The 57,671-nt window shown below is 65.3% G+C and carries 51 protein-coding genes, 2 tRNA genes and 1 pseudogene (1 of these 54 only partly in view); 31 read left to right on the forward strand and 23 right to left on the reverse strand.

What is annotated here, in order from left to right; all coding sequences use genetic code 11:
- The first annotated feature begins 4 nt into the window (after positions 1-4).
- Together ctaJ and QM588_RS05280 are read left to right on the forward strand one after the other, a co-directional pair.
- The gene (gene ctaJ, locus QM588_RS05275; RefSeq protein ID WP_283312043.1) at positions 5-256 is read left to right on the forward strand and encodes an aa3-type cytochrome oxidase subunit CtaJ; all 252 of its coding nucleotides are present in this window, start codon (positions 5-7) and stop codon (positions 254-256) included.
- Positions 243-722: a DUF5130 family protein gene (locus QM588_RS05280; RefSeq protein WP_222076017.1), complete on the forward strand. Its 480-nt coding sequence runs from the start codon at positions 243-245 to the stop codon at positions 720-722. The genes ctaJ and QM588_RS05280 overlap by 14 nt, the downstream gene beginning before the upstream one ends.
- 117 nt (positions 723-839) lie before the next feature.
- On the opposite strand, the gene pepN is transcribed toward QM588_RS05280, so the two are convergent.
- A complete protein-coding gene (pepN, locus tag QM588_RS05285) occupies positions 840-3,413 on the reverse strand; it encodes an aminopeptidase N (RefSeq protein WP_283312044.1) in 2,574 nt (857 codons plus the stop codon).
- Between the two features lie 157 nt (positions 3,414-3,570).
- On the opposite strand from pepN, the gene QM588_RS05290 reads away from it, so the two are divergent.
- On the forward strand, positions 3,571-4,188 hold the full coding sequence (locus tag QM588_RS05290) for a DsbA family protein (protein WP_222076021.1): 618 nt from the start codon (positions 3,571-3,573) through the stop codon (positions 4,186-4,188).
- An 82-nt stretch (positions 4,189-4,270) separates the two neighbouring features.
- Here the strand turns inward: QM588_RS05290 and QM588_RS05295 are convergent, their stop codons facing one another.
- A complete protein-coding gene (locus QM588_RS05295; protein WP_283312047.1) occupies positions 4,271-4,933 on the reverse strand; it encodes a DUF429 domain-containing protein in 663 nt (220 codons plus the stop codon).
- Between the two features lie 16 nt (positions 4,934-4,949).
- On the opposite strand from QM588_RS05295, the gene QM588_RS05300 reads away from it, so the two are divergent.
- On the forward strand, positions 4,950-5,429 hold the full coding sequence (locus QM588_RS05300) for a ribose-5-phosphate isomerase (protein ID WP_032374451.1): 480 nt from the start codon (positions 4,950-4,952) through the stop codon (positions 5,427-5,429).
- The gene (locus QM588_RS05305) at positions 5,430-6,224 is read left to right on the forward strand and encodes an Fpg/Nei family DNA glycosylase (protein ID WP_032368209.1); all 795 of its coding nucleotides are present in this window, start codon (positions 5,430-5,432) and stop codon (positions 6,222-6,224) included.
- Between the two features lie 10 nt (positions 6,225-6,234).
- Here the strand turns inward: QM588_RS05305 and QM588_RS05310 are convergent, their stop codons facing one another.
- Both QM588_RS05310 and QM588_RS05315 read right to left on the reverse strand, forming a co-directional pair.
- Positions 6,235-7,020 carry a DUF1542 domain-containing protein gene (locus QM588_RS05310; protein ID WP_283312048.1) on the reverse strand — a complete coding sequence of 262 codons (786 nt, stop codon included), beginning with the start codon at positions 7,018-7,020 and terminating at the stop codon, positions 6,235-6,237.
- A 111-nt stretch (positions 7,021-7,131) separates the two neighbouring features.
- Positions 7,132-7,205: transfer RNA gene (locus tag QM588_RS05315), tRNA-Gly, on the reverse strand.
- Between the two features lie 170 nt (positions 7,206-7,375).
- On the opposite strand from QM588_RS05315, the gene QM588_RS05320 reads away from it, so the two are divergent.
- From QM588_RS05320 to clpX, 5 genes are all read left to right on the forward strand, one after another.
- A tRNA-Pro gene (locus tag QM588_RS05320) sits at positions 7,376-7,449 on the forward strand.
- 101 nt (positions 7,450-7,550) lie between these two features.
- Positions 7,551-8,930: a trigger factor gene (gene tig, locus QM588_RS05325; RefSeq protein WP_045841278.1), complete on the forward strand. Its 1,380-nt coding sequence runs from the start codon at positions 7,551-7,553 to the stop codon at positions 8,928-8,930.
- Between the two features lie 83 nt (positions 8,931-9,013).
- A complete protein-coding gene (locus tag QM588_RS05330) occupies positions 9,014-9,664 on the forward strand; it encodes an ATP-dependent Clp protease proteolytic subunit (protein ID WP_072692168.1) in 651 nt (216 codons plus the stop codon).
- Positions 9,665-9,711: 47 nt separating this feature from the next.
- Positions 9,712-10,353 carry an ATP-dependent Clp protease proteolytic subunit gene (locus tag QM588_RS05335; protein WP_008715342.1) on the forward strand — a complete coding sequence of 214 codons (642 nt, stop codon included), beginning with the start codon at positions 9,712-9,714 and terminating at the stop codon, positions 10,351-10,353.
- Positions 10,354-10,649: 296 nt separating this feature from the next.
- Positions 10,650-11,930 (forward strand): ATP-dependent Clp protease ATP-binding subunit ClpX, encoded by a 1,281-nt coding sequence (clpX, locus tag QM588_RS05340; RefSeq protein ID WP_027497577.1) that lies wholly within the window; start codon positions 10,650-10,652, stop codon positions 11,928-11,930.
- Positions 11,931-12,020: 90 nt separating this feature from the next.
- Here clpX and QM588_RS05345 read toward each other — a convergent pair whose 3' ends face one another.
- From QM588_RS05345 to QM588_RS05355, 3 genes are all read right to left on the reverse strand, one after another.
- A complete protein-coding gene (locus tag QM588_RS05345) occupies positions 12,021-12,824 on the reverse strand; it encodes an N-acyl homoserine lactonase family protein (RefSeq protein ID WP_283312049.1) in 804 nt (267 codons plus the stop codon).
- A 6-nt stretch (positions 12,825-12,830) separates the two neighbouring features.
- Positions 12,831-14,192 (reverse strand): MFS transporter, encoded by a 1,362-nt coding sequence (locus QM588_RS05350; protein ID WP_032368463.1) that lies wholly within the window; start codon positions 14,190-14,192, stop codon positions 12,831-12,833.
- A 168-nt stretch (positions 14,193-14,360) separates the two neighbouring features.
- A complete protein-coding gene (locus tag QM588_RS05355; RefSeq protein ID WP_283312050.1) occupies positions 14,361-15,035 on the reverse strand; it encodes a TetR/AcrR family transcriptional regulator in 675 nt (224 codons plus the stop codon).
- A 109-nt stretch (positions 15,036-15,144) separates the two neighbouring features.
- Here QM588_RS05355 and QM588_RS05360 point away from each other — a divergent pair, with 109 nt between their 5' ends.
- Together QM588_RS05360 and QM588_RS05365 are read left to right on the forward strand one after the other, a co-directional pair.
- Positions 15,145-16,035, forward strand: a complete 891-nt coding sequence (locus QM588_RS05360) for a shikimate dehydrogenase (RefSeq protein WP_283312051.1) — start codon at positions 15,145-15,147, stop codon at positions 16,033-16,035.
- The gene (locus QM588_RS05365) at positions 16,032-17,924 is read left to right on the forward strand and encodes a sugar phosphate isomerase/epimerase and 4-hydroxyphenylpyruvate domain-containing protein (RefSeq protein WP_283312052.1); all 1,893 of its coding nucleotides are present in this window, start codon (positions 16,032-16,034) and stop codon (positions 17,922-17,924) included. Before QM588_RS05360 ends, QM588_RS05365 begins: the two co-directional genes overlap by 4 nt.
- A 7-nt stretch (positions 17,925-17,931) precedes the next feature.
- On the opposite strand, the gene QM588_RS05370 is transcribed toward QM588_RS05365, so the two are convergent.
- Genes QM588_RS05370 through pcaH form a run of 6 tightly spaced genes read right to left on the reverse strand, consistent with a single transcriptional unit; the run spans position 17,932 to position 23,850 of the window.
- Entirely contained in the window at positions 17,932-19,143 is a 1,212-nt protein-coding gene (locus QM588_RS05370) for an acetyl-CoA C-acetyltransferase (RefSeq protein ID WP_283312053.1), read from the reverse strand.
- Positions 19,136-19,954, reverse strand: a complete 819-nt coding sequence (locus QM588_RS05375) for an IclR family transcriptional regulator domain-containing protein (RefSeq protein ID WP_204878832.1) — start codon at positions 19,952-19,954, stop codon at positions 19,136-19,138. Before QM588_RS05375 ends, QM588_RS05370 begins: the two co-directional genes overlap by 8 nt.
- Positions 19,951-21,114 carry a bifunctional 3-oxoadipate enol-lactonase/4-carboxymuconolactone decarboxylase PcaDC gene (gene pcaDC / locus QM588_RS05380; RefSeq protein ID WP_283312055.1) on the reverse strand — a complete coding sequence of 388 codons (1,164 nt, stop codon included), beginning with the start codon at positions 21,112-21,114 and terminating at the stop codon, positions 19,951-19,953. Before pcaDC ends, QM588_RS05375 begins: the two co-directional genes overlap by 4 nt.
- A complete protein-coding gene (gene pcaB, locus QM588_RS05385; protein ID WP_283312056.1) occupies positions 21,114-22,460 on the reverse strand; it encodes a 3-carboxy-cis,cis-muconate cycloisomerase in 1,347 nt (448 codons plus the stop codon). Before pcaB ends, pcaDC begins: the two co-directional genes overlap by 1 nt.
- Positions 22,461-22,502: 42 nt before the next feature.
- Positions 22,503-23,141: a protocatechuate 3,4-dioxygenase subunit alpha gene (pcaG, locus tag QM588_RS05390; RefSeq protein ID WP_283312058.1), complete on the reverse strand. Its 639-nt coding sequence runs from the start codon at positions 23,139-23,141 to the stop codon at positions 22,503-22,505.
- A complete protein-coding gene (pcaH, locus tag QM588_RS05395; RefSeq protein WP_283312060.1) occupies positions 23,134-23,850 on the reverse strand; it encodes a protocatechuate 3,4-dioxygenase subunit beta in 717 nt (238 codons plus the stop codon). Before pcaH ends, pcaG begins: the two co-directional genes overlap by 8 nt.
- A 109-nt stretch (positions 23,851-23,959) precedes the next feature.
- Here pcaH and QM588_RS05400 point away from each other — a divergent pair, with 109 nt between their 5' ends.
- Positions 23,960-24,709 (forward strand): CoA transferase subunit A, encoded by a 750-nt coding sequence (locus QM588_RS05400; protein ID WP_283312061.1) that lies wholly within the window; start codon positions 23,960-23,962, stop codon positions 24,707-24,709.
- The gene (locus tag QM588_RS05405; protein ID WP_283312062.1) at positions 24,706-25,389 is read left to right on the forward strand and encodes a CoA transferase subunit B; all 684 of its coding nucleotides are present in this window, start codon (positions 24,706-24,708) and stop codon (positions 25,387-25,389) included. The genes QM588_RS05400 and QM588_RS05405 overlap by 4 nt, the downstream gene beginning before the upstream one ends.
- Here QM588_RS05405 and fdhD read toward each other — a convergent pair.
- Positions 25,372-26,211: a formate dehydrogenase accessory sulfurtransferase FdhD gene (fdhD, locus tag QM588_RS05410; protein WP_283312063.1), complete on the reverse strand. Its 840-nt coding sequence runs from the start codon at positions 26,209-26,211 to the stop codon at positions 25,372-25,374. The genes QM588_RS05405 and fdhD overlap by 18 nt on opposite strands.
- Before the next feature lie 60 nt (positions 26,212-26,271).
- Positions 26,272-28,431 (reverse strand): 4-alpha-glucanotransferase, encoded by a 2,160-nt coding sequence (gene malQ / locus QM588_RS05415; RefSeq protein ID WP_283312065.1) that lies wholly within the window; start codon positions 28,429-28,431, stop codon positions 26,272-26,274.
- 184 nt (positions 28,432-28,615) lie between these two features.
- Between malQ and QM588_RS05420 the strand changes: the two genes are divergently transcribed.
- The 12 genes from QM588_RS05420 (at position 28,616) to proB (ending at position 44,577) form a co-directional block, all read left to right on the forward strand.
- Positions 28,616-29,047, forward strand: coding sequence for an ATP-binding protein (locus QM588_RS05420; RefSeq protein WP_283312067.1), 432 nt, complete (start codon positions 28,616-28,618; stop codon positions 29,045-29,047).
- Positions 29,047-29,832 carry a SigB/SigF/SigG family RNA polymerase sigma factor gene (locus tag QM588_RS05425; RefSeq protein WP_032368200.1) on the forward strand — a complete coding sequence of 262 codons (786 nt, stop codon included), beginning with the start codon at positions 29,047-29,049 and terminating at the stop codon, positions 29,830-29,832. Before QM588_RS05420 ends, QM588_RS05425 begins: the two co-directional genes overlap by 1 nt.
- A 49-nt stretch (positions 29,833-29,881) precedes the next feature.
- Positions 29,882-31,882, forward strand: a complete 2,001-nt coding sequence (locus tag QM588_RS05430; RefSeq protein WP_283312070.1) for a S9 family peptidase — start codon at positions 29,882-29,884, stop codon at positions 31,880-31,882.
- Between the two features lie 9 nt (positions 31,883-31,891).
- The gene (locus QM588_RS05435; RefSeq protein ID WP_283312071.1) at positions 31,892-34,561 is read left to right on the forward strand and encodes a valine--tRNA ligase; all 2,670 of its coding nucleotides are present in this window, start codon (positions 31,892-31,894) and stop codon (positions 34,559-34,561) included.
- Positions 34,562-35,992 carry a bifunctional tetrahydrofolate synthase/dihydrofolate synthase gene (gene folC / locus QM588_RS05440; protein WP_283312072.1) on the forward strand — a complete coding sequence of 477 codons (1,431 nt, stop codon included), beginning with the start codon at positions 34,562-34,564 and terminating at the stop codon, positions 35,990-35,992. It abuts the gene before it with no gap.
- A complete protein-coding gene (locus QM588_RS05445) occupies positions 35,989-36,378 on the forward strand; it encodes a DUF4233 domain-containing protein (protein ID WP_283312073.1) in 390 nt (129 codons plus the stop codon). Before folC ends, QM588_RS05445 begins: the two co-directional genes overlap by 4 nt.
- A gap of 67 nt (positions 36,379-36,445) precedes the next feature.
- Entirely contained in the window at positions 36,446-36,865 is a 420-nt protein-coding gene (gene ndk, locus QM588_RS05450; RefSeq protein ID WP_027497557.1) for a nucleoside-diphosphate kinase, read from the forward strand.
- Between the two features lie 488 nt (positions 36,866-37,353).
- Positions 37,354-40,944, forward strand: coding sequence for a translation initiation factor IF-2 N-terminal domain-containing protein (locus tag QM588_RS05455; RefSeq protein ID WP_283312075.1), 3,591 nt, complete (start codon positions 37,354-37,356; stop codon positions 40,942-40,944).
- A 233-nt stretch (positions 40,945-41,177) separates the two neighbouring features.
- The gene (gene rplU / locus QM588_RS05460; protein WP_027497555.1) at positions 41,178-41,489 is read left to right on the forward strand and encodes a 50S ribosomal protein L21; all 312 of its coding nucleotides are present in this window, start codon (positions 41,178-41,180) and stop codon (positions 41,487-41,489) included.
- Between the two features lie 59 nt (positions 41,490-41,548).
- The gene (gene rpmA, locus QM588_RS05465; protein WP_027497554.1) at positions 41,549-41,812 is read left to right on the forward strand and encodes a 50S ribosomal protein L27; all 264 of its coding nucleotides are present in this window, start codon (positions 41,549-41,551) and stop codon (positions 41,810-41,812) included.
- Between the two features lie 171 nt (positions 41,813-41,983).
- Entirely contained in the window at positions 41,984-43,435 is a 1,452-nt protein-coding gene (gene obgE, locus QM588_RS05470; RefSeq protein WP_032368196.1) for a GTPase ObgE, read from the forward strand.
- 62 nt (positions 43,436-43,497) lie between these two features.
- Positions 43,498-44,577, forward strand: coding sequence for a glutamate 5-kinase (gene proB, locus QM588_RS05475; protein WP_442972874.1), 1,080 nt, complete (start codon positions 43,498-43,500; stop codon positions 44,575-44,577).
- Here proB and QM588_RS05480 read toward each other — a convergent pair.
- The 5 genes and pseudogenes from QM588_RS05480 to QM588_RS05500 form a co-directional block, all read right to left on the reverse strand.
- On the reverse strand, positions 44,550-45,416 hold the full coding sequence (locus QM588_RS05480; protein ID WP_442972875.1) for a Sir2 family NAD-dependent protein deacetylase: 867 nt from the start codon (positions 45,414-45,416) through the stop codon (positions 44,550-44,552). The genes proB and QM588_RS05480 overlap by 28 nt on opposite strands.
- A 106-nt stretch (positions 45,417-45,522) precedes the next feature.
- The gene (locus QM588_RS05485) at positions 45,523-45,921 is read right to left on the reverse strand and encodes an ectoine synthase (RefSeq protein ID WP_032368195.1); all 399 of its coding nucleotides are present in this window, start codon (positions 45,919-45,921) and stop codon (positions 45,523-45,525) included.
- 38 nt (positions 45,922-45,959) lie between these two features.
- Positions 45,960-47,237: a diaminobutyrate--2-oxoglutarate transaminase gene (gene ectB / locus QM588_RS05490; protein ID WP_283312353.1), complete on the reverse strand. Its 1,278-nt coding sequence runs from the start codon at positions 47,235-47,237 to the stop codon at positions 45,960-45,962.
- 48 nt (positions 47,238-47,285) lie between these two features.
- Positions 47,286-47,858: pseudogene (gene ectA / locus QM588_RS05495) on the reverse strand (diaminobutyrate acetyltransferase); the annotation flags it as partial.
- Between the two features lie 104 nt (positions 47,859-47,962).
- Positions 47,963-50,080, reverse strand: a complete 2,118-nt coding sequence (locus QM588_RS05500) for a RecQ family ATP-dependent DNA helicase (RefSeq protein WP_283312077.1) — start codon at positions 50,078-50,080, stop codon at positions 47,963-47,965.
- 45 nt (positions 50,081-50,125) lie between these two features.
- Between QM588_RS05500 and QM588_RS05505 the strand changes: the two genes are divergently transcribed.
- On the forward strand, positions 50,126-50,539 hold the full coding sequence (locus QM588_RS05505) for a CrcB family protein (RefSeq protein WP_283312078.1): 414 nt from the start codon (positions 50,126-50,128) through the stop codon (positions 50,537-50,539).
- Positions 50,536-50,910 carry a fluoride efflux transporter CrcB gene (gene crcB / locus QM588_RS05510; RefSeq protein ID WP_283312079.1) on the forward strand — a complete coding sequence of 125 codons (375 nt, stop codon included), beginning with the start codon at positions 50,536-50,538 and terminating at the stop codon, positions 50,908-50,910. The genes QM588_RS05505 and crcB overlap by 4 nt, the downstream gene beginning before the upstream one ends.
- A 19-nt stretch (positions 50,911-50,929) precedes the next feature.
- On the opposite strand, the gene QM588_RS05515 is transcribed toward crcB, so the two are convergent.
- Genes QM588_RS05515 through QM588_RS05525 form a run of 3 tightly spaced genes read right to left on the reverse strand, consistent with a single transcriptional unit; the run spans position 50,930 to position 52,650 of the window.
- Positions 50,930-51,334: a VOC family protein gene (locus QM588_RS05515; protein ID WP_135042213.1), complete on the reverse strand. Its 405-nt coding sequence runs from the start codon at positions 51,332-51,334 to the stop codon at positions 50,930-50,932.
- Positions 51,335-51,343: 9 nt separating this feature from the next.
- Positions 51,344-51,826: a helix-turn-helix transcriptional regulator gene (locus QM588_RS05520; RefSeq protein WP_283312080.1), complete on the reverse strand. Its 483-nt coding sequence runs from the start codon at positions 51,824-51,826 to the stop codon at positions 51,344-51,346.
- Entirely contained in the window at positions 51,823-52,650 is an 828-nt protein-coding gene (locus QM588_RS05525) for a ribokinase (protein ID WP_442972876.1), read from the reverse strand. Before QM588_RS05525 ends, QM588_RS05520 begins: the two co-directional genes overlap by 4 nt.
- Positions 52,651-52,814: 164 nt before the next feature.
- Between QM588_RS05525 and QM588_RS05530 the strand changes: the two genes are divergently transcribed.
- The 3 genes in view from QM588_RS05530 to QM588_RS05540 are tightly spaced (each overlapping or abutting the next) and all read left to right on the forward strand, a layout consistent with a single transcriptional unit that may run on beyond the window.
- Entirely contained in the window at positions 52,815-54,080 is a 1,266-nt protein-coding gene (locus QM588_RS05530) for an aspartate aminotransferase family protein (RefSeq protein WP_032406846.1), read from the forward strand.
- A complete protein-coding gene (locus tag QM588_RS05535) occupies positions 54,077-56,989 on the forward strand; it encodes an FAD-binding and (Fe-S)-binding domain-containing protein (protein ID WP_442972870.1) in 2,913 nt (970 codons plus the stop codon). The genes QM588_RS05530 and QM588_RS05535 overlap by 4 nt, the downstream gene beginning before the upstream one ends.
- A protein-coding gene (locus QM588_RS05540; RefSeq protein ID WP_283312082.1) for an NAD-dependent succinate-semialdehyde dehydrogenase crosses the window boundary here: on the forward strand, positions 56,986-57,671 show its 5' portion. The gene runs 790 nt beyond the window's last position; only the first 686 of its 1,476 coding nucleotides appear in the window; it begins with the start codon at positions 56,986-56,988; its stop codon lies off the right edge, out of view. The genes QM588_RS05535 and QM588_RS05540 overlap by 4 nt, the downstream gene beginning before the upstream one ends.

Below are 57,671 nucleotides of genomic sequence, written 5' to 3' on the forward strand. Positions count from 1 at the left end.
CCCCGTGAGCATTTTGGAGACCACGCTGATATTCGGGGTGATTCCGGTTGCGGTGATCGGAATCGTCGGCGCGTTGTCCTACTTGACCGACAAGCAGCCGGGGATGGACGTCCCTCCGTACCGGCTGACGGACGAGTGGACGCGCGAGCCATTGCTGTGGAGCGCTACGGACGAGGTGACTCCGTTCGGAGGCCACGGATCGCACGACGCGGACACAGCCGATTCGATCGGAGGTGCTGCAAGTGGCAAGTGGTGAACTGGTACGTGGCGGTGACATCCGGGAAGAAGACCTGCCGTTCGGGGCTGCGCTGACGGCGAGTGGTCGCGTATCGGTGGCACACGAGTTCGGCACGCCGAGCCCGGAGCACCTGCCTTTCGCGACGCAGGATCTGGTCGCGCTCGACGACGCACTGAGTGAGGCGACCCGGCGAACGAAGATTCGGTTCAACATCTACGTCGGTGACCTGGGAGTCGATCCGGCTGCGGGAGCGGATTCGGTCTTCCCCGGCACCCCCGATGCGATTCGTTCGGTTCTGATCGCTGTCGACCCCAACCGGCACGCGCTCGAGATTCGGACCGGAAAGCGGGTTTCCAACCGCGCTACCGATCGGGTTGCTCAGCTCGGCGTCACCGCTGCGCTCGGCCCGTTCCGCGACGGCAACCTCATCGACGGTCTCGTGACTTCGGTCCGCGTGATGGCAGCATCCATCCTCGCGCCGTAGCTCTACGCGCTGCATCCCCGCAGTTCTCGGCCGGCGTTTCCGGCGACGACGAGGGCCGGTTGCGTCTCACCTTCGCGGGTGAGACGCAACCGGCCCTCGTCGTGTGTCTACCTGTGATCAGGCGGCGTCGTATGCCCGGGCCGCGAGTGCCCGAACGACTCCGGCCCGGCCTTCGATCACCAGTCGGCGCAGAGCAGGTGGAAGGTCGCCATCGAGGAACCTGTCGGCGGCGGCCAACGACTGCTCGCTGATCGACCACGAGGGGTAGAGACCAACCACGACGGTCTGTGCGACTTCACTCGATCGACGAGCCCACACGCCGTCGATCGCCTCGAAGTAGCGGTCGACGTACGGCTCGAGTAGTTCGCCCTGGCCGGGGCCCGCGAAACCACCGATGATCGATCGCGCCGTGATGTTCGGAACCGCGTCGTCGTCGACGACGGTCGTCCATGCCCGCTCCTTCACCTCGGCACTGGGACGCGCAGCTCGTGCAGCGGCAGCCGACCGCGCCCCGGCGGCGGTGTTGTCCTTCTCGGCTTCGGCGTCGATGACCGGCGAATCGAGCCCATCGGCATCGATGGCTCCGGCCGCCGCAAGGGCGGTGACGATGCGCCACCGCAGATCCGTATCGATGTCGAGTCCGGCCAAAGACTGCCCCTGGGCGTCACCGTCGAGGAGTGCGCGCAATACCTCGACATGGCGCTCGCCGAGTTCGGTACCGGTCAGAGCGTTGACGAACGCCAACTGGTGATCCGAGCCCGACTCGGCACCGCGGGCCAGCTCGAGCACTGCGTCGGCGAACTCCGGGACTCCGTGTTCTGCCGCCCACGCCGGATCGGCGTAGCTGGTGATGGCCGTCTGCGCCTGAAGCAGAAGACGTTGCACCACACCCACTTCGGTCTCGCTGCCGATTCCGCGCTGGACGAGAGCCACGAAATCGCGTGCCTTCATCTCGGCGGACCGAGTCATCTCCCACGCGGCCGACCAGGCGAGAGTGCGGGGGAGCGACTCGGCGATGTCGCCGATCCGATCGACGAGAACACCGAGGGAATCCGGATCGAGCCGCACTGCGCAATACGTCAGGTCGTCGTCGTTGACCAGCACTAGCTTGCCGCGCGATACACCCACGAGCGCTTCGACATTCGTCGATGCGGCAGCATCGAGGTCCAGCTCGACGCGGTCGGTACGCACCAACTTGCCGTCGACGTCGTCGTAGATGCCGATCGCGATGCGGTGTACGCGATGCTCGCCCGCGCCCGGTGCTGCGCCGGTCTGCGCCACTGCGAACCGGGTGAACTTGCCATCCGAGTCGACGTCGAAATCGGGGCTCAGAGTGTTCAGGCCGGTGGTCCGCAGCCACTGCGCACCCCAATCGGACAGGTCGCGACCCGACGACTTCTCCAGTGCCGCCAGCAGATCCGAGAACGTTGCGTTGGCGAATGCGTGATCGACGAAGTAGGCCCGCAACCCGGCCAGAAAGTCTTCCTTACCGACGTACGCAACCAGTTGCTTGAGCACGCTGGCACCCTTGGCGTACGTGATGCCGTCGAAGTTGACCTCCACGGCGGCCAGATCAGGGATGTCCGCGGCGATGGGGTGCGTCGAGGGCAGCTGGTCCTGTCGGTATGCCCAGGCCTTCTCGACGTTGGCGAACGTCGTCCACGCGTTGGTGTACTCGGTTGCCTCGGACTGACACAACACGGAGGCGAACGTCGCGAACGACTCGTTGAGCCACAGGTCGTCCCACCACGTCATGGTCACCAGGTCGCCGAACCACATGTGCGCCATCTCGTGCAGCACCGTCTCGGCGCGTCGCTCGTAGGAGTACCGCGTCACCTTGGACCGGAAGACGTAATCCTCGAGGAACGTGACGGCCCCGGCGTTCTCCATGGCCCCGGCGTTGAATTCGGGCACGAAGAGCTGGTCGTACTTGCCGAACGCATACGGGGTGCCGAAGTTCTCGTGGTAGAAGCCGAAACCCTGCTTCGTCTCGGTGAACAGTCGCTCGGCATCCATGTGTTCGGCAAGCGATGCGCGGCAGTAGATTCCGAGAGGGATGGTGCCGTGATCGTCGGTGTAAGAATCGGTCCACTCCGCGTAGGGACCGGCGATGAGGGCAACCAGGTATGTGCTCATCAGCGGCGTCGTGTCGAACACGTGCTCACCTGCGGCCGGCTCGGCGCCGTGCGCTGCGTTGGAGATGACGGTCCAGCTCTCGGGAGCGGTGACCTTCAGATCGAACGTGGCCTTGAGATCGGGTTGATCGAAGCACGCGAACATGCGCTTGGCGTCCGCAGTCTCGAACTGCGAGTAGAGGTACACCGAACCGTCCGACGGATCCACGAAACGGTGCAGGCCTTCTCCGGTGTGCGAGTAGACGCAGTCGGCATCGACCACGAGCTCGTTGTGCTCGGCGAGATCGCCCAGTGCCAGGCCCGTCGACTCGTCGTAGTTCGTCGTGTCGAGCGCTGTGCCGTTGAGCGTCGCCGACCGGATGGTGCCGGCGACGATGTCCACGAATGTCGACGCTCCGGCGGTGGCGGCGAACGTGATGGTGGTGAGCGAGCGGAACGTCTTCTCGCCGGGATTGCCCTCGCCGTCGGTGAGATCGAGAACGATCGCGTACTTCGTTTCCCCGATGATCGCCGAGCGCTCGGAGGCTTGGTCACGCGTCAGGTTGGGAGCAACCACTTCAGTCGACACCTCTTCGTGTAGTTATGGGTAGTGCCGTCCATCCCATCACGTCCGCCGTGTCGCGCGCTGGCTGACGGGTCGCGCGGAATGTCCACGCGGTGGCCGGGTGTTACGACATGAAGAGACAGTGACATCGACTTTCGAGGAGCAGACAGTGGCCGGTTCAGGACAGAAAGACACCGCTGATTTTTGGTTCGACCCGCTGTGCCCATGGTGCTGGATCACCTCACGTTGGATTCTCGAGGTCCAGCAGGTGCGCGACATCGACGTCAATTTCCACGTCATGAGCTTGGCCGTACTCAACGAGGGCCGCGACCTGCCCGAGGAGTACGCCGCGATGATGAAGAAGGCGTGGGGTCCAGTGCGGGTGGCCATCGCTGCGGCGAAGAGCAACGGCGACGAGATCCTCGCGCCGCTGTACGCCGCCATGGGCACGCGAATTCACAACGAGGGCAACAAGGATTTCGACGTCGTCATCCGAGAGTCCTTGGCCGAACTCGACTTGCCCGCCGATCTCGCCGCGGCAGCCGAGAGCACCGACTACGACGAGGATCTGCGCACCAGCCACCACGCAGGAATGGACAAGGTCGGCCCTGACGTGGGCACTCCCACCATTCACGTCAACGGCGTGGCGTTCTTCGGCCCCGTGCTCTCGCGGATCCCACGCGGTGAAGAGGCGGGCAAGCTGTGGGACGCGTCGGTGATCTTCGCGGCGTACCCGCACTTCTTCGAGCTCAAGCGCACCCGCAACGAGGACCCGCAGTTCGACTGATCGCGTGGCCCTCGTGCGTGGAAACTCGTAGCAGGAGCCGAGTTTCCACGCACGAGGGGTTGGGTGGTTTACGCGCGAGTGGCTAGGCGACGATCCGATCCGAGCCGCTGTCGGTGCCGAACGTCACATGCTCGCCCAAGTGGAAGCGCCTGGCCGACCACGCCGCTGCGGCGGCATCGAGGACGTCGTCGACGAGCGGCCCGTTCGGCAGGTCGTCCAGATCGAGAGCGCCGGCCCATCGTGTCAGTGCGGCCAACCGTTGCCCGACGCCGCGGCCGGTCTTCTTCGACGCGTAGACCGTGGTCGGTGACATCGCTCTGAACGAACATTCGGGATGTACTTCGACGTACCTGTCCGGATCGAAGTCCGACTCTCGCCACGCCCGAACTGCGGGCAGGATGTGCCACGTTTGCTTACTGATCGCCTTGCCGGTCTTCGACCGCGAGATCGAGCACGCCTGTTCGTACGACACCGCGTCCAGAACATCCGCGACCGGGGTATGAAAGATCGAACTGCGCGCCGTACCCAAGAACTTCTTCGCCTCCAGTTCGCTGACGCGATAACCGTCCACAGGTAGCGACAGAGGCATGTCGACGCCCACTCGCGCGCAGTCTCGGGTCTGCTCCAACACGTCGGAGACGGAGGAGCAGGCCGTCCACGTCACTCTCGTGCCGTCGAACACTGCGACCACCCACGCACCCTTCGCGCCGTCGACACCGGCGAATTTCTCGGCTCGTGAGTTCACCTGTCAGACTCTAGGCATGCGCGTATACCTGGGTGCCGACCACGCCGGCCTCGAGTTCAAGAATCAGATCATCGAACACCTGACGGCAACCGGGCACGAGCCCGTCGACTGCGGTGCGTTCGACTACGACCCCGTCGACGACTACCCGGCCTTCTGCATCGACGCAGCCCGTCGCGTCGTCGCCGATCCGGGCAGCCGCGGCCTCGTACTCGGCGGATCAGGAAACGGCGAGCAGATCGCCGCGAACAAGGTGCCGGGCGCACGCTGTGCCCTTGCATGGAGCGTCGAGACCGCGAAGTTGGCTCGCGAACACAACGATGCGCAGCTCATCGGCATCGGCGGCCGTATGCACACGTTGCCCGAAGCACTGGCCATCGTCGACGCGTTCCTCGGCACCCCGTTCTCGGGCGAGGAGCGTCATCAGCGCCGCATCGACATCCTGTCCGAGTACGAGCGCAGCGGCGAAGCACCCGAGGTTCCGGGAAAGCCCGAGTAAGTGCCGGAAGGGCATACCCTGCACCGACTCGCTCGGTTGCATCAACGTCGGTTCGGCGGGGCACCGGTGGAGGCGAGCAGTCCCCAGGGACGGTTCGTTTCCGGTGCCGCGCTGATCGACGGCCTCGTGCTCGAGAAGGCCGAGGCGTGGGGTAAGCATCTGCTGCACCGCTACGAATCCGACCTGATCGTGCACATTCACCTCGGCCTGTACGGAAAGTTCACCGAACACGCTGTGCCACTGGACGATCCGGTGGGTGCGGTGCGTCTGCGCATCGTGGGGGAGAAGTACGGTGCCGACCTGCGCGGCCCGACGGCCTGCGAGATCTACACCGAGCAGCAGGTCGACGCCCTCCTGGCGCGTCTGGGGCCGGACCCGCTCCGCAAGGACGCCGACCCCGACGCCGCCTGGGCACGAATATCCAAGTCACGCACGGCCATCGGCACGTTGCTGATGGATCAGAAGGTGCTCGCCGGCGTCGGCAACGTCTACCGCGCCGAGATCCTCTTCCGGCACGAGATCAACCCGATGCGCCCCGGAAAGGACCTCGACCGAGCCGAATGGGACGCCATCTGGCTCGATCTCGTCGATCTCATGGCCATCGGAGTCCGGCGCGGTCGCATCATCACCATCCGGCCCGAGGACGATCACGGCGACACCTACGGTGCCCGCCGACCGCGTTCGTATGTCTACCGCCGGGAAGGCCTCCCGTGCCGCGTGTGCGGAGCCGAGATCCTGCACTCGACGATGCAGGCGCGAAACCTGTTCTGGTGCCCCGTCTGTCAGGCGACGTGAGGCGGGCGAGCTAGAACCCGCCGAAATCCCCTCCGCCTCCGCCGCCGTCGAAGAAGCCACCGCCGTCTCCGCCGTCGAAGAAGCCGCCGCCGTCGTCACCGGGTCCGGCGTCGCCACCGTCGTAATTGTCACCAGCTCCCCCGTCGGAACCGTCCGCAACCAGGTCGCCACCCGATGCGGTCTCGTCCGGCACCCCGGCCATCCCGGAGAACATCGCCGAGAACAGGAACATCGAGCCCATTCCCCATGCGCCGGCGACCAAGGCCGGACGCCACCACGGCTCGGAATACCAGCCTGCGGGGACGGGTCGGCCCGCCACTCGTCCGCCGGGGTAGTAGTTCGGGGTCCGGTCCGACGGATCCGGTGAGGCTGCGATCTCTCGTCCCTCGAAGTCGACCTTGCGTTCCTCGGTGACGCGACCTGCCTGCTGTTGGCCGTCGATGCCCTGTACCTCGGGGCCCGGGTCCATTCCCATCGCCAGGCGCGCGGCGCGAATGTAATAGAGCCCTTCCAGTGCGGTCTGCTTGGCCAGCCTCGCCTGCTCGACGGTCGTCGCCTGGTCGATCTGCGAGCCCGCTGCGATGTTGCGCTCGGATGCGTCGGCGAGGGCCTGCTTGGATGCGGTGTCGGAGCCGACCAAGTTGTACACCTGGCCGCCCAGCCGTTCGATCGACTGGCGGGCGTCGGCCTTCGCGTCGGCCAGTGCGGTGGCCGCGGCCGCGGCGGAGTTCTTCTTGCTGCGCAGCACCAGCAGTGCCACGACGGCCACGACGATGACGATCAGGACGATTTCCACTTCTGAGCCTTCCATCGGCGATACATGTCCAGTTCGTCCGATTCACTCGAACACTGTCGACGATACGCGGACACGAAAAAGCCCCGCACTCGTGAAGTGCGGGGCTTTCGATGGAGCCGATGACGAGAATCGAACTCGCGTAGCCTGTTTGGAAGACAGGGGCTCTACCATTGAGCTACATCGGCGTGCAAACAACAGTCGTGGGATCGCCAGTTCCGTCGCCTGCGTTTCAAGACTGTACCCAAAGCGGTTGCCGGATTCCAAACCGGCCCGTCGAGCCCGGTCTCACGGAACGTCATGGGTGGGGCGCCCATGAGGGGCTACTATCGGTTGCTGTTCAATGGTGTCCGTACGACGGGGTGTGGCGCAGCTTGGTAGCGCATCCGCTTTGGGAGCGGAGGGTCGCAGGTTCAATTCCTGTCACCCCGACAAATGAGAGCCGCGGGCACGGCTCACCGTGCTCGTGGCGAGCGGAAGACAGCAAGCCAGAACTGCCAGCAAGCAAGAATCACCACAAAGGAGCATGTCCCGTGAAGAGCACCGTCGAGCAGCTGAGCCCGACGCGAGTCCGTATCAACGTTGAGGTGCCCTTCGAGGAGCTCAAGCCTGATTTCGACCGCGCGTACAAGGCTTTGGCTCAGCAGATCCGCCTCCCCGGATTCCGTCCCGGCAAGGCTCCGGCCAAGTTGCTCGAGGCGCGAGTCGGCCGTGGTGCAGTACTCGAGCAGGTCGTCAACGACGCTCTTCCCTCCCGCTACTCCGAGGCCGTGACCAACGAGAAGGTCAAGGTCATCGGCCAGCCCGAGATCGAGATCACCAAGATCGAAGACGGCACCGAGCTCACGTTCACCGCCGAGGTCGACGTGCGTCCCGAGATCGAGCTGCCGGATTACTCGACCATCAGCGTCGTGGTCGATCCGCTCGAGATCAAAGACGAGGCCGTCGACGAGCAGCTGCAGTCGCTCCGCCAGCGTTTCGGCACCCTCACCGGTGTCGATCGTCCGGTCCAGTCCGGCGACTTCGTTTCGATCGATCTCTCGGCCACGGTCGACGGCGAGAACGTCGAAGAGGCCACCGCCAGCGGGCTGTCCCACGAGGTCGGTTCCGGCCAGCTCATCGAGGGCCTCGACGACGCGATCATCGGCGTCTCGGCCGACGAGTCGAAGGAGTTCACCTCCACGCTCGTGGCCGGTGAGTACGCGGGCAAGGAAGCCGTCGTCACGGTCAAGGTCGTGTCCGTCAAGGAGCGCGAGCTGCCCGAGGCCGACGACGAGTTCGCCCAGCTCGCCAGCGAGTTCGACACGTTCGACGAGCTGATGGCCGATCTGAAGACGCGCGTCGAGCGAGTCGCGAAGGTCGAGCAGGCCGGTCAGATTCGCGACAAGGTGCTCGAGACGCTGCTCGAGACGCTCGAGATTCCGGCTCCCGAGGCCGTCGTCAAGGCGGAGGTCGATTCCCAGGTGCACGAGGCCATCCACGGCCTCGACCACAACGAGGAAGCGCTCGCCGAGTTGCTCGAGTCGCAGGGTTCGAGCCGCGAGGAGTTCGACAAGGACGTCAAGGAGGGTGCCGAGAAGTCGGTGCGCACCCAGCTCCTCCTCGATGCCATCGCTGAGGCCGAGAACACTCAGGTCGGCCAAGACGAGCTGACCGAGCGGATCATCTTCCAGGCCCAGCGCTACGGCATGCCGCCCGAGCAGTTCATCCAGCAGGTGCAGCAGGCCAACCAGCTCGGTGCCGTGTTCGCCGATGTCAAGCGCGGCAAGGCGCTTGCCTCGGTCGTCGAGCGCGTCACCGTGACCGACACCAACGGAGCCAGCGTCGACACCGCCGAGCTGTTCGGCAGCCCTGCCGATGCTCCCGACGAGGTCGAAGCAGCTGATTCTTCCGAGGGCGAACAAGAGAAGTAACGCTCACAGCGAACGACGGCGGTTCCGGGACTCCGGAGCCGCCGTCTTTCGTTAGTGTCTGTGTCAGGAACCAACGATTTGTTATGGAAAAGGCAGGTACCGTGACTGTTCAGAATCCGGCGGCTTCGCACGAGCAGAGTCCCGTCATGACTTCGGCCGCAGCAGGGCTGAATCTCAGCGACTCCGTGTACGAGCGTCTGCTTCAAAACCGCATCATTTTCCTCGGTACCCAGGTCGACGACGACATCGCCAACAAGTTGTGCGCGCAGATCCTGCTCCTGTCGGCCGAGGACCCCACCCGCGACATCTCGCTCTACATCAACTCGCCCGGTGGCTCGGTCACCGCAGGTATGGCGATCTTCGACACCATGGAATTCGCCGAGTGCGATATCGCCACCTACGGGATGGGCTTGGCTGCCTCGATGGGCCAGTTCCTGCTCTCGGCCGGCGCGAAGGGCAAGCGGTACGCCCTGCCGCACGCGCGCATCATGATGCATCAGCCTTCGGCCGGTATTGGCGGCAGCGCTTCGGACATCGCGATCATGGCCGAGCAGTTCGCGCACACCAAGCGTGAGATGGCCGAGCTCATCGCTCAGCACACCGGCCAGACCGTCGAGCAGATCACTGAGGATTCCGACCGTGACCGGTGGTTCACGGCACAGGCGGCCAAGGAATACGGGTTCGTGGATCACGTCGTCAGCCGCGCGCGGCAGGCCGGCGGAGTCGGCGAGTAATTCGGCCGCTACCGGCGACCCTCGATCACTCACATCTTGGAGAAACGATGACAAACCTGTTCGATCCCAACCAGTTGCCGTCCTCGCGGTACATCCTTCCGTCCTTCGTCGAGCACTCGAGCTACGGCGTCAAGGAGTCGAACCCGTACAACAAGCTGTTCGAGGAGCGCATCATCTTCCTCGGCGTCCAGGTCGACGATGCGTCTGCCAACGACGTCATGGCACAGCTGCTGGTGCTCGAGGGCCTCGACCCCGACCGTGACATCACGATGTACATCAACTCACCCGGCGGCTCGTTCACCTCGTTGATGGCCATCTACGACACGATGCAGTACGTTCGCGCCGACGTGGCGACAGTGTGCCTCGGCCAGGCTGCTTCGGCTGCCGCGGTACTGCTCGCAGCCGGCACCCCCGGCAAGCGCGCGGCTCTGCCGAACGCACGAGTGCTGATCCACCAGCCCTCGAGCGGCGGAATCCAGGGCCAGGTCTCGGACCTCGAGATCCAGGCCGCCGAGATCGAACGTATGCGTCGACTCATGGAAACCACCCTCGGCCGCCACACCGGCAAGGATCCCGACGTGATCCGCAAGGACACCGATCGCGACAAGATCCTCACCGCCGAGCAGGCCAAGGACTACGGCATCATCGACACCGTGTTCGAGTACCGCAAGCTCTCGGCGCAGAAGTAGCACGCAGGTACCACCGGTCGGATCGCCTCGAGATCCGGCAGACGATCGGACGCCGGGCACGAGTGGACAACTCGGCCCGGCTGTCTCGATTCACGCCCCGAATGCCGTAATTGGTGAAAACGGGCGGCGAATCACCGGAAACAACCCGCCCATGTTCGGCGAACACGGGTAGCGTCGCATCCAAGAACTCGGTCGGAGCATCTCGAACTCGGCATGCCATCGATCGAGAAGTAGCCCGTCCTTCCGCGTATGCGGTCGGCCGGGTCGTACGCGGACAAGGAAGTAGGAACCTCCGAATGGCACGCATCGGTGACGGTGGCGATCTGCTGAAGTGCTCGTTCTGCGGCAAGAGCCAAAAGCAGGTCAAGAAGCTCATTGCAGGACCAGGGGTGTACATCTGCGACGAGTGCATCGACCTGTGCAACGAGATCATCGAGGAGGAGTTGGCCGAATCGAGTGAAGTCAAGCTCGACGACCTGCCCAAGCCTTCCGAGATCAAGGACTTTCTCGAGAATTACGTGATCGGCCAGGACGCTGCGAAGCGCACGTTGGCCGTCGCTGTCTACAACCACTACAAGCGCATTCAGGCCGGCGACAAGGCGCGCGATGTGCGCGGCGAATCCGTCGAGTTGGCCAAGTCGAACATCTTGATGCTCGGTCCCACCGGGTGCGGCAAGACGTATCTGGCCCAGACACTCGCCAAGATGCTCAACGTGCCGTTCGCCATTGCCGACGCCACCGCACTGACCGAAGCCGGGTACGTGGGTGAGGATGTCGAGAACATCCTGCTCAAGCTCATCCAGGCCGCGGACTACGACGTGAAGCGGGCCGAGACCGGCATCATCTACATCGACGAGGTCGACAAGATCGCTCGTAAGAGCGAGAACCCGTCGATCACTCGCGATGTGTCCGGTGAAGGTGTGCAGCAGGCTCTGCTGAAGATCCTGGAAGGTACCCAGGCCAGCGTCCCGCCGCAGGGCGGACGTAAGCATCCGCATCAGGAGTTCATCCAGATCGACACCACCAACGTGCTCTTCATCGTGGCTGGTGCTTTCGCCGGACTCGAGAAGATCGTGTCCGATCGCGTCGGCAAGCGCGGTCTCGGCTTCGGAGCCGAGGTGCGTTCCAAGGCGGAGATCGACACGCAGGATCACTTCGCCGAGGTGATGCCCGAGGATCTGATCAAGTTCGGTTTGATCCCCGAGTTCATCGGCCGTCTGCCGATGATCGCGTCTGTGACCAACCTGGACAAGGAATCACTGGTCACCATCCTGTCCGAGCCCAAGAACGCGTTGGTCAAGCAGTACCGCCGACTCTTCGACATGGACGGCGTCGAGCTCGAATTCACGTCCGAGGCACTCGAGGCGATCGCCGATCAGGCGATCCTGCGCGGCACCGGTGCTCGTGGGTTGCGCGCGATCATGGAGGAAGTACTGCTCCCGGTGATGTACGACATCCCGAGCCGGGACGATGTGGAGAAGGTCGTCGTCACGGCAGAGACGGTCAACGACAACGTCTTGCCGACCATCGTTCCGCGCAAGCCCGAACGCCCGGAGCGACGCGACAAGTCGGCCTGACCCGCTCCGACGCAACACCGAACGAGCCCCGATCATCGAACGTGATGATCGGGGCTCGTTCTGTGTTGTGGAGGTTGTCGGTCGAGGTTGTCAGCCGAGTACCGAGATGTGCGGGTGCAGCTCCGGGTCGACCGCGGCACACCGCTGCGCCACCAACGGGTCGTGGCCCGGTACGACATGCTCGGGGCTGTCGGCGAGTTCCCTGATCCGGTCGAATGCACCGAACATGTCCGGCAGGCAGTGCAGAATCGCGAAGGGACTGTCGGATTCGATGTTCTCGTAGAAGTGACTCGCATCCGACGCCAGCACCAGGGTCCCGCGTCCGGTGTGCACGCTGACTACCTGCATGCCTGCGGTATGCCCGCCCACCGCATGCACCGAGAGTCCCGGTGCCAGTTCGCGGTCGCCGTCGACGACGTCGAGTCGCGGACTTCCCGTGACGTGGTCGATGTCGGGCCGTGAGTGCAACCAGCGTTCCTGCCCAACGCGGGTCGCCCACGGACCGTTCCAGTAGTCGAGCTCTTTCTGCTGGACGACGTAGCGGGCCGACGGCAGATCTGCGACGACTCCGGTGTGGTCGTAGTGCAGATGGGTCAGCACACATACGTCGATGTCACCGGGGGAGATTCCCAGCTCTCCGATGAGGTCCACGGGGGAGCCGACGTAGTCCAGTCCCTTCATCCGTGACGCCGTCGCCGGTGCGAGACCGGCGTCGACGAGGACGGTCTCGGTGTCCGACAGCGCGAGCCACACGTAGTACGCGGTGGGGTGCGGCTCGTGACCGCGCTCGTCCGCATAGTGGAAGTGCGTGCTGCGCAGGGATGTTCGGCTCGCATAGCGCACGGCGTACACACGCCATTCACCGCTGCGGTCCGGTCGCAGTCCGTCGATCATCGCGGGTCAGTTCGACGTCGTACGGGCGACCGACTCGCGCCGAGTCGTTCGAGTGGATCGTCCGAGCTCGTCGGTGGGCGTGCGATAGGTCTCCTTGGACGTGGACACGATCGCAACGTTGACGGCGCAGAACACGGCGGTGACGATGGCGACCGGCAACCACGCACCGATCTCGGCCCCGGCGATAGCACCGGCAATGGTGGGCGCGAATCCTGCTATGGCGAAACCGATCTGGGTACCCAGCGCAGTTCCGGTCAGACGTACCCGAGCCGGGAACATCTCGCCGTAGAACGAGGGCCAGACACCGCCCGTCGCGCTGTGGACGAATCCGAACATGACGATGCCGAAGACGAAGATGAGCGCGTAGTTTCCGACCGAGATGGACCAGAGGTATCCGAACATGAGGATTGCGCAACCGATCGATCCGAACAGGAACACCGGCTTGCGACCGACGCGATCGGACAACGACCCGAAGAACGGGAGTGCGAACAGCGCGACGACGTTGGCGAGTACGCCGACCCACAGCATCGGAGTTCGTTCCAGGCCGACTGTATTGACAGCGTACGACAGCGCATAGACGGTGAATATCGTACTGACCGAGGCGATCACGGCGGCAAACATGACTCGAAGAACGGCGGGCCAGTGCTCGGACAGCAGTTCGGTCAGCGGGAGACGCTGCGGCTCGGCGGACGCCACCTCTTCCTCGAAGACGGGGGTCTCGTCGAGCGAGCGCCGAATCAGGAATGCGGCGACAACGACGAATGCGCTGAGGAAGAACGGGATTCGCCAGCCCCAGCTGAGCAACTGGTCCTCGGGGAGCATGGCGACCGGGAGAAAGACTGCGGTGGCAAGGATCTGACCGCCCTGGGTGCCGCTGAGGGTGAAGCTGGTGAAGAACGCCCGTCGGTGGTCGGGTGCGTGCTCGAGGGTCATGGAGTTGGCGCCCGCCTGCTCACCGCCCGCAGAGAAGCCCTGGGCCAGGCGCAGCAGGACCAGGATTATCGGGGCCGCGAGGCCGATGGATTCGTACGAGGGAAGGACGCCGACTCCGAGGGTGGCGACTCCCATCAGCAGGACGGTGGCAACCATGACCTTCTTGCGGCCGTAACGGTCACCGATGTGACCGAGCACCAATGCGCCCAGTGGGCGGGCCAGGTATCCGACCCCGAAAGTCGCCAGGGCCAACAACGTTCCGGTGGCGGGGTTGGAACCGGGAAAGAACACGCGGCCGAAGACCAGCGCAGCGGCGGTGCCGTAGATGAAGAAGTCGTAGTACTCGAGGGCGCTGCCCACCCAGGCCGCGGTTGCGGCTTTGCGCGGGTTGGCTCCGGGGCGCAGGGGCGGGTGACCGGACGTGAGGGGATCCATCGGTGTCGTCTCTTTTCGTGTGACGGGAAGCCGGGCGCACAGTTCGACATCCACGACCTGAGCGGTCGCTAATGTACGAAATAGTTAACTCCGGGCGCTCTTAGATATTGAACGTGATCCATGCCACGTGTCAACCCCCGATGCGATGCGCGTCGCTCGATCTCGGCGTCAGGCGTCGGCGGAGGTGAGGAACGCGATGATCATGTCGCCGAGCATGGCCCGCAGTCGTGTGCGATGCGCCGGGTCGGTGAGGTCGCGCCCGAACAGTGCCTCGAACGTGTATCGATTGGACAGCCGGAACACACAGAAGCTGCTGATCGCCATGTGGATGTCCAACGCGTCGACATCGGTTCGGAAGAGCCCGTCTGCCTGCCCGCGCGCAAGAATTGCGGCCAACAGCTCGGCGGCAGGATTGCCGAGATTGTTCAGCGCCTCGGAGGTGCCGATATGTTCGCCGCGCAGAATGTTCTCGGTCGATACCAGCCGGATGAAGTCCGGGTTCTGCTCGTGATGGTCGAAGGTGAGCGATGCGATGGCGCGGATCGCCTCGACCGGACCGAGTCCTTCGACGTCCACGGCTCGTTCGCGCTCGCGGATGCGGAGGTAGGACCGCTCCAGAACGGCCTTGTACAGGCCTTCCTTGTCGGTGAAGTAGTAGTACAGCATCCGCTTGGTCGTGTGTGTTCGCTCGGCGATCTCGTCGATGCGTGCGCCGGCGAAGCCCTTGTCCGCAAACTCCTCCGTGGCTACCTCGAGGATGTTGTGTCGGGTCAGGTCGCTGTTGCGCCGACGTTTGACGGCCGGTCCGCTGTCGTCGGAGGTGTGGGTTGTACGCGGAGCCATGGGTCGACTCTATCGCCGCGAATTGCGGAGAAAGGGTGTGTGCGTGCCGTCACCGTAGTACCGTCGAGCTAACTCACCAATTAGTACATTAAAGCTCGAGGAGATCGACATGCCGGAATCCCTGCTCTGCGGGCTGATCGGGACGGGTATCGGCAAATCGCTCACGCCCGCGATGCACGAGCGAGAGGGTGCCGAGCACGGTCTGACCTACCTCTATCGGATCATCGATCTCGATCGGCGCGGGCTGACCGTGGACGACCTACCGCGTCTGGTGGCCACGGCAGCCGACCTCGGATTTCGCGGCCTCAACATCACCCACCCGTGCAAGCAACGGGTTCTTCACTGCCTCGACGATCTCTCGGAGGATGCCGCGCGTCTGGGTGCCGTCAACACCGTTGTGTTCTCCGACGGGCGCGCGATCGGTCACAACACCGACTGGTCCGGGTTCGACCGAAATTTCGGACGTGGCTTACCGGGAGCCGATCTGAGTGATGTGGTGCAACTCGGAGCCGGGGGAGCAGGTGCCGCCGTCGCGTACGCAATGGCACGCCGGGGAGCCGCCAAGCTGACACTCGTCGACGCCGATCGTTCTCGGGCGCAGCAACTCCGAGACTCGCTGGCCTCGATGTTCCCCGAGTCCGAGATCTGCTCGACCGGCGTCGATCGGCTCGGCGACGTGCTGAGCACGGCGTCGGGGTTGGTGCACGCAACGCCGGTCGGAATGCTCGCACACCCGGGATCTGCTGTGCCGCAGGAATTTCTGCGGCCGCAGATGTGGGTTTCGGAAGTCGTGTACAGGCCGGCCGAGACCGAATTGCTCGCGCAGGCAGCGCGAGCGGGGTGCCGAACCCTGAGTGGCACCGGCATGGCCGTATTCCAGGCAGCAGACGCCTTCGAGATATTCACCGGCCGAATTGCGAACGCAGATCGGATGATCGCGCACATGGGCACCCTCATCGACAGTGAAGATCGCGTCGCTGCCGCCGGGGCCACCGCATGACGACCATTGCCACGTCGGTGGCCACTGTCTCGCTCAGTGGGTCTCTGGACGAGAAGATGCGCGCCATCGCCGATGCCGGGTTCGACGGGTTCGAGGTGTTCGAGCCGGATCTGATCAGCTCACCGGACCTGCCTGCAGACATTGCGAAGAAGGCTGCAGACCTGGGCCTGACCGTCGATCTCTATCAACCGTTCCGGGACGCCGACTCCGACGACCCGGACCAGTTCGCTCGCAACCTCGTTCGCGCCGAACGCAAATTCGACGTGATGGAACAGCTGGGATGCGACCTACTGCTGGTCTGCTCGTCACCGTTGGCCGGCGCAGTGCGCGAGGACGACAAGTTGATCGAACAGATGGCCACTCTCGCCGAGCGTGCACATCGCCGCGGACTGCGGCTGGCCTACGAAGCGCTCGCCTGGGGTAGCCACGTCGACACCTACCGTCACGCCTGGGACATCGTCCGGCAGGTCGACCACCCAGCGCTCGGGACCTGTCTCGACAGCTTTCACATCCTCTCCCGCGGCGACGACCCATCCGGCATCCGCGAGATACCCGGCGAGAAGATCTTCTTCTTGCAACTGGCCGATGCCCCGCACCTGGTGATGGACGTCCTGCAGTGGAGTCGCCATCACCGATGCTTCCCCGGTCAGGGGAACTTCGATCTGGCAACCTTCGGAGCCGACGTCGTGGCCTCGGGCTACACGGGCCCGTGGTCGCTCGAGATCTTCAACGACGTCTTCCGGCATTCCGACACCGGCCGAACGGCGTCGGACGCACACCGTTCGTTGCTCCACCTGCAGGAGCAGGTCCGCGGCGTCGATACCGTCGTGCCGAATGCCGATCTGTTCTCCCCGCCTCCGCCCGGCCCGATCGAGAACATCGTGTCCCTGCGTATCGCCGCAGGCCCCGCCAAGGCTGCCCAATTGGGCACCACCTTGCGTCACCTCGGCTTCGACCTCACCGCCGCGCACAGCGAACACGGACTGTCACTGTTCACCCAGGGCCCTCTCGCCGTCGCGGTCGACACGACCGTCGACACCCTGTGGACCGCACCGGGCGTCCCCGCCCACCTGCCCGCACTGGCCCAGATCGGGGTGCGCAGCGAGCGGCCCGATCTGTGGTTGACCAGAGCCCGCGCTCTGGGTGTCCCCGCCGCGACGGTCACCATGCCGGGCGTGGCCGACGCGACCGACGCGGTGGTGCGGCTCGCTGTCACCGGTGCAACCTCGCTCGACCTACGTACCCGAGACAGCGCCGGTGCCTGGCAGTCCGCATTCGACCTCGCTCCCAGAGTGCCTGTGCCGCAAGAGAAGCCCCTGGTCTCGCACGTCGACCACATCGCCCTCGCAGTTCCGGCCGAAAGCTGGGACGGCGTGATGCTGTTGCTCCGCTCGGTGTTCGGCATGGTGCCCCGTGACGGTCAGGACGTCGTGGACGCGATCGGAATGGTGCGAAGCCAGGCCCTCACCCTGACGACCACCAACGGCACCATTCGCCTCTCGCTCAACATGGTCCCCGGTCGACCGTCCGATGCCGACCCCCTCCCCGCAGCCCGCCGCGGAGGCGTCGGACATGTGGCGTTCGGATGCGAGGACATCTACGCCGCAGCCGAGGCGATGACCGAACGCGGTCTCACGCCGTTGCGTATCTCGCCCAACTACTATCGCGACCTGAACGCACGGTTCGGCCTCGGTCCGGACACCCTCGACGCGATGCAGCGGCTCGGCATCCTGTACGACGCCGACTCCGCAGGCGGCGAGTTCTTCCACTTCTTCACCGGCACCGTGGGCGACGACCTCTTCTTCGAGGTGGTGCAGCGGGTAGGCGGGTACGAAGGCTACGGGGAGACCAACTCGGCTGTGCGCCTGGCTGCGCAACTGCAGCAGTGAGTAGCGATCAGGACAGTCGCTCGAACACCGCGGCCAGGCCCTGTCCGCCGCCGATGCACATCGTTTCGAGTCCGTAGCGGACCTCTCGGCGGTCCATTTCGCGGAGCAGGGTGGCAAGGATTCGGGCACCGGTGGCCCCGACCGGGTGGCCGAGCGAGATGCCGGAACCGTGCGGGTTCAGCCGCGGGTCGTCCGACTCGATACCCCAGGACCGAGTCACGGCCAGCGCCTGGGCGGCGAAGGCTTCGTTGAGTTCGATGACGTCCATGTCGTCGAGAGTGAGCCCCAGGCGTCCGAGCGCTTTCTCGCTGGCGGGCACCGGGCCGATTCCCATGGTGCGCGGAGCGACTCCGGCAACGCCCCAGCTCGCGAGCCGCGCCAGTGGTCGAAGTCCCAGCGCCGCGGCCTTTTCGGGGGTGGTGACGATGGCGATCGCGGCACCGTCGTTCTGCCCGCTGGCATTGCCCGCGGTGACCGTCGACTCGGGGTCGATCGATGCACGGATTGCCTTCAGCTTCGCCAACGACTCCACGGTCGTGTCGGCCCGTGGATGCTCGTCGGTCGAGACCAGAACCGGTTCCGACTTACGCTGGGGTACAGACACACCCACGATCTCCTCGGCGAACACGCCGCTGTTCTGCGCGGCGACCGCACGCCGATGCGACTGCACGGCCAGCGCGTCCTGATCGGCGCGGCTGATGGAGAACTCCTGGCGAAGGTTCTCGGCGGTCTCGATCATGCCGCCGGGCACCGGAAAGTTCTTGCCACCCGCCGTCACTCGGGCCCGCGCAAGTCGGTCGGAGAGGGCGACCGCCTCGGCCTTGACGCCCCACCGCATGCCGGTCGCGTAGAACTCGGTCTGGCTCATACTTTCGACGCCGCCTGCGAGAACCAGGTCGTTGCCGCCGGACTGCACCTGCATGCACGCCTGCAGTACTGCTTGTAGGCCGGAGCCGCAGCGTCGGTCGATCTGCATGCCGGGCACATCGATGCCGAGATCGGCGTCGAGGGCGGCGATTCGACCGATGGCCGGTGCATCACCGTTCGGTGACGCCTGACCCAGGATCACGTCGTCGATGTCCGCTCCGGAGATGCCCGTTCGCGCAACGAGTTCGGTGATGACCGTGGCCGCGAGGGCCTGGGCGGAAATGTCGCGGAACTGGCCACCGAAACGGCCGACGGGGGTACGCAGGGGCTCGCAGATCACGGCTTCAGGCATGGGTGTTTCCTCGCTTGTCGTTGGCTCCGGTACTCACCCGGAGCAGATCGGTCTCGATGGCGCGGGTGGCGTCGAGCAAGGCCGGGAGTAGTTCGGCGCGCACGGCGTCCGCAGAATGACGTGCAGCTTGAGTCGAGACGTTGGCTGCGGCGACAACCACGCCGGCGCTGTCGCGGATGGGTGCGGCGATCGAACGCAGTCCCTCTTCGAGTTCTTGGTCCACCAGGCAGAAGCCGTCGACCCGCACCCGTTCGAGTTCCCGCGCGAGCGAGGCCGCGGTGGTGATCGTCTTGCCCGTCAACGGCGTCAACCGCACTCGCTCCAGGTACGCATCCAGTTCTTCCGCGGGAAGACCGGCCAACAGCACCCGGCCCATCGAGGTCGCGAACGCCGGAAACCTGGTGCCGATGTTGATGCCGACGGTCATGATGCGGCTCACCGGAACCCGGGCGACGTACACCACGTCGTCACCGTCGAGTATCGACACAGAGGACGATTCACGCACTCGTTCGGCGAGAGCCTCTAGATGTGGGCCCGAGACCTCGGGGAGCGAGAGACTCGACAAGTAGCTGTACCCCAATTCGAGTACGCGCGGGGTGAGCCAGAACATCGAGCCGTCGGTACGCACGTATCCGAGTTCGACGAGTGTGAGCAGAAAGCGCCGGGCGGTGGCGCGGGTCAGGTCGGTCGCTCGGGCCACGTCGGCCAGCGTTCGACGCGGATGCTCGCCGTCGAAGGCTCTGATCACTGCCAAGCCGCGTCCGAGAGACTGGACGTAATCCGAGGACGGCGGTGTGTCCGCGGCACTCACGAGGTTTCGCTCTCGGTGATGGCGGCCTGAGCCAATGCGAAAGCGTTGTTGCTGTTCGGTACTCCCGCGTAGACCGCGGTGTGCAAGAACACCTCGGCGAGTTGGTCGGGTGCGATACCGGCACGCAACGCCGCTCGGATGTGCATGTCGAGTTCGTGGTGGTTACCCAGGGCCGTCAGAACGGCCAGAGTCAGCAGTCGGCGGGTGTGGTGGTCGAGTCCGGGACGAGCCCAGACGTCGCCCCATGCGGTTCGGGTGATGAAATCCTGGAACGGGGCCGTGAATTCGGTTCTCGATGCGATGCTGCGGTCGACGTGGGCGTCACCGAGCACACTGCGCCGCACTGCCATACCGGTGTCGTGGGCCGCCGATCGTCCGGCGGAGTACGCGTTCGCTCCGACGTGAGCGGCAATGGCCGCCGTGACGCGGCCTGCCTGTTCGACGTTGGCCAGATGTGCCGCCGGGTCGAGTGTCACGAACGTCGATCGTTCGATGCCGTCGGCGATGATCCGCAGATCGTCCGGAGTGGTCGACGGATCCTGCCGACCCGCGATCACGAGGGTGGGAGCGGTGATCCTGGCGAGGTCCGCGCGAGAATCCCACTCCGACAACGCCTCGCAGCATGCCGCGTACCCCTCGTCGGAGGTCTCGGCGATCATGCGTCGACACCGTGCGACGAGATCGGTGTCGCGGGCGGCGAGTTCGGGCGTGAACCACCGTGCGAGTACGGCGTCCGCGAGGGCGGATGTCCCCGAGGCGCGGACGGTCGCGGCACGGTCGATCCACTGAGCGGGTTCACCGAACTTGGCCGACGTGCACAGCAGAGTCAGAGTGCGTACTCGCTCGGGGCGATGAATCGCAATCCATTGAGCGACGGCACCGCCGAGGGAGAGCCCGACCACGTGCACTCTGTCCAGAGCGAGCGAATCCAGCAGAGTCAGAACATCTCCGGCGAGATCGGCCACCGAATAGGGGCCGGGGGGTACCGGTGATCGACCGTGCCCACGTAGATCGACCGTCAGCACGTGGACAGAACCCGAAAGTGCGCCCACCTGCGGGTCCCACATCGATCGGTCCGAGCCGAGCGAGCCGATCAGCACGACGGTATCCGCACCGGGGTGCGGCCCCTCGGTGCGGTGGTGAGCCAGAGTCACTGTCATCAGATGTCCTTCGAGTCCGTGGGGCGTTCGGTGTCGAGTGCACACGCAGCGAGGACGTCGTCGACCAAGTCGGGTGCGTGACCCACATAGCCTGCTGGATCCAACATCTCGCGCACCACAGCCGGCGTCAGGAACGCGGTGATGGCGGGATCCGTGTCCAGTGGCGCACCTGCTGCGCATCGGTCGGTGACGATGTCGCGGGCGTGCTCGGTGTGCGGTGCCAGCGCCGCGGTGACCCGTTCGGCGAGAAGTGCACCTCCCGTCGCTTCGAGGTTGCGCGCCATGGCATCTGAATGCACATGCAGACCGGTCAGGCTCGTCGCTATACGATGCGCACCGCCGCCGGTGAGGCGTAGCAGATCGGTGACGGTCTCCCATTCGGCGTGCCACGGTCCAGCGGCGCGCTGCTGCTCGTGGTCCATGTTCGCCAGCACCGTCGCAACGGCTCCCGGCACCCGGCGGGCCGCAGCCCGCGCGGTGATGGCGGCGATCGGGTTGCGCTTGTGTGGCATTGCCGACGAACCTCCCGGCGCGTTCTCCGACACCTCGGCCAGTTCGGTGGAAGACATCGACACGATGTCCCCGGCGATCTTCGCAATGGAGCCCGCGGCAATACCCAACGCGCACGCCAGATCTGCGACGGTGACGCGGTCGGTGTGCCAGGGCGCAGTCTGTGGTGCCAGACCGAGGGCGTCGGCGAGCGCGGCGGCAATGGCCGGACCGTGCGGATGTACGGCGGCCATCGTTCCGGCGGCACCTCCGTATTGAACACAGCACGACCGCCGGACCGCAGCGAGACGGTGACGCGAACGAGTCAGCGCCCCAGTCCAATTGGCGGCAACCAGCCCGAAAGTGGTGGGTAACGCCTGCTGGCCGAGGGTGCGCGCGACCATCGGTGTCGTTCTGTGCGTCAGCGCCAGGTCTCGCGCCGCGGTGTACGCATCGCCGAGCGAGGCCTCGACGACCGTGAGTGCGTCACGTGCGACGAGCATGGACGCGGTGTCCATGATGTCCTGGCTGGTTGCCCCTGGGTGCACGGCAGCAGCAGGAACTCCATGCTCCGACACGGCGTTTCGCAGCACCTTCACCAGTGGTATCACCGGATTCCCACCGGCCACTGCAGCCGCTCCGAGTGCTGTGATGTCCAGAGATTCACCCAGCTCGGCCGAGACCGCGGTGATGATGTCCGCATGCACGACGTCGACCACGCCGACCGAGGCAGCGGCCCGGGAGAGGGCTGCCTCGACGTCGAACATCGCCCGAACCCAGCCTCGGTCGCCGACGATCGGTGCGATGATCTCGCTGCCGAATATCGGATCGAACAGTGCACCTCTATCGGAAGCCATGGTCCTCTTTCGCCGCATCGTCGATCAGTTCGTCAGCGTGCATCACAGCGCGAAGAACGGGGTCTCGTCTCCGTCCGGATCGGTGTTCTGTAACACGATATCGAGGTGGTAGCCGCCGTCCACTGTGGTGGCGACGAGTCGGGCCCGCTTGTCGGCGGGCAAGGCGGACAGCACCGGATCGATCTCGTTGGCCTCGGCCTCGTCCGGGAAGTACATCCGCGTGACGACCCGCTCGAGCATTCCGCGGGCAAAGATTCCGACGTCGATGTGGGGTGCTTCGACGAGGTCGTTCTCGGCGGGCAACGGCCCCGGTTTGATGGTCGTGATCGTCATCGTTCCCCGTGGATCGGCAAATGCTCGACCGAAGCCGCGGAAACCTGCGACACGTGGTGCCACCGCACCCCGTGGATCGTCCTGATGGTCGAAGCGTCCGTCGGAGTCGGCCTGCCAGGTCTCGATCATCGCGTCGGACACCGGTTGACGAGCCCCGTCCACGAGGGTGAACGTCAGGGTGATCGCCTCGGCGGTGCCGGGAGGTACGACGTCCTGTCCATCCGGCCACAGCAGACCGATGTGGACGTAGGGCCCGACCGTCTGAGAAGGCGTCTGACCGAACGGTGCAGTGGTGAAATCGGCACCGGTCACCACCGGGTACCTGGGAGCGAACTCGGGGTCAGTCATCGTGGTCGTCCTCCTCGAACGGGGTGGCGTTGCGTCCGCGCAGAACGATGTCGAACCTGAACCCGAGAGCCCAGTTCGGTTGTGTTGCTTCGTAATCGAAGGTACTGATCATGCGAGCACGCGCGTCTTCGGGGGCTGCGTTGTAGATGGGATCCTGGAAGAACATGGGGTCGTCGGGGAAGTACATCTGCGTCACCAACCGCTGGGTGAATGCGTGACCGAACAGGGAGAAGTGGATATGGGCAGGCCGCCATGCGTTGTGGTGGTTGCCCCAGGGGTACGCGCCCGGTTTGATCGTGGTGAACCGGTATCGGCCGTCGGCATCGGTGAGTACTCGGCCCACGCCGTCGAAATGCGGGTCGAGAGGCGCTGGCCAGCGATCACCCGAGTGTCGGTAACGCCCGCCCGCGTTGGCCTGCCATACCTCGACGAGCGTGTTCGGGATCGCTTTGCCGTCGCTGTCGAGCACTCGTCCGTGCACGATGATGCGTTGACCCTGAGCTTCGCCACCTCGCGCGAGTGTCAGGTCGGCGTCGGAATCCGTGACTCGTCCCTCGCCCAGAACCGGGCCGGTGATTTCGGTCAATCGTTGGGGGAGGAGCGTCAACGGCTGCGCCGGATGCCGCAGAGCAGTGGTCCGGTACTCGGCGAAGTCGCGTGGTGCATGGACACCCGTCTGGTCCCGGTACTCGGGCGGGAGATGAAGCATCGACAGCTCCTGACGATCGTGGTGATCAAGCGCACTCGCCACCGTATACATGTGTTCGCATGGTGGCAACCTGTTCACATAACGCACATCATCGGGTACCGTCGCTGCCATGTTGGACAAAGTCGTGGCCAGTGCCACAGAAGCGGTAGCGGACATCCCCGACGGGTCGTCGATCGCCGTGGGCGGGTTCGGGTTGGTGGGAGTGCCGGAGATCCTGATCGCCGCGGTGCTCGAGCAGGGAGCGACCGACCTCGAAACCATCAGCAACAACTGCGGAACCGACGGCTTCGGTCTGGGAGTGCTGCTGGCGCAGCACCGCATTCGGCGCACGATCAGCTCGTACGTGGGGTCCAACAAGGAATTCGCACGGCAGTACCTCGGTGGCGAACTGGAGGTGGAGCTGACCCCGCAGGGCACCCTCGCCGAGCGGCTGCGAGCCGGTGGCGCCGGTATTCCGGCGTTCTTCACCCCCGCGGGCGTCGGGACGCAGGTGGCCGACGGCGGTTTGCCGCTGCGTTACGACGGCAGCGGCGGCATCGCCGTGGCGAGTCCGCCGAAGGAGACCCGGGAATTCGACGGGATCACCTATGTCATGGAGCGCGGCATCGTCGCGGACTACGCCTTGGTCCACGCCTGGAAGGGCGACCGGCACGGCAACCTGGTGTTCCATGCCAGCGCACGGAACTTCAACCCACCCGCCGCCGCGTCTGGTCGGATCACCGTGGCGCAGGTCGAGCACCTGGTCGAGCCGGGGGAGATCGGTCCGGACGAGGTGCACACCCCGGGCATCCATGTGCAGCGGGTCGTGCATGTCGGCCCGGTCGAGGTCGGCATCGAGCAGAGGACGGTACGAGCATGAGCGAGAAGATGTCCCGCGAACAGATGGCCGCTCGGGTGGCGCAAGAGCTCGGCGACGGGCAGTACGTCAACCTCGGAATCGGCATGCCGACCCTGGTGCCCAACTACATTCCGACCGACGTCTCGGTGATTCTGCATTCCGAGAATGGCGTGCTCGGCGTCGGCCCCTATCCCACCGAGGACGAACTCGATCCCGAGATCATCAACGCGGGCAAGGAAACCATCACGGTGCTTCCCGGCTCGTCCTACTTCGACTCGTCACAGTCGTTCGGAATGATCCGCGGCGGTCAGGTCGACGTCGCCGTGCTGGGTGCGATGCAGGTCAGCGCCACCGGCGACCTCGCGAACTGGATGATCCCCGGGCACATGGTCAAGGGGATGGGTGGTGCCATGGATCTGGTGCACGGTGCCCGTCGCGTGATCGTCATGATGGAGCACGTCTCCCGGAAGGGTGAACCCAAGATTCTGCAGTCCTGCACTCTGCCGCTGACCGGGAAGGGCTGCGTGCACAGGATCATCTCGGACATGGCGGTTCTCGACGTCACCGACGACGGACTGCGCCTCGTGGAGACCGCGCCGGGAATCTCGGTGGACGAGGTCAGGAACGCGACCGCAGCCGAACTACTCGTCGATGTCGCTGGGGAGTGGAGCCTGCGGAACGACTCAAGAGATACCGTCTGACACCAGTACGCGGTCGGCGCGGGAGTAGATGTTCATCGAACGGCCGCGGAGAAAACCGATCACCGTCAGTCCGGATTCGGTCGCGAGATCGACCGCGAGAGACGACGGCGCTGACACCGCAGCAAGTATCGGAATCCCGGCCATCACCGCCTTCTGTGCCAGCTCGAACGAGGCACGGCCACTGACCATCAATATCGTGCCGCGCAGCGGAACTCGATCCTGCTCGGTGGCCCAGCCGACGACCTTGTCCACCGCGTTGTGGCGCCCGACGTCCTCGCGGAGGACGAGCATGTCGCCGTCCGCAGTGAACAGCGCCGCAGCGTGCAAGCCGCCCGTGGTGTCGAAGACCTTCTGCGCTGCGCGCAGGGTGTCCGGTAACCCGGCGAGGGTATCGGACGTCACCACGACATCGTCGTCGGTAGGAGAATGCTTGGTACGCAACCGAATTGCGTCGAGCGATCCCTTGCCGCAGACCCCGCACGACGAGGTCGTGTAGAAATTGCGTTCCACCCCGGTCTCGGGGGCTGCCACACCCGGTGCCAGCGTGACGTCCAGGACGTTGTACGTGTTCGCGCCCTCGTCATCGACGCCGTCGCAGTACCGCGCCGCCGCGATATCGGCACGCGATGCAATGACGCCCTCGGTCAGCAGGAAACCGTGGGCCAGTTCGACGTCGTGGCCCGGCGTACGCATCGTGACGGCAAGGGCTCTGCCGTCGACGCGCAGTTCCATCGGTTCCTCCACCACCAAGGTGTCGGGACGGTCGACTCGGTGTTCGCCGCGTATTCGGACGACGGGTCTGCGAGCGGTGATCCGGCCCATCAGTGCCGACTCGATACGCGGCGACGTCGAAAGCTCATACCTCGATTGTGGACCCTCGTGTCATCGGTCCGACGACTCGGTTGCCATTGCCTGCACGAGCGACACCAATCGCGGGTGTTCGGCGAGGTCGTCGACCAGCACTGCCGAGCCGTCGGAGTCGGCGAGCGGGACCTTCCAGTTGCCGTACTGGGTCTCGTCCGTACCCGGTTGGTTCTGAATGCGATGTTCACCGACCGCGTCGACGAGAGCGACGCCGATCAGCAGCGACGGGCTGCGCTGGACCAACCGGTGCAACGCCTCGACGGTCTCGTGGTTGTCGGTATCGGCGGCGAGTAATCCGCGGGTGCGGGCCAGGTCCAGAACCGCCTCTCGCGCACGGGAATCCACTTCCTTCTCCGCATCGATGTCGCGCTCGAGCAGGCCGAGTCGGGACCGCAGTTCGATGTGCTCGCCCTCGAGGTACCCAGCGGTGGGAGGCAGATCGTGCGTCGTCACCGACGTGAGGCACAGAGTCCGGTAGTCCTCGGGCGGGATGGGTCCGGAATCATCGGCCTCGAACCAGAGGATGGAGGTGCCGAAGATTCCGCGCTCGGTGAGGTATTCCTGCACCATCGGCTCGAACACCCCGAGGTCCTCGCCGACCACTACCGCACCCGCGCGCTCGGCTTCGAGGGCGAGGATTCCGATCAGCGCCTCGTGGTCGTATTCGACATACGTTCCGCCGCCGGCGTTCTCGGCCTCCTGCGGAATCCACCACAACCGGAACAAACCCAGGATGTGGTCGACGCGGATGCCCCCGGCGTGACGCAGAATCGTGCGCAGCATGTCTCTGTACGGGACGTAGGCCATCTCGCGCAGTCGGTCCGGATCCCAGGGTGGTTGATTCCAGTTCTGGCCCTGCTGGTTGAAGTTGTCCGGCGGCGCTCCCACGGTGACGCCGGACACCAGCACGTCGCCGAGCGTCCACGCATCGGCCCCGCCGCGGGCGACTCCCACCGCGAGGTCGTGCATGACACCGATATCCATCCCGGCGTCGAGCGCGGCTCGCTGGGCGGCGGCCAATTGCTCGTCACAGATCCACTGCAGCCACACGTGAAAGTCGATGCGTCCGGCCAGCTTTGCGCGTTGTTCGAGGACGAAATCGGTGCGCGGGTGCGCTGCGCGATCGGTCCATGCGGGATCGTTCGGGCCGAACTTCTCCGCCAGCGCGCTCCACACCGCAAAATCCCTCAGCCCGGTGCCCTCGCGTTCGACGAACGCCCGGAATGCGGACTCGCGGGCTGGACTGCGCTCGATCTTGTGGACGCGTTCGAGGGCGCGGAGCTTGGCCTTGAACGTCGCGTCCCGGTTCAGCTTCTTGGTGCGAACGTTCGCCTTGTCGAATCGAGCTGCGGCGTCCTGGATCTTGCCGAACTGCTTGGGCGAGAGCAGCGCCGTCTCTCGAATGTTCTCGACTCGGATGTACAACGGGTTGAAGAAGCGTCGCGTGGTCGGTAGATACGGAGAGGCCTCCACGGGCGTCGTCGGCCGGTCGGCGTGCAGCGGATTGACCAGCAGATAGTCGAATCCATGCACGCGGCCGGCGATGTCGACCATGTCCTCGAGGTCGGCGAGATCGCCGATGCCCCACGAACGCGTCGAGCGCACCGAATACAGCTGTGCCAGCAGGCCGGTGCGCTGCCTGTCGGCAAGTTCGGCGTTGGGCGACAACGACTTCGGTGTGACCACGACGACCGTGTCCGAGGTTCGGACGGTGTTGTCCTCACCGATCGTCGTCGCGGTGAGACTGTGCCATCCCAGCGGGGCATCGCCGGGCACCACGAACGTGGCACGTCCGATAAGCCGTCCGTCCACCTCGCGCGGATCGACCCAGACGTCGGCCTGAGGTACCTCGATGGCGTCGCCGTCCTCGGACACCATCGACACTTCCACCGGATTGCCGTGTGGCACATGCACCCACACCGTCGCTTCGGTGCCCTGGGTCGTGACGACCACGGGAGGAAGCAGGCGACGCCACGGTGCGTTCTCGATGTCCTCCAGTGCCCGATCGACATCCTCGGTGGTTTCGGTCGCGTAACCGCGTGCAGCCAACACCTGCCGCAGGGTCGCGTCGCTCACGTCGTGCTCGGTGTCGTCCCAGCCTCGGTACGACGTCGACGTACCGAGCCGCCGGGCGAGAGTCCGTAGGGCCTGCGAGTAATCCTCATCCGAATGTGCCACGGTGTCGATCGTGCCAGTTCGACGGGCGCACGTCACCCGCACCGGTCGGCCGTTCACCGCAGGTTCGTTCCGCGGTGCGTTCGGGGGGCGACACTCGTGTACTGCGAGGGTTGAAAGCTTCCCCGCTGGGTAGTCTTGCTCGGCACACGAGAAACGAACTGCTTGGCGACGATGGGAAGTGCGGATGGCTGGGGTCAGCAAGATCGAAGAACTGGAGCGAAATTCCGGTGCACCGGTCGAGCTGAGGGTGCGCGCCGAAGCCGACCAATTGCCGGTGGTGCGGGCCGTCGCGGAGACTCTCGTGGTGCTCAGTGACTTCACCCTCGACGACATCGCCGACGTGAAACTCGTCGTCGACGAGGTGTGCTCCCAGCTCATCAAAGGTTCGGTCGCCGACGCGGAACTCTCGTGCAGGTTCTCCGTCAACGATGCCGGGATCCGGATCGTCGTGACGTCCACGCTGACTCCGACGTCGGTCCCGAAGCAGGACAGCTTCGGCTGGCACGTGTTGCAAACTCTCGCAGACTCCATCGAACTCCGCGCCGACGACGCGATCGACGACGTTGCCGGCCGCACCGTCGCGATCGACGTGGTCAAGCGGAGGAGCAAGGTCTAGTGCCGGTGCCGCAGGAACGAAGCACACGGCGAGAGTCCGACGATTACAGCGACGTGGTCGCGCTGATCCAGCAGATGCAGGCGCTGGACGAGAATTCACCGCAGCGTTCCGTGCTGCGTGACCGCATCATCACGCGCTGCCTCCCTCTCGCAGAACACATTGCGCGCCGTTTCGGTGGGCGCGGTGAAGCACACGAGGACCTGTTGCAGGTGTCCAGGCTCGGTCTGGTCAATGCCGTCGACCGGTTCGACATCGAGCGTGGGTCGGATTTCGTCTCGTTCGCGGTCCCCACCATCATGGGCGAAGCCCGTCGCTACTTCCGCGACGCCGGCTGGTCGGTACGGGTGCCGCGACGCATGAAAGAGCTGAACTCGATGATCTCGCAGGCGGTGGGATCGTTGTCGCAGAAGCTCGGCCGCGCCCCGACCGCGAGCGAAATCGCCGCCGAACTCGGGATCGACGTCAAAGAAGCATCGCAGGCACTGCTTGCTCGCAGCGCGTATCAGACCGTGTCGGTCGATTCGGTGGTGAGCGAGGATCGCCTCCCGCTGATGGACACGCTCGGTGCCGACGACCCGGAACTCGAGAAGATGGAAAGCTACCTCGCTGTGCGGCCGGCACTGGAGAAGCTGCCCGAGCGCGAGCGTCGCATCGTGGTGCTCCGGTTCTTCGGGTCGATGACGCAAACGCAGATCGCGGAGAAGGTCGGAATTTCGCAGATGCACGTGTCGCGAATTTTGGCGCGCACTCTCGCTCAGTTGCGTGAGGACCTCGGCGAGGACTGACCCGGGCACAGCCGACGCGGAACGATCTGTTGCCACTACTGTCGTTGGCATGAGTGTCTACGACAACATCGACGAGTACATCGCGGCCCGACGTGTCACAGGGTTGGCGGTGGATCGGACTGGTTCTCGTGCGGTCGTTGTCGTTGCTGCTCTTAATGATTCGCGCACCGAGTACCGAACGTCGCTGTGGGAGATCGACGTGGACGGACGGTCTCCGGCGCGGCGAATCACCCACGGTGATCTGGGCGAGAGCGCGCCGGTCTTCACCGCGTCCGGGGATCTGATGTTCTCGCGCCGGTCCAAGGAGGAGGATCCGGCACAGTTGTGGATACTGCCCGCCGGTGGCGGCGAGGCCCGGGTGATCGAGACCCGGTCGGCGGGAGTCGGTGACGTGCGAGCAGCTCGGTCCGTCGATCGCTTCGCTGGGTTTTCGCCGGTGTTCGGCTCGTCCACGACAGACGAGGACGACTATGGCCTGCGCACGGAGCGCAAGACGAACAAGGTGGATGCGATTCTGCACACCGGTGTGCCGGTGCGTTTCTGGGATCACGATCTCGGTCCCGCAACCCCGCATCTGTTCGCAGGCGAGACGGAAACCGACCGCAACCCGGCACCACTGCGTGATGTGACGCGTGATGCGGCAGGCGCTCTGCAGGAAGCGGCATTCGACATCAGCGCCGATGGCACTTTCGTCGTCTCCACGTGGTCGGTGCCCGGCCCGCTGGCAACCGTCCGCACGATGCTGGTGCGCATCGACACCGGGACGGGAGAACGGACCACGATCGTCGACGACGCGGACGCCGATCTGGGTGCTCCGGCCATCTCGCCCGACGGCCGTGCCGTCGTGTTCGTCCGTGAATCGATCTCGACTCCCGAACGAGCGCCACGAATGACTCTGCAGCAGTACGACTTCGGCACGGACTCCGTCACCGATCTCGCACCGGGCTGGGATCGATGGCCGATCGGTCCGGTCTGGCTGCCGGACGGGTCCGGCGTGTTGGTCACCGCGGACGACGACGGCCGGTCGCCGATCTTCGTGATCGAGGCGGGTGCGGAGCCGCGTCGTCTGACTCATACCGACGAGGCGTACACCCACATCCACGTGTCGTCGGACGGCAAGCGCGTAGTCGCTGTGGCCGCCTCGTATCTGTCCGCCCCGCACCCGGTCTCGATCGACCTGTCCGACGGCACCGTGGTCGACCTCGACGCCGGAATCGCCAACGGCCCGCTGCCCGGCACGTTGACCGAGATCGAGACCGTCGTCGAGGACGGCAGTCGAGTCCGAGGATGGCTGGCGCTGCCGCACGGTGTGTCGGACGATTCGCCCGCGCCGCTGCTGCTGTGGGTGCACGGCGGCCCGCTGGGTTCGTGGAACACGTGGTCCTGGCGGTGGAACCCATGGCTGATGGTGGCGCGAGGGTACGCGGTGCTGCTCCCGGATCCGGCGTTGTCCACGGGCTACGGCCAGAACTTCGTGCAGCGTGGTTGGGGCGCGTGGGGCAGTGCCCCGTTCACCGATCTGATGGCGTTGACCGACGTCGCTGTTGCCCGAACCGATATCGACGACACGCGCACCGCCGCGATGGGTGGATCGTTCGGCGGCTACATGGCCAACTGGATCGCCGGGCACACCGACCGATTCGATGCCATCGTCACCCACGCCAGTCTGTGGGCACTCGATCAGTTCGGACCGACGACCGACGCACCGTGGTACTGGGCGCGGGAGATGTCTCCCGAGATGGCGGTGGAGAACTCTCCGCACTTGTTCGTCGCGGACATCTCGACGCCGATGCTGGTCATCCACGGTGACAAGGACTATCGCGTGCCGATCGGCGAGGGCCTACGGTTGTGGTACGAATTGCTCAGCGAATCGGGATTGCCCGCCGACGACGACGGTGAGACCGAGCACCGATTCCTGTACTTCCCCAGCGAGAACCACTGGATTCTGAGCCCTCAGCACGCCAAGGTCTGGTACGAGGTGGTACTGGCATTTCTGGCGGGGCACGTCCTGGGCGAGAGCGCGTCGATGCCGCGAATACTGGGCCACTAGAATCGACCGGTGACCAGTTCAGCGCCAGAGACCCCAGACAACCCAGCCGACCGTTTGCCCAAGAGCTGGGACCCCAGCGAGGTAGAGGCCGAGCTGTACCGGGGCTGGGTGGATGCCGGTTACTTCGAGGCCGATGCCACCAGTGACAAGCCGCCCTACTCCATCGTGCTGCCGCCGCCCAACGTCACGGGCAGCCTGCACATGGGTCACGCACTCGACCACACGCTGATGGACGCGTTGAGCAGGCGCAAGCGCATGCTCGGGTACGAGGTGCTGTGGCTGCCGGGAATGGACCACGCGGGCATCGCCACGCAGTCGGTGGTGGAGAAGCAGCTCGCCGCCGATGGAAAGACCAAGGAAGAGTTCGGTCGCGAACTGTTCATCGACAAGGTCTGGGACTGGAAGCGTGAGTCGGGCGGCACCATCGGCGGCCAGATGCGTCGTATCGGCGACGGTGTCGACTGGAGCCGTGAGCGATTCACCATGGACGACGGCCTGTCCGAGGCCGTGCAGACCATGTTCAAGCGCATGTTCGACGACGGTCTGATCTACCGCGCCGAGCGGCTGGTCAACTGGTCGCCGGTGCTGCAGACGGCAATCTCCGACATCGAGGTGAAGTTCGAGGACGTCGAGGGCGAACTCGTCTCGCTGCGATACGGGTCGCTGGACGACTCCGAACCGCACGTCATCGTGGCCACCACTCGGGTGGAGACGATGCTCGGCGACACTGCTGTGGCGGTGCACCCCGACGACGAGCGCTACCGGGCTCTGGTGGGCACCACCCTCGAGCATCCGTTCACCGGACGACGGATACCGATCATCGCCGACGACTACGTCGATCCCGAATTCGGTACCGGCGCAGTCAAAATCACTCCGGCGCACGACCCCAACGACTTCGAGATGGGCGTTCGGCACTCACTGCCGATGCCGTCCATCATGGACAAGGCCGGCCGCATCACCGATACCGGAACGCAGTTCGACGGGATGGACCGATTCGAGGCGCGTGTCAAGGTCCGTGAGGCCCTGGCCGAGCAGGGCCGAGTGGTCGCCGAGAAGCGCCCGTACCTGCACAGCGTCGGACACTCCGAGCGCAGCGGTGAGCCGATCGAGCCGCGTCTGTCGCTGCAGTGGTGGGTCAAGGTCGACACCCTGGCCAAGGCGGCCGGTGACGCAGTCCGCAACGGCGACACCGTCATTCATCCCAAGAGCCAAGAGCCACGCTGGTTCGCCTGGGTCGACAACATGCACGATTGGTGTATCTCGCGTCAGCTGTGGTGGGGCCACCGAATTCCGATCTGGTACGGCCCCGACGGCGAGACGGTGTGCCTGGGACCGGGGGAGACCCCACCCGAGGGGTGGGAGCAGGACCCCGACGTCCTCGACACCTGGTTCTCTTCAGGCCTGTGGCCCTTCTCGACGATGGGCTGGCCGGAGGCCACTCCCGAACTGGAGAAGTTCTATCCGACCGGTGTACTCGTCACCGGTTACGACATTCTGTTCTTCTGGGTCGCCCGGATGATGATGTTCGGCACCTACGTCGGAGCCGACGACGCCATCACCGCAGGCAAGCAGGGCCCACAGGTTCCGTTCCGAGATGTCTTCCTGCACGGACTGATTCGTGATCAGTTCGGCAAGAAGATGTCGAAGTCTCGGGGCAACGGTATCGATCCGCTCGACTGGGTCGACCGCTTCGGTGCGGATGCACTGCGGTTCACGCTGGCCCGCGGTGCCAACCCGGGTGCCGACATGTCCGTCGGCGAGGATCACGCGCAATCCTCGCGCAACTTCGCCAACAAACTGTTCAACGCCACCAAGTTCGCTCTGATGAACGGCGCAGCGCCGGCCGAGCTGCCGTCGCGCGCCGCACTCACCGACGCCGACCGTTGGATCCTCGACCGGCTCGATCAGGTTCGAGCAGAAGTGGATTCGGCATTCGATCGTTACGAGTTCAGCAAGGCGTGCGAGGCGCTCTACCACTTCACCTGGGACGAGGTTTGCGACTGGTACCTCGAAATCGCGAAGGTGCAATTCGCCGACGAGAGCATCGCCGAATCCACCCGTGGAGTCCTGGGCAACGTGCTCGACGCAGTGCTGCGCCTGCTGCACCCGGTCGTCCCGTTCGTGACCGAGACCCTGTGGAAGGTGCTGACCGGGGGAGAGTCCCTGGTGGTCGCCACGTGGCCGACCCCAGCCGCCGATCCGGTCGATCCCGTTGCTGCGCAACGCATCGAGGACATGCAGCGCCTCATCACCGAAATTCGTCGGTTCCGCAGCGATCAGGGGCTCAAGCCCTCGCAGAAGGTCGCCGCTCGCATCGTGGGAGTGGGCGACGCGGACCTGGAGGGCCAGATCTCGGCAGTGACCTCGCTGGCCCGCTTGACCGAGCCGGATGCGGACTTCGCAGCGACGGCATCGGTGGAGGTGCGTACCAGCAAGGCCACCGTCGTCGTCGAACTCGACACCTCGGGCACAGTCGATCTGGTCGCCGAACGCGCGCGACTGGTGAAGGATCTCGCCGCGGCCGAGAAGGAGTTGGCCCAGACGACCGGCAAACTGGGCAACGAGGCATTCCTGGCCAAAGCGCCGGATGCGGTGGTGGACAAGATCAGAACTCGTCAGACGATCGCTCGCGAAGAGATCGCGCGCATCGGCGCACGCCTCGAATCGATGGGAAGCTAAGTGACCGAGCCGGACGACGCCCTGCCGTCACCACCGCCGACCCCGGTCGATCTGGCCGAGCTCGCACTCGTGGAGGCCGAGCTCGACAAGCGTTGGCCCGAAACGAAAATCGAGCCGTCGACCGCCCGAATCTCGGCGCTGATGGACCTGCTCGGTTCTCCACAGAAGGCGTACCCGTCGATCCATGTGGCCGGAACCAACGGCAAGACGTCCGTCACCCGCATGATCGACGCGTTGCTGACGGCCTTCCACCGGCGTACCGGTCGGACCACCAGTCCGCATCTGCAGATGGCCACCGAGCGGATCAGCATCGACGGCCGTCCGGTGTCACCGCGCACCTACGTGGACACCTACAACGAGATCGCACCGTTCGTCGAGATGATCGATGCACAGTCCGAGGCCGCCGGTGGACCGCGGATGAGCAAGTTCGAGGTCGTCACCGCCATGGCGTTCGCGGCCTTCGCCGAGGCACCGGTCGAGGTCGCCGTCATCGAAACGGGGCTGGGCGGACGCTGGGATGCCACCAACGTGGTCGACGGCGAGATCGCCGTCATCACCCCGATCGGTCTCGATCACGTCGAATTCCTCGGGGATGATCTGTCCACGATCGCGGGGGAGAAGGCCGGCATCATCAAGAAGGCGCCGGAACTGCTCGTGCCACGGGACACGGTGGCCATCCTCGCCAAGCAGGAACCCGAGGTGTCCGAGGTCCTCCTTCGTGCGGCGGTGCAGGCGGACGCTGCCGTGGCACGGGCCGGTTCGGAGTTCACCGTTCTCGGCAGGCAGATAGCCGTGGGCGGGCAGCAGCTGGAGTTGCAGGGGCTGGGCGGTGTCTACACCGATATCTTCCTGCCGTTGCACGGAGAGCACCAGGCGCACAACGCGTCTCTCGCTCTCGCAGCCGTCGAGGCATTCTTCGGGGCGGGCCCGGACCGTCAACTCGATCAGGACACCGTGCGCGAAGCCTTTGCGACCGTGGTCAATCCCGGTCGGCTCGAGCGAGTACGCAACGCGCCCACGGTGTTTCTCGATGCCGCGCACAACCCGCACGGGGCCGCTGCACTTGCGGCCGCCCTGACCGACGAATTCGACTTCCGCAAACTCGTCGGAGTCGTCAGTGTCATGGCGGACAAGGACGTCGGCGCGATTCTCGACGCATTGGAGCCGGTGTTCGACGACATCGTCGTCACCCACAACGGGTCCGGTCGAGCAATGGATGTCGACGCGTTGGCCGACATAGCCGTGGCCAAGTTCGGCGACGAGCGGGTCGTGGTGGCGTCGACGCTGCCCGATGCGCTCGAAACGGCGATCGGGTTGGCCGAAGAAGTGGCCGAGCCAGGCGAAGCCGTGTCGGGTGCCGGGGTCGTCGTCACCGGCTCGGTGGTGACCGTGGGCGCAGCGCGCACGTTGTTCGGAAAGGATCCCGCGTGAGCGACTCGGAGTTTCGACCACCCACGACGGACCCGTGGAAGGGATTTCGCGGTGTGTCGGCAGGCACGCTGGTACTCGAAGCGATCGTGACCCTGCTCGCTCTTCCGGTCGTGGCGACTCTCGGTGGCGGTGCAACGTGGTTCTCGACCACCTACATCGTGGCGCTCGCCGTGGTGATGATTCTGGCCGCGGGAAAACAGGGCGAACCCTGGGCGATGAAGCTGAACCTCGCGTTGCAGTTCTTCGTGATGGCCGGGGCCGTGTTCCATCTGTCGATCGGTGCCGTGGGTCTGATCTTCCTCGCCGTGTGGCTGTATCTGCTCTATCTTCGCAGAGACATCACCGAACGAATTCGACGCGGCATGCTGCCCGGGCAACGCGAGTAACACCGGACCGGTCGGTTGGGGCCATGCGCCGCGCGACCGGGTGCCGGTGTCCATTACTGTCGTCGACGTGACCGATCGCACCCTAGTACTGATCAAGCCAGACGGAGTTGCCCGGCGTTACGTAGGAGAGATCCTCGGCCGCGTGGAGAAGAAGGGTCTGAGCATCGTCGCCCTCGAGCTCAAGACCGTCTCTCGCGACGTGGCCTCGGCTCACTACGCGGAGCACGAGAGCAAGCCGTTCTTCCCCGACCTTCTCGAGTTCATCACCTCCGGTCCCGTGGTGGCCGCGGTTCTCGAGGGCCCCCGTGCCATCGAAGCCTTCCGCCAGATCGCCGGCGGCACGGATCCGGTTGCCAAAGCGGTTCCCGGCACCATCCGAGGTGACCTGGCCCTCGACGGCCAGCAGAACCTGGTACACGGATCGGATTCGGTGGAATCCGCAGAGCGCGAAATCGCACTCTGGTTCCCCGACCTGACCGCCTCCTAGAAGCCCGTCGACGAGCACTCTCCCAGTCACGCCGCACCCGCTCGATGTCCGATCGGTGCGGCGTGGCTCGTACGGATCGTCGCGTGTGGGATACTCGACGGAGATCGACCCCACAGCACATGTACGTTCACACGCTCCACCTCTGTTCACGCTCCACCGAAGTTCGCTAGAGAAAAAGTGCTCGTGGGATCGATCGGATGACTGTCGTCGACCCGCTGCCCGTCATCGCAGAGTCGCGAACGAGAGACAGGCTCGTTCGCGTTCATGCTTGATGATCAGGCGCTCGGATCGCCGAGACACCACCATCCAGCCAGGCACTGCACACGCCGTCGTCGGCCACCGAGATTCACGAGGTGGCTCAAACGATTTGTGGAGAGCGAGACCGAACAGCTGACGTCCAACCCGACGTGAGTACACAAGGATTGCCCTCGCGTGGCCGCGTCACACCCGATTTCGGATGAACGCGCCCGGGGGCCCGAGGAGACTACGTGGCCGATCAAAGCCCGCCCGAAGATGTACAGAGCACGAACGCAGGAAGTCCGGAGGACACCGACGCGGTGTCGTCCGCGAAGTCCGACGCGGCTTCCGTGCAACCCGACACCATCGAATTGCCGACCAGGCTGCGTGTGCATGCCCTGGCGAAAATTCTGGGCGTGACCAGCAAGCAGTTGCTCGTCACTCTCGGTGAGCTCGGCATCGAAGCCCGCAGCGCGCAGTCGAGTCTGAGCCGAGACGTTGCCGAATCGGTGCGCGATTCCGTCAACGGGCCCACCGCCCCCGACGCCGCCGCAGCGGAGTCGTCGGCACCGGATGCGTCGGCCGGCGCGCAGCCCGAGCCCGCATCGGTCGAGGTGCCGGCCGAGACGGCTCCCTCGGTCGAGGTCCCTGCTGCCGAGGCAACGCTGTTCACCAGCGCGCCCACGGCCGAGCCCGAGGCGGCTCAACCCACGGCCACGACCTTCGCGACGCCGGTGTTCCTGCAGCCGGCAGCGGCAGAGCCCGCAGCAGAATCGGCGGATGCGCCGACCGAGGCCCCCTCACGGCGTCGACGTAGCCGCAAGGCCGCACCCAAGGACGAGGCAACGTCCGATAACAACGCTGCGTCCGACAACAAGGCCACGGACGGGGAGGCCACGGACGAGCCCGCGACCGGCGAGTCGCCCGTCGCCGAGAACGTCTCGACGGTCGCCGCCGACACCGCCGCGCAGGACACCGCTGTGTCCGATGCTCCCGAGTCGGGTGCATCGGATGCGTCGCCCGACGATTCCGGGGCTTCCTCGGCTGCGGACGGCTCGGGAGACGACGACGACCAGTCTCAGCCCCGTCGCCGTCGCCGCGGTCGCCGCGGTCGTGGGCGTGGACGCGGAGAGCAGTCGTCCGACGACAACTCGACCGACGAGGATTCGGACGACACCGACTCCGAGACGGACAGCGGCACGTCCACCTCTCCGGCAGACGGCGAGTCCACCGGAGCGGACGAGTCCGACGATTCCGATACCGACGAGACCTCCGGCGACGACCAGCCCTCGAACTCGGGACGGCGTTCGCGTCGCTCGCGGTCACGCGGCCGCGGGTCCGATCGGCAGAACGCCACTACCGACGCCACCGCCGACGGGTCGGACAACCAGGGCGAGGACAGTGACGACGAGTCCGAGTCCGGCGCTCAGGACAACTTCGGCGACTCCGACAACGGTGATTCCGACAACGGCGATTCGGACGGAGACGGCTCCAGCCGTCGTCGTCGGCGTCGCCGCCGTCGCAAGACCGGAGCCGAGGCCGCTGCAGAAGCAGCTGCGTCGTCCGAGGACGACCCGCCCAACACCGTCGTGCACGAACGCGAGCCGCGCAACAAGAGCCGCGCACCGCGCGACGAGGTTCAGGGCATCTCCGGTTCGACTCGGCTCGAGGCCAAGCGGCAGCGTCGCCGTGACGGCCGCGATGCCGGGCGACGTCGTCCGCCGATTCTGACCGAATCGGAATTCCTCGCTCGTCGTGAGTCGGTGGACCGCGTGATGGTCGTTCGCGAGAAGGCCACCCCGGACCATCCGTTGACCACGCAGGTCGCCGTGCTCGAAGACGGCGTTCTGGTGGAGCACTTCGTGACCAGTAGCGCCACCGCCTCGATGGTCGGCAACGTCTATCTCGGCCGCGTGCAGAACGTCCTGCCCAGTATGGAAGCAGCGTTCATCGACATCGGCCGTGGCCGTAACGGCGTGCTGTACGCAGGCGAGGTCAACTGGGACGCTGCCGGTCTCGGCGGAAGCGCGCGCAAGATCGAGCAGGCCCTCAAGCCGGGCGATCAGGTTCTGGTGCAGGTCAGCAAGGATCCGGTGGGCCACAAGGGCGCTCGCTTGACGACTCAGCTGTCGTTGGCCGGACGCTTCCTCGTCTACGTTCCCGGTGGCAGTTCCACCGGCATCAGCCGCAAGCTGCCCGACACCGAGCGCAAGCGACTCAAGGAAATTCTGCGCGACATCGTTCCCCCCGAGGCCGGCGTCATCATCAGGACCGCGGCCGAGGGCGTCAGCGAGGAAGAACTCGCGCGCGACGTGACGCGGCTGCAGGCCCAGTGGGCCAGCATCGAAGAGCGGTCCGCGAACGCCGAAACAGGCAAGGGCGTGCAGCCGCAGACGCTGTACGAAGAGCCCGACATGCTGGTGAAGGTCATTCGCGACCTCTTCAACGAGGACTTCTCGAAGCTCGTCATCGAGGGTGACAAGGCATGGACGACCACGTCGAACTACGTGGAGACCGTGGCTCCGGACATGATGGAGCGCCTGCAGCGATACGAGGCCAACGGCAGCTCCGTGGACGTGTTCGCAGCTCACCGCATCGACGAACAGCTGGCCAAGGCTCTCGATCGCAAGGTGTGGTTGCCCTCGGGCGGCACGCTGGTGATCGATCGCACCGAGGCGATGACGGTCGTCGACGTCAACACCGGAAAGTTCACCGGCTCCGGCGGCAACCTGGAAGAGACAGTCACCCGCAACAACATCGAGGCGGCCGAGGAAGTCGTCCGCCAGATGCGTCTGCGCGACATCGGCGGCATGATCGTCGTCGACTTCATCGACATGGTGCTGGAATCGAACCGCGATCTGGTGCTCCGCCGCCTGACCGAGGCGTTGGGCCGTGACCGGACCCGTCATCAGGTGTCGGAGGTGACCTCGCTCGGTCTGGTGCAGATGACGCGCAAGAAGCTCGGCACGGGATTGGTCGAGGCCTTCTCCACCACGTGCGAGCACTGCCTGGGTCGCGGAATCATCGTGCATCCGTTCCCGATCGACGCCAAGCCGGACTCCGACGGTGGACGCCCGAGCTCGTCACGTTCGGACTCGAACGGTTCGGGCAACGGCAGCAGGCGTCGGCGCGGCAAGGACGCCAAGTCCGACGGAAACGATCGGTCCGACAACACCGAGCGGTCGACGCCGAACGGACAGTCGGGCACGACGGACGGGATCGACCACCCGGTGGTCGACCCGTCGATCAAGCGCGCACACCCCGTGGCTCTGGCGATGGCAGCGCATCACGACGACGTGGTGGCCGATGTCAGCCCCGCGGAGGTCTCGCAGGCACCGTCCGGCTCCGCCGGTGACAAGGACGAGTCGGTCACCGTGGTCTCGGCGGAGGACGTGGCTGTCGCGGCAGCGGCGAACGAGGACGCGGACGTCGCGCAGGCAACCGTGGACAGCGCGCAGGCTCACGAGCCGGTGCCGGCTGCAGAATCCGCCGGTGACGACGGTTCCGCGGATACCGGGGCGACGCAGTCGTCCGACGACACCCCCGTCCGGCCGGAGCCGGTGGTGGCCACCCCGCGACGGGGTCGACGGGTGGCGCGGAAGGCCGCCGCGCCGACCAGTGCTGCGCCGGATGCCGGTGTGCTGATGGTGGTTTCGGCCACGGCAGACGCCGACGATGTTGCCGACGCAGGTTCGGCGGGCGGTCACACGGTGGCCGATGCAGCACCGCTGACAGCGGCGGCCGAGCAGCCCGTCGAGCAGGTGGACGTGCCGACCGCACGTCCGCGTCGGAGACGGGCAGCGGCGCGTCCGGCAGGCCCGCCGGTGGACATCGATGTGTAGGGGTCGAGGCGGTTTGACCCTGGCCGTCTCTCTGCCGTAACCTTGATAAGTCGCTCCCGGTGACACAGTCTTGTTGTGCCTAGTGGTCCTACAAGCGGAAACAGTTCTCGAGTGGTTCGGATGCAGTTGGGTCCGGATCGGCCGAATGGGAGCAAGCAAACACGTTCAACCAGACCAGTCGCGGTGCCATGCGCAACGCGAGCAAGTTCGAAGAAGCAAGGGGTAGCCCTCCGATGGCAACGTACGCGATCGTCAAGACCGGCGGAAAGCAGTACAAGGTCGCTGTTGGTGACCTCGTCAAGGTCGAGAAGATCGAGGGAGCGCCCGGCACTGCTGTCTCGCTTGCTCCGGTCCTCGTCGTAGACGGATCCGACCTGACCACAGATGCAGACAAGCTGGCAAAGATCTCGGTCGCCAGTGAGATCGTCGAGCACACCAAGGGCCCGAAGATCCGCATCCACAAGTTCAAGAACAAGACCGGATACCACAAGCGTCAGGGACACAGGCAGAAGCTGACTGTCCTCAAGGTCACCGGCATCAAGTAACCAGGTCTCACCGGACCCGAGTTCTTTTCAGCTGATTCACCCCGAGGAGGGTATGCAACATGGCACATAAGAAGGGTGCATCAAGCTCCCGTAACGGTCGCGACTCGAACGCACAGCGCCTCGGCGTCAAGCGCTTCGGCGGCCAGACCGTAGGCGCAGGCGAGATCCTGGTCCGTCAGCGCGGCACGCACTTCCACCCCGGCGTCAACGTCGGCCGTGGCGGCGACGACACCTTGTTCGCACTCGCTCCCGGCGCAGTCGAATTCGGTGCCAAGCGCGGACGCAAGACCGTGAACATCGTTCCGGTCACTGTAGAGGCCTAGTCCTTCTGCAGCTCGCGCTCACGATGACCGGCACGGCAGGCAACTGCCCGGGTCGGACGTCCACCGCGCACGTTCACAGCTCCCGATAGGGGCGGACCAGGGTCACGAGACCGGTCCGCCCCTATCGCTTTTTTCACCCCGTTTTTCTTCCAGAAAGGATCGAAGACAGCTATGTCACGATTCATCGACCGCGTGGTGCTGCACGTCAGCGCCGGCAAAGGTGGCAACGGCTGCTCTTCGGTTCACCGCGAGAAGTTCAAGCCTCTCGGCGGCCCGGACGGCGGCAACGGCGGTCAGGGTGGCGGAGTGATCTTCGTCGTCGACAGCAACGTCCACACGTTGCTCGACTTCCACTTCTCCAGTCATGCCAAGGCCGGCAACGGAACTCAGGGCATGGGCGGAAACCGTGAGGGTGCCAACGGTGAGGACCTGATTCTCAAGGTCCCCGACGGCACCGTCGTGCTCGACAAGAAGGGCAACGTCCTCGCCGACATGATCGGCGAGGGAACGCGTTTCGACGCCGCTCCCGGCGGGCGCGGCGGGCTCGGCAACGCTGCACTGGCGTCCAAGGCTCGTCGAGCGCCCGGTTTCGCTCTGCTCGGCGAAGAGGGCATCGAACGCGAACTCGTCCTCGAACTCAAGTCCGTGGCCGATGTCGGCCTCGTCGGATTCCCGTCGGCCGGTAAGTCCTCGCTGGTTTCGGTGTTGTCCGCAGCGAAGCCGAAGATCGCCGATTACCCGTTCACCACATTGGTGCCCAACCTCGGTGTCGTCTCCAGTGGAGACACCACCTTCACCGTCGCCGACGTCCCCGGACTGATCCCCGGTGCGAGTCAGGGCCGCGGTCTCGGACTGGACTTCTTGCGTCACCTCGAGCGCTGCGCTGTGCTCGCACACGTAGTCGATTGCGCGACACTGGATCCGGGCCGCGACCCGATCTCCGACGTCGATGCCCTCGAAGCAGAGTTGGCGGCCTACAAGCCCGCTCTGTCCGGCGATGCCAGTCTCGGCGACCTCGCCGATCGACCCCGCATCGTCGTACTGAACAAGGCCGACATCCCCGAGGGTGCCGAGCTGGCCGAGATGGTCACCGCGGAGTTCGAGTCGCGGGGTTGGCCGGTCTTCACCATTTCTGCGGTCACCCGGGCCGGCTTGAAGCCGCTGACCTTCGCGCTGGCGAAGCTCGTCGAGGATTACCGCACCGCCCACCCGGCACCGGAGCCGCGCCGTCAGGTGCTGCGGCCCGTCGCACGGAACGACGACAGCTTCAAGGTCGTCAAGGATCCGGACATCCCGGACGGCTTCATCGTGCGCGGTACCCGGCCGGAACGGTGGGTGCGCCAGACGCAGTTCACCAACGACGAGGCCGTCGGCTACCTCGCGGACCGCCTCGCGCGGCTCGGCGTCGAGGATGCATTGATCAAGGCGGGCGCTCAGCCGGGCGCGTCGGTCACCATCGGCGACGTCTCGTTCGATTGGGAACCGCAGACCCCGGCCGGTGTCGAGATCACGATGACCGGCCGCGGCACCGATGCTCGACTCGACCAGGTCGAGCGCATCGGGGCCTCCGAGCGCAAGCACGCCCGTCAGGTTCGCCGCGGGCTCGATACCGAACAGGAGTAGACGAGGTGTCGGTGCGTGAATCCGATTCGCCCGCAGAGGCTCTCACCGATACCCGTCGTACGATCGCCGATGCCAAGCGCATCGTGGTCAAGATCGGATCCTCGGCGCTCACCAGCCTCGACGCCGGTCTCGACCTGGCTCGACTGAACCTGTTGGCCGACGCCATCGAGTCGCGGATGCGTAGCGGCACCGACGTGGTCGTCGTCTCGTCGGGCGCGATCGGTGCAGGCATGGCACCGCTCGGCCTCACCAGGCGCCCACGTGACCTCGCAACGAAGCAGGCTGCGGCGAGCGTAGGGCAGCTTGCTCTGGTCAATGCCTGGAGTTCGTCGTTCCACCGGTACGGACGCACGGTCGGGCAGGTGTTGCTGACCGCCGAGGACATAGCGCGGCGAACCAATCACCGTAATGCCCAGCGCACCCTGGATCGGCTACGGTCGCTCGGCGCGGTAGCGATCGTCAACGAGAACGACACCGTGGCCACTGCCGAGATTCGGTTCGGTGACAACGACCGGTTGGCGGCACTGGTGGCACACCTCGTCGGTGCCGATGCACTGTTCCTGCTCTCGGATGTGGACGGGCTCTACGACGGTGATCCTCGTAAGGGTTCGGCCACGTTGATCCCCGAGGTGACCAGCCCGGAGGATCTGGACGGCGTCGTCGCCGGTTCCGGGGGAGCGCTCGGTACCGGCGGTATGGCCTCCAAACTCTCCGCTGCGCGCCTGGCGGCCGACGCCGGTGTTCCCGTGCTGCTGGCGGCGGCATCCGACGCTGCTCACGCTCTGACGACCTCGGCAGTGGGCACCGCCTTCGCGGCGCGCCCGACGCGGTTGTCGGCGCGAAAGTTCTGGGTGCGACATGCGGCCGACGCGGCAGGTGAGTTACACCTCGATGCCGGTGCCGTGCGAGCGGTCGTCGAGCGGCGAAGGTCATTGTTGTCTGCCGGGATCACGGCCGTATCCGGCGCTTTTCACGGCGGAGATGTCGTCTCGCTCGTCGATGCCGAGGGTGTGCTGGTGGCCCGCGGGGTCGTCGCGTACGACTCCGGGGAGTTGTCCGGAATGCTCGGACGGTCCACGGGGGAGTTGGCTGCGGAGCTACAGCGCCCGGTGGTTCACGCGGACGATCTCGTCCGCGCCTGATCCGACGCGTCGGCCAATGCTGTCGCAGTTTCCGAACAGCCGGTATGCAGTGTGAGAGAGGCGAATTCGTCGCCTCGGGTAGAACCCCGATTGACGATGACGACGGGTGTGTCGGTCTTGAACGCATGTCTGACGAACCGCAGGCCCGACATCACGGTCAGCGACGACCCCAGCACCAGCAGCGCGTCGCTGCGATCGACGAGGTCGAAGGCCTCGGCCACGCGCGGTTTGGGAACACTCTCGCCGAAGTAGACGATGTCGGGTTTGAGTATGCCGGAACAGGATTCGCAATCGACCATTCGAAAATGTGCGGTGGAGGAAATGATCGCATCGGCGTCGGGTGCGATCTCGACGCCCTCGGCCGGTGCAACGGATTCGACGAAGCCCGGGTTGGCTCGGTCGAGGCGTCGGGCCAACTCGAACCTCGACACCAACCGCTCGCAATTGAGGCAACGCACGCGGGCGTAGACACCGTGGAGATCGATGACGTTGCGGCTGCCGGCTTTGGTGTGCAGCATATCGACGTTCTGGGTGATGATGCCGGTGACGACTCCTGCGCGTTCGAGACGGGTCAGGGCTCGGTGGCCGTCGTTGGGTACTGCCGCGTCCATATGCCGCCAACCCACGTGATTACGCGCCCAGTAGTGCCTTCTGAACTCGGCATCACCGATGAACTGCTGAAAGGTCATCGGATTGCGCGGCGGTGACTTCGGACCCCGATAGTCCGGAATTCCGGAGTCGGTCGACATGCCGGCACCGCTGAGCACTGCAACGGATCTTCCGTCCAGAATCGAGAACAATTGCCGATACGTTTCCGCGGGCGCGGTCGGAGCATTCACCTCGTCCAGGATAGCGAAGAGTCGTGCCACGCATCGATCGATATCGACGACGCCGGGCCCGCACCGACGATGCGTCGATGCGGGCCCGGCGTCCTGAAATGATGCGTTATGCAGGAACCTCGACAAGTGGATACACGCCGTTTTCGTCGTGCGTCTCGTTGCCGACGACCGGCGGGTTGAACACGCACAGCATCCGCATTTTCGTGCGTGGCTCCACGGTGTGACGCTCATGCCCGTTGAGCAGGTACATCGACCCCGGTCCGAGCTCGTACGTCTGTCCGGTCTCGCGATCGGTCAACGTTCCTTCACCCTCGATGAGCCACACCGCTTCGACGTGATTCGCGTAGTGGAAGTTGTTCACCGTTCCGGGCTGGATGGTGGTCTCGTGGAACGAGAAGCCGACCTTGTCACCGCCCAGAATGATTCTCTTGCTGCGCCAGTTGCCGTCCTCGCTCGAGATGTCGCGGTCGGTTCCGGTGATTTCTTCGGTGGTGCGAACGATCATGCGATGTCTCCTTCGATGTCGGTGTGTGCTGGGCGCGGCTAGGACAGAACCTTCGCCACTGCACTTTCGATGATGTCCAGGCCGCGGTCGAGCTCGTCGATCGTGGTGGTCAACGGGGGAAGAAGCTTGACGACCTCGTCCTTGGGGCCCGCGGTCTCGACGAGCAGACGCTCGTCGTAGCACAGCTGAGACACCTTGCCGGCCAACTCCGCGTCGTCGAACACCAGGGCCTGGACCATGCCGCGACCGCGGGTCGAGATGCCGTCGAACTTGGCGCACAGCTTGATGAATCGATCCTGGATGTGCTCGCCCTTGGCGAGGGTTTCCTTCTCGAACTTGTCGTCGGACCAGTAGTGGTCGATGGCTGCCTTTGCCGTGACGAACGACGGGTTGAAGCCGCGGAAGGTGCCGTTGTGCTCACCCGGTGCCCAGACGTCCAGCTCGGGCTTGAACAGTGTCAGCGCCAGCGGCATGCCGTAGCCGCCGATGGACTTCGACAGGGTGACGATGTCCGGGGTGATGCCGGCTTCCTCGAACGAGAAGAATTGGCCGGTGCGGCCGCAGCCCATCTGCACGTCGTCGACGATCAGCAGAATTTCGCGTCGCGAGCACAGTTCGGCCAACGCGCGCAACCACTCCGGACGTGCGACGTTGATGCCGCCCTCGCCCTGAATGGTCTCGACGATCACTGCCGCCGGACGGTTGAATCCACTGCCCGAGTCGTCGAGCACGCGCTCGAACCACTGGAAGTCCTCGGTGACGCCGCCGAAGTAGTTGTCGTACGGCATCGGAGTGGTATGCACCAATGGAATTCCGGCGCCAGCTCGCTTCATCGAGTTGCCGGTGACCGACAACGCGCCGAGTGTCATGCCGTGGAATGCGTTGGTGAAGTTGATGATCGCCTCGCGCCCGGTGACCTTGCGAGCGAGCTTGAGCGCTGCCTCGACGGTGTTGGTGCCCGTCGGGCCGGGGAACTGAACCTTGTAGTCCAAGCCGCGGGGGTCGAGGATGTTCTTCTTGAACGACTCGAGGAACTCACGCTTGGCGACGGTGGACATGTCGAGTCCGTGGGTGATGCCATCGCTGGTGATGTAGTCCACCAACGCGCTCTTGATCATGTCGTTGTTGTGGCCGTAGTTGAGTGCGCCTGCGCCACCGAAGAAATCGAGGTAGTCGTTGCCGTCCTCGTCGGTGATGACCGAGTTCTTCGCTGTGGTGAACACGGCGGGCCACTGGCGACTGTAGCTACGCACGCCGGACTCGACGGTCTCGAATACATCGGGCTTCTCTGTTGTCACTGTGTTCTTTTCGGTCATGTTCTGCTTGTTCCTTTCGTAATTCCGCGATGCATCCGGGCCTACGGTGTAGAGCTCTTCGGCTTCGTGGCTATCAGGGAAATCGTTGGGCGCGAACAAATCCGACTTGACGATGTCGGTGCCTCGCTTGCGTGCGAGGCTGGTGAAGGTTGCGATGGACGCCTCGTTGTCGGGGCTGATCGTGGTTTCGAGGTGCGTGATGCCCTGTGGCTCGAGGCGGTCGAGCAGCTCCATGAGCATGCGACCGGCAAGTCCCTTGCCGCGCTGGTCCGCATCCACTGCGACCTGCCACACGAACAAGGTTCGAGGGGCGTCCTGGCGGATATATCCGGTGACGAATCCGACTGCGCGGCCGTCGATGTCGGATACGACAGTGGTGGCCGCAAAATCTCGGCACCACAACACGTACGAGTAGCTGGAGTTCAGATCCAGAACCCGTGAATCTCTTGCGATCTCCCAGAGCCGGACTCCGTCGGAGATCTGTGGCTTACGAAACTTCACTGCGTCCGGCGCAGTGAGCGGGGTACCTCTCAGCAATGCAGGCTTCATAGGAAATACGACCGTAACAAGGAGACCGGAGCATATCGAGTGCGTCGGAGAATCGACGCCCGAATCGGACATGCTTTGCCTGGTTAACCGCCGATTGTGATGGTGCTCACATAATTCAGGATCGGCTGGCGGTACCCACCTGGCGCGTTTTCAAACCCGCACGTTGTGCCGGAGCCCTACTTGGGCGTTGCCAATGCGAAGGGGAGGATCGCATCCGCGCCCGCCGCCTGCAGTGCAGCGGTCGCACATGTGAACGTCCAACCGGTGTCGGTGAGCAGATCGACGAGCAGAATCGGCCCTTCTACGGACGATACGTCCGGAACCTCCCACGAGTCCACCAGGCCGGCAACTCGGAAGGCCGAGTTTGCTGCCGATACCGGGGGGTGCCCTGGTCTGACCTGCATCACGCCCAGGTTCTCCAGCTTCCCGACGGTTGCCAAGCGCTCGGCAACCGAGCGCACCAGCTGCGGGTGGGTGGGGGAGTCGAGCGCCAACACGGCAGTCGGCCGGTCGGCCCAGTCCCAGTTGGCCAGCACCGAGATGCAGGCCTTCTCCAGAGCCTCGGTGACGGGAGCGTCGGGTGCATCGAGCAGCGCACGCAAGCGTCCACCCCACCCGAGGTCGGTGAGGCGGCCGAGAACGCGACCCGGCCGGTGCGGGTTGCTGATCTTGCCCGAAAGCGATACACCCAGCTTCTTCATCCCACTGGGCCACTGCTTTCTGGGCTGGAGATCGAGTCCGGGGCGATCGAGCCGGGCCCGCGCAGAGTCGACCGACGTGGCATCGACCGCGGACGAGAGATGCTCGCCCGTGCAGTTGTCGCATCGGCCGCAACGGTCGGACTCGGTGCCGGGTGCGCCGAGATCGGGATCGTCGAGTTGCCGACGCAGGAACTCCATCCGGCATCCGTCGGTGCTTTGGTATTCGAGCATCGCCTGCTGCTCACGGTCCCTGGCTTGCTCGAGACGTTCGTAGCGGCTCGCGTCGTACGTCCACGGCTCCCCGGTGGCCATCCACCCGCCACGGACGCGTCTGACGGCACCGTCGACGTCGAGGACCTTCAGCACCATCTCGAGCCTGCTGCGATTGAGCTCGACCAGGGGCTCGAGAGCTTGGGTCGACTGAGCCTTGTCGGTATCGAGTGCCTCGATGACCTGCCGCACGAGATGTTCTCGCGGGAATGCGACGGAGGCGAAGTAGCTCCAGATCTGCCGGTCCTCGTGTCCGGGGAGGAGCACGACGTCGGCGCGTTCGGTGGCGCGGCCGGCGCGACCGACCTGCTGGTAGTAGGAGATCGGCGAGGACGGTGCCCCCATGTGTACGACGAAGCCGAGGTCGGGTTTGTCGAACCCCATGCCGAGTGCGGAGGTCGCGACGAGCGCCTTGACCCGGTTTGCGAGTAGGTCGGCTTCGAGTGATTCGCGTTCGGTGGGGTCGGTCTGACCGGTGTACGACGCCACGACGTGGCCCTGGTCGGTGAGCAACGCGGCGAGATCCTTGGCGGCCGACACCGTCAGCGTGTAGATGATTCCCGAGCCCGGCAGGGTCTTCAGGTGATCGCCGAGCCACGCTGCGCGCTCGGTGGCGTTCTCGATCCGCACCACCGACATCCGTAGTGAGTCTCGTGCGAGTCCGCCGCGTAGGACCAGGGTGTCTCCGCCGCCGACCCCGAGTTGGGCGGCGACGTCGTCGACCACCCGGTCGTTCGCGGTCGCCGTGGTCGCCAGTACGGGTATGCCGTCGCGCAGTTCGGCGATGAGGGTTCGGATCCGCCGGTAGTCGGGCCGAAAATCGTGTCCCCAATCGGAGACACAGTGGGCCTCGTCGACCACGACCAGGCCGGCGTCACCGGCCAACGAGGGCAGCACCTGGTCGCGGAAGTCCGGGTTGTTCAGGCGCTCGGGGCTGACCAGCAGCACGTCGAGTTCACCCGAGTTCACCTGTTGATGAATCTCGTCCCACTCGGTCATGTTGCCCGAGTTGATGGTTGCCGCCCGAACTCCGGCGCGCTGCGCAGAGGCGACCTGGTTGCGCATCAACGCCAGCAGTGGCGAGACGATGACCGTCGGACCCAGACCCTGGGCGCGCAGTAGTTTCGCGGCGATGAAGTAGACAGCCGACTTACCCCATCCTGTCCGCTGGACCACCAATGCACGCCGACGGTGCACGACCAGCGCTTCTATTGCCGTCCACTGGTCCTCGCGCAACACCGCATCGGGGCCGGCGAGCTCACGCAGCAGCCTTTCGGCGTCTTCGCGCAAGTTGCCTGCGGTTGCGTGCGTCGCTGTCGTCATACTGTTCATCGTGCAGCATCGGTACGACAGAGAGCAGAGCCGGCAGTGAGCGACCCGGCATCGCACCGCAATCTCGCGGTCTTGGCAACGGTATTCGTCGGCGGCGCGGCAGGTACTGCTGCTCGCTACGCGATCGAGGAACGTCTCCCGCACACGACGTCGCAGTGGCCTCTCGCCACGTTCGGAATCAACATCGTCGGTGCATTCGTGCTGGGGTTGCTGCTCGAGTCGCTGCTGCGCAGTGGTCCCGATACGGGTGCGCGGCGTCGGCTCCGGTTGCTGGGCGGTTCGGGGTTCTGCGGCGCGTTCACCACGTACAGCACCTTCGCCCTCGAAACGGTCGAGGGTGTCCGGGGTGGGTTCACCGGACTGGCGTCGGCATACGCCGTCGTCAGTGTGGTGCTGGGAGTTGTGGCGGCCGGAGCTGGAATCATGTTCGCCGGCAGGGTGATCCGATGATCGCGGCCCTGGTGATCCTGGCCGGCGCGCTCGGGTCGGTCGCGCGATTCTTCGTCGATGCGGAGGTGAAGTCACGGTTGAGCTCGCGCACGAGCTTCCCGTGGGGAACCGTCGGCATCAACATCTCGGGCTCGTTCCTGCTCGGGTTGCTCGCCGGCTGGGTGATGCTGCGCGCCGGCTCCACCGATGCGCAGGCGGTTCTCGGAACCGGGTTCTGTGGGGGCTACACCACGTTCAGTACCTCGACCGTGGACACCGTGCGGTTACTGCAGCAGGGCCGTCGGGCCGACGCCGCCCTGAATGCGATCGGCACGCTGGTGGCGTCCGTACTCGCGTGCGGCGGCGGTCTGGCGCTCGCCTCGGCTCTGTAGTCGAGGCGGGCGCGACGCTTCAGGCCTGACTGACGCGCACCATGTTTCCGGCCGGATCACGAAACGCGGCATCGCGGGCACCCCAGGGCTGACTTGTCGGCTCCTGCAGTATCTCGCCCGTACCCGCCGCGCGGATCCGCTCGAACGCGGCGTCGAGGTCGTCGGCGCGGAACAGCAGTCCCGGCAGCTCACCCTTGGCCAGCAGCGCAGCGAGTTGATCGCCCAGTTCCTGTGATCGGCCCGCATGCGGCTGCGACAACACGACCTCGATCTCCGGTTGTTCGCTGGTGGACAGCGTGATCCATCGGTAGCCGTCGTTGGCCACCTCGCTCTTGACCTCGAGTCCGAGAGCGTCTCGGTAGAACGCAACCGAGGCATCGGGGTCGTCGGTGTAGACGTGAACGTGGCTCAGTGAAAGTGTCATGAACGAAGGCTAGGACGCCCCGGCCGCAGATGCTTCTTCGATTCTGCTCGGCTCGGTCACCGTCACCGTCACCGTCGCCGTCGGGGATGTGGGCCCTCGCATCGGGCGTCCGAGAGCCATCGCCGTGCACGTGGGTACGGCGTGGCTGTCACGATGATCGCGGGCGCGGTAGGCGCTCGGTGTCTCGCCCACGATCTCGGTGAATCTCGAGCTGAACGACCCGAGGCTGGTACAACCGACTGCGAAGCATGCCTCGGTGACCGTGACGTCTCCGCGTCGCAGCAGCGCTTTGGCGCGCTCGATTCGTCGTGTCATCAGATGCGCGTACGGCGTCTCGCCGTAGGCCTCCCGAAACCGGCGACTGAAATGTGCGGTGGACATCAGCGCGGTTCTGGCGAGTGACGGGACGTCGAGCGGTTGCGCGAAATCGCGATCCATTCGATCGCGTGCGCGGCGCAGCAGGCGGAGCTCGGTCGGGTCGTACGCACTCATCGCGCGTCCGAACTGCGGAGGGATTCGATCTGGGACGTCGTTCCCGAGGACGCGCTCGCGCCGGCTCCCGTCGCAGCGAAAGCACCTGCGGCGACGGCCCATTCGATGGCAGCGCGGGGTCCGCTGGACCAGGATGCCGCGAGTGCTCCGGCGAATGCGTCACCCGCTCCGGTGGTGTCGACCGCCTCGACCTTCGGCGCGGGTACCTCGAACGATTCCGAGCCGCGATATCTCGCGCCTCGTGCGCCCAGCGTGGTGACCACATGTTCTATGTCGTTCACTCGACTCCCGATGCGCGCTTCCTCGGCCTCGTTGACCACCAGGACGTCGGTGGCCGCAACGAGAGCGTCGGGCAGATCCTGGACGGGGGACGGGTTGAGCATCGTCACGACGGCGCGGGAGTGTGCGTACTCGAACGCGGCGAGCACGGTCTCGAGGGGAATCTCCAACTGACACAGCAGGATATCGGCATCGTCGATGATGGCCAGGTCGTCGTCGGTGAGCTCGTGCACACCGCCGTTGGCTCCGGCGACGACAACGATGCTGTTCTCGGCTCGGTCGTCGACGGTGATGGCGGCGATACCGGACGCTCCTGCTGCGGTTCGCAGAGCATGGTCGTCGACGCCTGCGCTGGTGAGGGTGTGTCGCAGCGTCGGCCCGAATTCGTCGTCCCCGACCGCTCCGACGAAGCTGACGCGAGCTCCCGACTTCGACGCCGCGATCGCCTGGTTGGCACCTTTGCCGCCGGGAGCGGTGTCGAACGAGGTTCCCAACACGGTTTCGCCCGGTTCGGGCAGGGCGGGGGTCCGAGTGATCAGGTCCATGTTGATGCTGCCCAGTACGACGATGCGCGGGCTGCTCGAGCGGGGGTTCGATGCGGACACGACCGAACCCTATCGCCCTCGGCTCGACCGAACGGATCGGTCCCGCCCTGAATTCCAATTGCAGATTGTTGACAATCCGGAATCGGTGGGTGACGATGGCGTCCATGACAGCGTCGACTCGCACCCACCTCAGCCCCGCACTCAAGCAGGCGACCCCGATTGTCGTCGACCACGGAAAGGGCAGCTGGATCATCGGGACCGACGGGCGCAAGTACCTCGACTTCACGACCGGGATCGGCGTCACCAGCACCGGTCACTGCCATCCCCGCGTGGTCGAGGCAGCTCGCGAACAGGTGGGCAAGATCATCCACGCCCAGTACACGACCGTCATGCATCAGCCTCTGCTCGCGCTGACGGACAAGCTCGGAGAAGTGTTGCCTGCCGGGTTGGACAGTGTGTTCTACGCGAACTCGGGATCCGAGGCAGTCGAGGCGTCGATCCGATTGGCGCGCATGGCAACCGGTCGACCGAACATCGTTGCATTCCACGGCGGCTTTCACGGGCGAACGGTGGCGGCTGCATCGCTCACCACGGCGGGAACCAAGTTCCGATCGGGATTCTCGCCGATCATGGGTGGGGTGCACATCGCACCGTTTCCGTATGCATTTCGGTACGGATGGGACATGGACACCGCAGTCGCCTTCGCGCTGAAGGAACTCGATTACCTGTTGATGACGATGTCCAGCCCCGCCGATACGGCTGCGTTCATCATCGAGCCCGTGCTGGGCGACGGCGGATACCTCCCCACGCCCCCTGCATTCCTCGAGGGCTTGCGCGAACGCGCCGACACCCACGGCATCGTCCTGATCGTCGACGAGGTGCAGGCCGGAGTCGGACGCACCGGAACGTTCTGGGGCCATCAGCACTCGTCGATCACTCCCGACATCCTCATCACCGCAAAGGGACTCGCCAGCGGGTTCCCGATTTCGGCGATCGCCGCCTCGGCAGAGCTGATGGGGAAGGCATGGCCGGGGTCGCAAGGCGGAACCTACGGCGGCAATGCCGTCGCTGCTGCGGCGGGAGTCGCAACCCTCGACGTCGTGCGCGAGGAAGGGCTGGTCGACAACGCGGCAGCGCAGGGCCGAGTTCTCCTCGACGGCCTTCTCGCGCTGAAGGAACAGCACCCGGCCATCGGTGATGCTCGGGGGCTCGGATTGATGCAGGCGCTCGAATTCGTAGACAGCTCGGGCAATCCCGACGCCGCCGCTGCTCTGCGGGTGCAACAGGGTGCCATCGACGAAGGGCTGCTGTTGCTCACCTGCGGTGCGCTCGGCAACGTGGTTCGCATCATTCCCGCACTGATCGTGAGCGACGACGAGATGACGTACGGACTCGACGCGTTGTCGCGGACATTGAAGAACGTGCTGTGACAGCAGCCCCTGTTCGCTCCGAGGTGCCCGCACTCGTACAGCGAGTGCGAAGACTGGGCATCGACGTCGACGATTCGTCTCGACGGTTGGCCGAATACTCCTACGACGCATCGAACTACCGAGTCCCACCGGCCGCTGTCGTCTTTCCGCGCAGCGCCGACGAAGTGGCTACGGTCGTGTCGCTGTGTGCCGCCGCCGGGGTTGTCGTCATCGGGCGTGGCGGTGGAACGTCGATGGCGGGCAATGCAATCGGCCGCGGAATCGTTCTCGACTTCTCGCGACACATGAACCGGGTGCTCTCGGTCGACACCGAGTCCAGGACTGCCGTCGTCGAGCCCGGAATCGTCATCTCGGAGTTGCAACGTCAGTTGGTGACGCGGACCGACGGTGCATTCACCTTCGCGCCCGATCCGTCCAGCAAGACCCGCGCGACGGTGGGCGGGGCCGTCGGCAACGACGCGTGCGGTAACCACTCCGTGCGGTACGGACGCACCGCCGACCACACGGTGGCCATGGATGTGGTGACCGCCGATGGATACCTGCTCCGAGTCACGCGCACCGGTGTGCAGGCGCTGCGAACCCAGGACTCGGCGGCTGTCGCTGCAGCCGAACGTATCTCGAACGAGCTGCGCTCGCTGGTGTCCGACAACCTGGCCCTCCTGCGGGTCGAGTTGGGTCGCATCCCGCGTCAGGTATCGGGATTCCACCTCTCGCATCTGTTGCCGGAGAACGGTTTCGACGTTGCCCGCGCACTCGTCGGAAGCGAAGGTGCCTGCGCGGTGATCGTGTCGGTGACCGTCGCCGTCGTGCCCGTACCCCCAGCCGCACTGCTGCTGTGTCTCGGATACGACGACGTGGTGGCCGCCGCGGCGGACGTGACGACCATTCTCGAGTTCTCACCCGCCGCCGTCGAAGGAATCGACGACAACATCGCCGGCACGATGGAGTATCGCCGCGGACCGGACTCGGTACGAGGGCTCCCTGCAGGCAATGCCTGGTTGTACGTCGACCTCGACGGGGCCGATGCGACAGAGGTGCAGGACAAGGCATCTCGGTTGCTCGAGGCGCTCGGTCGGCTCGGGCGCGTCAAGGAGGGTCGTATCGTGACCGATGCGGCCGATCGCGCAGCGTTGTGGCGGGTGCGCGAGGACGGTGCCGGTTTGGCGACGCGCCTGGCGAGTGGAGTCGAGTCCTGGGGCGGTTGGGAAGACGCCGCCGTGGCACCGAAAAACTTGTCGGCGTATCTCGCGGACCTGAATTCGCTACTGGCCGAGCACGACTTGACCGGAGTGATGTACGGACACTTCGGTGCCGGCTGCATGCACGTACGGATCACCTTCGACCAACGCACCGACGCCGGACGACGAGTGATGTACGACTTCCTGCGCGCTGCCGCGCGCGTCGTCGTCAAGCACGGCGGCAGTCTTTCGGGCGAGCACGGTGACGGCCGCGCGCGCTCGGAGTTGTTGCCGGTCATGTATTCCCCTCGCATGCTCGACGCCTTCTCCCGGTTCAAGCGCATCTGGGACCCCGCGGGAATCCTGAACCCAGGATCCATCACCGACCCCGAACCCCTGATGAACAACCTGATGCTTCAGGGCATCCCGGCCCGGGAGTGGAAGACCAGCTTCGATTTGCACCAGATAGGGTCGCGACCCGATCTGGACCCGTTCGTCCATGCCACCCAATCCTGCGTGGGCGTGGGTAAATGTAGAACGACCACCGGTGGCGTCATGTGTCCGAGCTACCGTGCGACGGGTGACGAGAAGGATTCGACGCGAGGCCGGGCGCGGGTGCTGCAGGAGATGGTGCGCAGTTCTCCGACGGTGGCCGACGGGTGGGCCTCGAAGGACGTTGCGGAGTCGCTCGATCTCTGCCTGTCGTGCAAGGCCTGCTCCTCGGACTGTCCGGTCGGTGTCGACATGGCCACGTACAAATCGGAGTTCCTCGACCATCACTACGCGAGGCGGCTGCGGCCGCTCTCGCACTACTCGCTCGGGTGGTTGCCTCGATGGCTCGCGGTGACGAAGCGAACGGCACCGCTGCTCAATCGTCTGCTGACAACCCGGGTGTCGGCAGTGGCGGCACGTCTGGGTGGGCTGACGACCGAACGCGCATTGCCCCGGTTCGCGTCGTCGAGGGAACTGGCCGATGCCGTCCGAATCGACGGTGGCCGCGACGCCGATGTCGTGCTCGTCGTCGACACGTTCACGCAGGGATTTCGCCCCGAGGTCGCGGGTGCGGCGCAACGCGTTCTCGAAGATTCCGGACGCACCACCGAATGCCGAACGGATGTGTGCTGCGGTTTGACGTGGATTTCGACCGGTCAGCTGAAGTCCGCTCGCAAGCAGCTGACGAAAGCCGTTGCGGCGCTGGACGACGGTACCGACAGACCGATCGTCGTGACCGAACCGAGCTGCGCGGCCGCGTTCCGCAAGGACATGCCCGAACTGGTCCCCACAGACGCGGCGAGGAGGGTCGCGGCGCGCGTCCAGAGCTTCGCCGGAGCGGTGATAGATCAAGCAAGCGCGGGCTGGCAGCCCTCGGGCGACATGCCCGCTGCGGTCACGGTGCAGACTCACTGCCACGAGTACGCCGTCTTCGGCGATGCAACGCAGCGCCGAGCCCTCGCGGCGGTGGGCATCGAGTCGGTACGTGAGGCCACCGGATGTTGTGGTGTAGCAGGCAATTTCGGTTTCGAGAGTCGGCATTACGAGCTCAGCATGGATGTCGCCGAGCAGGCTCTCGCGCCCGCGTTGCGGGCCACCGAACCCGACACTCCTGTGCTGACCGACGGATTCAGCTGTCACATGCAGGTGCGCCAGCTCACCGGTGATTCGGGCGACGATGCATCCGTACACCTGGCACAGATACTCGATCCACGTTCGACGAAAGGACCGCGGCCATGACCGCCAGCTCGACCACCAGCCTCACGCGTCCGCACATCACCTCTCCCACAGACTGTTTCATCGGTGGTGAGTGGGCGCCGTCGGTATCGGACACCCGATTCGATGTCGTGGACCCGGCCACGGGCGAGGTCATCGCCACGGTTGCGGACGGCGGTATCGCCGATGCCGAGAAAGCGCTTGCTGCAGCCGTCGACTCCGCGGCGGAATGGGCGGCCACGGCACCACGAGTGCGAAGCGACATACTGCGGACGGCATACGAGATGATCATGGCCCGCTCGGAGGAGCTCGCTGCGATCATCACCGCCGAGATGGGTAAACCGCTCGCCGACGCGCGCGGCGAGGTGGCGTACGGGGCGGAGTTCTTTCGCTGGTTCTCGGAGGAAGCGGTACGCATCTCGGGTGATCACACCCTGACCGGAGACGGGAAGAACCGCATCGTGGTCACCCGTGCGCCGGTCGGGCCCTGCATTCTCGTCACGCCGTGGAACTTCCCGCTGGCCATGGGAACTCGCAAGATCGGGCCTGCTCTTGCGGCAGGCTGCACCGTCGTGTTCAAGCCTGCCGAGCAGACGCCGCTGACTGCACTTGCGCTGGTGCAGATTCTCCACGAGGCGGGGGTGCCTGCGGGCGTCGTCAACATCGTGCCGACCACCGATGCGTCGGGTGTCGTGGGGTCGTGGAT

Source organism: Rhodococcus sp. IEGM 1354 (genome assembly GCF_030056855.1).
Taxonomy (GTDB): domain Bacteria; phylum Actinomycetota; class Actinomycetes; order Mycobacteriales; family Mycobacteriaceae; genus Rhodococcoides.

What these genes read in the sequence shown, in the direction of transcription:
- QM588_RS05300 (WP_032374451.1), top strand. Translation starts at nt 4,950, where the DNA reads ATGCGCGTATACCTGGGTGCCGACCACGCCGGCCTCGAGTTCAAGAAT.
- QM588_RS05330 (WP_072692168.1), top strand. Translation starts at nt 9,014, where the DNA reads ATGGAAAAGGCAGGTACCGTGACTGTTCAGAATCCGGCGGCTTCGCAC.
- QM588_RS05335 (WP_008715342.1), top strand. Translation starts at nt 9,712, where the DNA reads ATGACAAACCTGTTCGATCCCAACCAGTTGCCGTCCTCGCGGTACATC.
- clpX (WP_027497577.1), top strand. Translation starts at nt 10,650, where the DNA reads ATGGCACGCATCGGTGACGGTGGCGATCTGCTGAAGTGCTCGTTCTGC.
- QM588_RS05345 (WP_283312049.1), bottom strand. Translation starts at nt 12,824, where the DNA reads ATGATCGACGGACTGCGACCGGACCGCAGCGGTGAATGGCGTGTGTAC.
- QM588_RS05350 (WP_032368463.1), bottom strand. Translation starts at nt 14,192, where the DNA reads ATGGATCCCCTCACGTCCGGTCACCCGCCCCTGCGCCCCGGAGCCAAC.
- QM588_RS05355 (WP_283312050.1), bottom strand. Translation starts at nt 15,035, where the DNA reads ATGGCTCCGCGTACAACCCACACCTCCGACGACAGCGGACCGGCCGTC.
- QM588_RS05360 (WP_283312051.1), top strand. Translation starts at nt 15,145, where the DNA reads ATGCCGGAATCCCTGCTCTGCGGGCTGATCGGGACGGGTATCGGCAAA.
- QM588_RS05365 (WP_283312052.1), top strand. Translation starts at nt 16,032, where the DNA reads ATGACGACCATTGCCACGTCGGTGGCCACTGTCTCGCTCAGTGGGTCT.
- QM588_RS05370 (WP_283312053.1), bottom strand. Translation starts at nt 19,143, where the DNA reads ATGCCTGAAGCCGTGATCTGCGAGCCCCTGCGTACCCCCGTCGGCCGT.
- pcaDC (WP_283312055.1), bottom strand. Translation starts at nt 21,114, where the DNA reads ATGACAGTGACTCTGGCTCACCACCGCACCGAGGGGCCGCACCCCGGT.
- pcaB (WP_283312056.1), bottom strand. Translation starts at nt 22,460, where the DNA reads ATGGCTTCCGATAGAGGTGCACTGTTCGATCCGATATTCGGCAGCGAG.
- pcaG (WP_283312058.1), bottom strand. Translation starts at nt 23,141, where the DNA reads ATGACTGACCCCGAGTTCGCTCCCAGGTACCCGGTGGTGACCGGTGCC.
- pcaH (WP_283312060.1), bottom strand. Translation starts at nt 23,850, where the DNA reads ATGCTTCATCTCCCGCCCGAGTACCGGGACCAGACGGGTGTCCATGCA.
- QM588_RS05400 (WP_283312061.1), top strand. Translation starts at nt 23,960, where the DNA reads ATGTTGGACAAAGTCGTGGCCAGTGCCACAGAAGCGGTAGCGGACATC.
- QM588_RS05405 (WP_283312062.1), top strand. Translation starts at nt 24,706, where the DNA reads ATGAGCGAGAAGATGTCCCGCGAACAGATGGCCGCTCGGGTGGCGCAA.
- fdhD (WP_283312063.1), bottom strand. Translation starts at nt 26,211, where the DNA reads ATGGGCCGGATCACCGCTCGCAGACCCGTCGTCCGAATACGCGGCGAA.
- QM588_RS05420 (WP_283312067.1), top strand. Translation starts at nt 28,616, where the DNA reads ATGGCTGGGGTCAGCAAGATCGAAGAACTGGAGCGAAATTCCGGTGCA.
- QM588_RS05430 (WP_283312070.1), top strand. Translation starts at nt 29,882, where the DNA reads ATGAGTGTCTACGACAACATCGACGAGTACATCGCGGCCCGACGTGTC.
- rplU (WP_027497555.1), top strand. Translation starts at nt 41,178, where the DNA reads ATGGCAACGTACGCGATCGTCAAGACCGGCGGAAAGCAGTACAAGGTC.
- rpmA (WP_027497554.1), top strand. Translation starts at nt 41,549, where the DNA reads ATGGCACATAAGAAGGGTGCATCAAGCTCCCGTAACGGTCGCGACTCG.
- obgE (WP_032368196.1), top strand. Translation starts at nt 41,984, where the DNA reads ATGTCACGATTCATCGACCGCGTGGTGCTGCACGTCAGCGCCGGCAAA.
- QM588_RS05485 (WP_032368195.1), bottom strand. Translation starts at nt 45,921, where the DNA reads ATGATCGTTCGCACCACCGAAGAAATCACCGGAACCGACCGCGACATC.
- ectB (WP_283312353.1), bottom strand. Translation starts at nt 47,237, where the DNA reads ATGACCGAAAAGAACACAGTGACAACAGAGAAGCCCGATGTATTCGAG.
- QM588_RS05500 (WP_283312077.1), bottom strand. Translation starts at nt 50,080, where the DNA reads ATGACGACAGCGACGCACGCAACCGCAGGCAACTTGCGCGAAGACGCC.
- crcB (WP_283312079.1), top strand. Translation starts at nt 50,536, where the DNA reads ATGATCGCGGCCCTGGTGATCCTGGCCGGCGCGCTCGGGTCGGTCGCG.
- QM588_RS05515 (WP_135042213.1), bottom strand. Translation starts at nt 51,334, where the DNA reads ATGACACTTTCACTGAGCCACGTTCACGTCTACACCGACGACCCCGAT.
- QM588_RS05520 (WP_283312080.1), bottom strand. Translation starts at nt 51,826, where the DNA reads ATGAGTGCGTACGACCCGACCGAGCTCCGCCTGCTGCGCCGCGCACGC.
- QM588_RS05525 (WP_442972876.1), bottom strand. Translation starts at nt 52,650, where the DNA reads ATGGACCTGATCACTCGGACCCCCGCCCTGCCCGAACCGGGCGAAACC.
- QM588_RS05530 (WP_032406846.1), top strand. Translation starts at nt 52,815, where the DNA reads ATGACAGCGTCGACTCGCACCCACCTCAGCCCCGCACTCAAGCAGGCG.